Source organism: Actinomyces ruminis, assembly GCF_002154335.2.
Lineage (GTDB): Bacteria > Actinomycetota > Actinomycetes > Actinomycetales > Actinomycetaceae > Actinomyces > Actinomyces ruminis.
In genome coordinates this window covers 57,672-114,198 of sequence record NZ_MTPX02000068.1, presented here as the reverse complement: position 1 = coordinate 114,198, position 56,527 = coordinate 57,672, and the positions used below count along the sequence as shown (strand labels likewise).

Sequence of the window (56,527 nt, the reverse complement as noted above, 5' to 3'; positions counted from 1 at the left end):
GCGCGGGCGGCCGATCCAAGCGTGATCGAAGTACTGCTGGCCGACGACGGTGAGTACACCGCTGCGTGCGCGGCCGCGGCACTTGGCTACCGGGCCGCCGATGCGGCCTTCGAACGGCGGGCTCGGGAGCTGGCCAAAGACGAGCGCTGGCGCGTGCGCGAGGCCGTCACCATCGGCCTGCAGCTGCTGGGCGACTCCGACCTACCAACACTGGTCTCCCTCGTCCGGGCATGGGCCGACGACGAAGACCCGTTGGTGCAGCGCGCGGCCGCAGTGGCGATCTGCGAGCCGCGGCTGCTGCGCACCGAGGAGGCGGCTCGGATCGCCATCGAGGTGTGCCAGCGCACCACCGACCGCCTCATCGCGCTGCCGGTGCAGGACCGCAAGGCTCCTGCGGCCAGGACGCTGCGCAAGTCCCTGGGCTACTGCTGGAGCGTGGCCGTGGCGGCCGACCCCGGCGCGGGCCTCCCCGTATTCGCAGCGCTCGACACCGCGGACCCCGACGTCGCGTGGATCGTGACCCAGAACCGGCGCAAGAAACGCCTGTCCAAGCTTCTGGACAACCCTGGCTAACCCCGGAGCGGTGCTGCCGGGGCGGCTCGGCATGTCAACGGACCGGCGATGTCAAGATCGATGACAAACGCTAGGGAAGCGCTCTTCTACGCCACTCGGCACCCGCATGGTTTCAACGTTTTTTGAAGCGCCTTGAGCGCTGCGGATTTCGTTTGTCATCGATTTTGACAGCAAGAGCGTGCTGGCGCCGGGAAGCACGTGACCTCCGCTCGCTAGCCCCACACGCCGGATGAGCCACGCCGCCAGGAGCCCACCAGGTGAGTATCCACGATGCCGATGGCCTCCATGAGTGCGAACGCCGTCGTCGGGCCCACGAAGCGGAAGCCCAGGCGCTTGAGTCTCCGGGCCAGCGCCTCCGACTCCGGTGAGCGCGTGGGCACCTCCGCCAGGGTGCGCGGGGCGGGGGTGGATGCCGGCCGGTAGGACCACACCAGGCCCGCCAGCCCGCCGTCGACGTCGTCGGCCTCCCGCAGGGCGACCGTGGCCCGGGCGTTGTTTATGGTCGCCAGCACCTTGGCCCGGTTGCGCACGATCCGAGCGTCGGCCAGCAGCCGGGCGACGTCGTCGTCCCCGAAGGCGGCCACCGCCTCCGGCCGGAAGTCGGCGAAGGCTTCCCGGAAGGCGGGTCGCTTGACCAGGATGGTGCGCCAGGAAAGGCCCGACTGGAAGGCCTCGAGGCTGAGCCGCTCGAACACGCCGCGCTCGTCGCGCACGGGCATGCCCCACTCGGTGTCGTAGTACTCGCGCAGCAGCGGGTCTCCCGCCGCCCACGCCGGCCGTGCCAGGCCGTCCGCGCCAATCACCAGGTCGCTCATGCGGTAACCGTAGCGGACGGCCTAGACTGGCCACATGTCGACAATGCAGACACCGGTTGACCCCACTACCACGGCCGCCTGGAAGCGCCTCACGGAGCTGCACCAGGCCATGGAGCCCGACCTGCGCGCCTGGTTCGCGCAAGACCCGCAGCGCGCCGAGCGCTACTCCTACGAGATGGGCGACCTGTTCGTCGACCTGTCCAAGAACTTCCTGACCGATGAGGTCCGCGACGCCCTGGTCGAGCTCGCCGAGGCCGTGGACGTGCCCGGCCGCCGCGACGCCATGTACGCCGGCGAGCACATCAACGTCACCGAGGACCGCGCGGTCCTGCACACCGCCCTGCGCCGGCCCGCCACCGACTCCCTCACCGTGGACGGCCAGGACGTGGTCGCCGACGTGCACGAGGTTTTGGACAAGATCTACGCCTTCGCCCGCCGCGTGCGCTCGGGGGAGTGGACCGGCGTGACCGGCAAGCCCATTAAGACGGTTGTCAACATCGGCATCGGCGGCAGCGACCTGGGGCCGGTCATGGTCTACGAGGCCCTGCGCCCCTATGTGCGCGACGGCCTGGAGGCCCGCTTCATCTCCAACATCGACCCCAACGACTGCGCCGAGAAGGTCTCCGACCTGGACCCGGAGACCACCCTGTTCATCATTGCCTCCAAGACCTTCACCACCCTGGAGACCCTCACCAACGCCCGCATGGCCCGCACCTGGCTGCTGGAGGCGCTTGCCGCGCGCGGCATCAGCACCGATGGTGCCGTCGCCAAGCACTTCGTGGCCGTGTCCACCGCCCTGGACAAGGTGGAGCCTTCGGCATCGACCCGCCAACGCCTTCGGCTTCTGGAACTGGGTGGGCGGCCGCTACTCGGTCGACTCCGCCGTCGGCACCGTGCTGGCCGTGACCGTCGGCCCGGAGAACTTCGCCGACTTCCTGTCCGGCTTCCATGCCGTCGACGAGCACTTCGCCACCAAGGCGCCGGCTGAGAACGTGCCCATGCTCATGGGCCTGCTCAACGTCTGGTATGTGAACTTCTTCCAGGCCGCCTCCCACGCGGTGCTGCCCTACGCCCAGTACCTGCACCGCTTCCCGGCCTATCTGCAGCAGCTGACCATGGAGTCCAACGGGAAGTCCGTGCGCTGGGACGGCAGCCCCGTGGTGGCCGACACCGGCGAGATCTTCTGGGGCGAGCCCGGCACCAACGGCCAGCACGCCTTCTTCCAGCTGCTCCACCAGGCACCCGGCTCATCCCCGCCGACTTCATCACCGTGGCCAACCCGGCCCACCCGGTCAAGGACGGCGAGGTGGACGTGCACGAGCTGCTGCTGTCTAACTTCCTGGCCCAGACCGCCGCCCTCGCCTTCGGCAAGACCGCCGAGGAGGTGCGCGCCGAGGGTACCCCGGAGGCGATCGTCCCGGCCCGCGTGTTCACCGGCAACCGGCCGACGACGTCGATCCTGGCCCCGGCCCTCACCCCCGCCGTCGTCGGGCAGCTGATTGCCCTGTACGAGCACATCACCTTCACCGAGGGCATTGTGTGGGGCATTGACTCCTTCGACCAGTGGGGTGTGGAGCTCGGCAAGAAGCTCGCCCTGGAGATCGCCCCCGCAGTGCGGGGCGATGAGGCCGCCTACGCCGCCCAGGACGCCTCCACCCGGCAGCTCATTGACCGCTACCGGGGATTGCGTAACTGAACGCGGTGCCGACACTCCCGTAGAGGCACTGTCGTGAACGCGGGGGAGACCTTCTCCTCGCTGATCGACGACACCGACGGCTTCCCCACGCGCTACCTGCTGGGGGATGCCGGCGTGCTCGGTGTTCTGCCCTGTGCGGCTCCCAGCCAACCATCACCCGACTGGTGGACTATGAAGACCTCTGCGGCACCCGGCCGTGGCAGGAGCAGGAGACTCAAATGCAGGAGAGCACCATGAACACGATCACCGCCGCCGAGCTGCGTGCCCGCATCGCCGGGGGCGAGCTGCCCGGACAGGAGTACACGCTGCTGGACGTGCGCGAGCCGCACGAGGTCGAGCTCGAATCGATCGACGGTGACGTGCACATCCCCCTCGACCAAGTGGTGGAGCGCCGTGGCGAACTGGACCCCAGCAGGGAGCTGATTGTCTACTGCGCCGGAGGCATCCGTTCCGCCCGCGCCATTGAGGCGCTTGAGGCTGCCGGCTACGGTGGCCCCATGACCAACCTGGAAGGCGGCATCAAGGCCTGGAGCGCCTCCGCCTGACTCGCGAGACCGGCACTTATGACGTACCGGTGCGAGTGAGGTGTGGAAAGAACAAAGGGGACGGTGAGCGGCGTCACCGCCTGCGGATTTCGACGGCGGAGCCGGATGGGATATGGTCTTCCCTGTTCGCACGAGGCACCAGCCGCGAGCGGACGGGCTGTGGCGCAGCTTGGTAGCGCACTTGACTGGGGGTCAAGGGGTCGTGGGTTCAAATCCCGCCAGCCCGACTGAGAACCCCGGAATGAAGGCACTTCGTTTCGGGGTTTCTGCGTTTTTCAATGCCTCGCAGAGACCCGTCGATCCGACCGATGCAAGGAAGCAGCAGGTGCGACATGGCCTTTGACTACAAACGGGAGTACAAGGAGTACTACGCCCCGCCCAGGCGGCCGGGCATCGTGGACGTCCCCGCCATGAACTTCATCGCCGTGCGCGGCAGCGGGGACCCCAACCGCGAGGACGGGGAGTACCAGCAGGCAATCAGCCTGCTGTACGCCGTCGCCTTCACGATCAAGATGAGCAAGCGTGCCGGGCACCTCATGGACGGGTACTTCGATTACGTGGTTCCGCCGCTGGAGGGCTTCTGGTGGCAGGAGGGCGTCGGCGACGTCGACTACGCCCACAAGGAGCGCTTCGAGTGGATCGCCGCCATCCGGTTGCCCGACTTCGTGACCGAGGCCGAGTTCGCCTGGGCAATTCAGGAGGCGACGCGCAAGAAACGCACCGACTTCTCCCGAGTCGAGTTCATGCCCCTACAGGAGGGGCTGTGTGTGCAGTGCCTGCACGTGGGCCCCTACGACGACGAGCCCGCCACGGTGACGCTCATGCACGAGTTCGCGCAGTCGGAGGGTTATGTCCCGGACTTCTCCGACGTGCGGCGTCACCACGAGATCTACCTCAGCGACGCCCGGCGGGTTGCCCCCGAGCGGTTGCGCACGGTGATCAGGCACCCCGTCCGGCCGGCCTGAGTGCTTACTCCGGCCGGGGTGCCGCCGATGTGCGGCTGCTAGTCGACCGTGCGGATGCGGGTAACGCAGATAGCACCGAGCACGCAGACGGTGGCGGCCATCAGATACAGACCCGTGTAACCACCCATGTGGGTGACGACGGGAGCAGCGATAACTGGCGCCAGCACCTGCGCGCCGGCGGAGGCGATGTTGATGATCCCCAGGTCCCGGGCGGCGTCGCCGGAACTTGGCAGGACCTGGGTGACCAGGGCGAAGTCCACGCTGGTGAAGGCGCCGAAGCCGATCCCGAGGATGACGGCGCCGACGATCGCGCCGATCCAGTTCTGGGTGAGCGCCAGGTCCAGCGCCGCCAGTCCCGTGACCAGCGCGGCCACAATTACGAAGGGCTTGCGCCGTCCCAACCGGTCGGACCAGATGCCGCCGGACACGGTGGAGCCGAAAACGGCGACGGCGTAGATGCCGGTGAGGATGAAGACGCCGGTGGCGGCGGCGGCCTCCATGCCGACGGCGTCCATGAGGTAGTAGAGCAGGTAGAGCGTGCCCGTGGAGTTGCCCAGGTTGACTAGGAAACGGGTCAGCCACGCCCAGCCGAAGTCCGGGTAGGAGCGCAGCGGGGGTACGAAGCCGGCGAGGATGTGCCGCAGCGACGGGCGCGGGGCGCCGTCGGGCAGCTGCAGGTCGCGGGCGTTGAGCACGTGCGGGACGCCGAGGACAACCACCAGCACGGCCAACACCAGGTAGCCGGTGTGGGTTCCACCTGCCGCGGCGGCGATGCCGGCGCCCATCACCAGGCCGGCGGTCTGTGCCACGCCGATTAGCCCGGAGACCAGCCCGCGCCGGTTCACCGGCACCTGGTCGGTAACCGAGGCGTTCAGGGCGGCGTAGGCGGCGTTGAGGAAGCCCTGCACCAGGCACCAGCCCAGGATCATCATTCCGACCGAGTTCGCCGAGGCGAGGATGAGCAGGCCGACGGTGCCCAGGGCCAGGCCGCCGGCGATCCAGGGCAGGCGGCGTCCGAAGCGGCCGGAGGTGCGGTCGGACAGGGCGCCGAAGATCGGGTTGCCGAGCGTGGATACCAGCGCGCCCAGCCCGGTCACCAGGGACAGCACGGCCTCCTTATGGTCGGGGGCGAGCTGCGAGGCCTGCAGTCCTAGGAGCACCTGGATGGGACCGAACCAGGCGGAGAACAGTCCGAGCATGGTCAGGGTCAGCGTCAGGGACCAGGAACGGGGAGGCATCTGTTCGGGGGAGGCGTCGGAGGCGACGCCGCGAGCGGTGAGGGTTGGCATGCGGGCAATCTAGGACGTCAATCGTGTACCACCAGGCCGGGACGTGCCGCGGCTGCCGGGTCGAGACCGTCGTGCAATGGTCTTGGAGCTGGACGGCGGCAGGAAGACGGTCCTGTGAGTTCGTCTATGCCCGTGGCGGTGCCTAGCCGAGCGGCGTTCCCGTCGCCTGCTTCAGCGCTGCCAACAGGCGGTCCTGGAACTCCATGTCGGTCACCCGGCGGTCGGGGGTCTGGGTGCGCTGGTGGTGCCAGTAGGCGCTGGTGTGGGTGCGGGGGTCCTCGCCGAGGGCCAGCCAGGCCTGGGTATGGTGCCCGGCCTCCAGGTTATCCGGGGCGCCGGCGCCGCCCATGCGGGTGGGCACCCAGCCGGGGTCGACGGCGTGGGCGTGCGTGTCCGGGCGGATCCGGCCCACCGCGGCTGCCAACGTCGTCACCAGCAGCTTGGAGTCCGAGTACGACGCCGTCGGCCGCGCACCCGTCCAGTCCATCCCGGCCAGGCGGGCGGTATTGAGGCGAGCCCCACGGTGCATGCTGGAGGAGAGATACACATGCCGCTGCGCGGGTACGAGCGCGGTGAGCAGATACGGAGCCACCACGTTGACGGGCAGGACCAGGCGCTCGTCCATGGTGCCGGCATTGTGGATGACGGCGTCTACGCCGCCCAGGCGAGCTACCTGCTCGGCCACGCGGTGTACCCCGGCCTGGTCGGCCAGGTCCCCGACGACGCCGGGAACCTCCTGGCCCAGGGCGCGACCGACGGCGTCGAGCTGTTCCTGGCGGCGCACGTGTGCCACCACCTGCGCCCCGGCGGCGAGCAGGTCGCCCAGGGCGCCCAGCCCCAGTCCGGTACTCGTTCCGGTCACCAGTACACGTGTCACGCCGGCCTCTTCTGTCTTCCCATCCGGTCAGGGCTTAACTGTCACAGTACCGCTAGCCGGCCGGGCGATGGCGAGAAGTAGCTCAGCCCCGGTGTGCGCGGCGCACAGCACCGGCAGTGAGGCGGCCACCCCGGCGACCGACACCCGCGACGGCACGCCGGCACGCCTGAGCGTGCGGCGCGCCCATGCCCCGTAGGCAATCACGGCCGGCGCGGTCAGCGCCCCGGAGACGTAGCCGCGGCCGGCTGCGCACGCCGCCAGGTGGACGAAGCCGTGTAGTCCCCAGGCGGCCGCAGCGTTCTGAAACCAGGCCGAGCGGCCTCCACTGCGGTACCCGGCTAGCGAGGCGCCCACCCAGTGGATTCCGATCAGCGCGATCGCCAGGTTCACGTGCGCCTGGCTCCAGCCGTCGCGGCGCACTCGCTCCGTCAACGGCACCCAGCGCGGCGCCCGCCGCAGCAGCCTGGCGGAGGAGGCGCGGTAAGTGGCCAGCTCCTCGGAGTCATTGAGCAGGTAGCAGATAGCCAGTCCCAGGGTGGCCGCGTCCAAAGGGCTTGGGCGTCTCATGCTGCAGACTTTCGCCAGCGCCGGGCGGCCAGGTATCCCGCACTGTGCAGCGCGACGCCGACGACGGGGAAGGCCGGAATGGTCCACCGGGCGGACTTCGGTTCGACGCCGTCCTGCCGCAGCGCCGCTTTGGCGAAGCGCCAGAACGGCAGTACCACGGGCAGAGCGGTGGCGCAGCCGGGCGTGTAACCGCGGGCTATCGCCGCCGACCCCAGGTGCATGAAGGCGTGCATGCCGTAGCCGTAGAGCATCGCCTGGTAGAAGGTCGAGCGGCCGCGGGTGCGGTAGCCGTCCACGGAGGCCGCCGCCATCAGCACCCCCATCAGACTCAGGGCCACGTACACCTGATCGCGGGAGAACCCGCGCAGGCGCACCTCCTCGGGCAGGAACGGCAGTAAGCGCATATAGGGATGGGCACGGCCCGGCATGGTCGCGTACTCCTCCAAGTCGTGGGCGAGCCAGGAGAAGAACAGTCCCGAGGTCGCCAGATCCACCTTGTCCATGAGTCCTCCCAACATTACGCAACCATCAGTTGCGCAACCAAGAGTAGCGGAAGTCGGGCGCGGATGGAAGAATTGCGTGCGAGGTGGTGACGGGAGAAGGAGGATGCCGTGGCTGACCAGCCAGACGACAGGGGTGAGGCGGATGGCGTGACTGACCAGCCAGACGACAGGGGTGAGGCGGACTACGGGTCCGCGGCGCGGACCGATACTACTCGGCGCAGAAGCGTGGGCCGCGGCGGACGCCCGCGCGACACCGCCCTGGACAAGCGCATTCTGCAAGAGACCTTTGCCTTGCTGACCGAGAGGGGTCTGCACGGCCTGCGCGCCGACCAGGTGGCCGCGCGTGCCGGGGTCCCCAAGTCCACGATCTACCGGCGCTGGTCATCTCTGGCGGAGCTCGCCGTCGACGCCGTCGACGCCGCCCTGGGCCCCCGCGAGTTCCGCCGGGGGAGGACCCGCTGGAGGACCTTGCCCACATCGTCATCCATACGTGGCAGCTGCTCATGCGCCCGCCCCTGACGACGGCGCTGCCCGGGCTCGGCGTGGAGCTCGCCGGACATCCGCAGGCGGCCGCTGCGTACCGGGAGCGCGTGATCGCGCCGCTCCGCAACGGGGCGATCGACGCCATCGCCCGCGCGGTGGCCGCCGGGCAGTGGGACGGACCGGATCCGGATACTGCCGTGGATATGCTGGTGGGCACATTCGTGTACCGGCTGGCCTACCTCGGCCAGGCGCCGGAGCTGGACGAGGTGTTCCGCGTGGCCGAGCTGGTCGCCGGGCGGGCGCTGCCCAGGGGTACCTTGGCGCCATAGGCGGCGCGGCCGGCTGCGGTCGTCGTGGCCGACAGACCGGTCCGCGGTCGCATCGTCGAATCGGAGGCGGAACGCGGATCTAATCACAGCGAGTGTCTGAGCGTTGGCAACAGCTTCGCGAGGTACGGCTCGTCGCCCTTACGTATATGCAGCTGACGGTACAGGTCGGTGAGCGGGAGAGGAGCGGAGAGATCCAGGATCTCGATGCCAACCGCAACACCGTACTCGTCGAAGTCAACCAGGAACGCGTCCGAGAACTCCTCGGTGTAGGCAACAGGGTCGTGCGAGAGCTTGACGTAGCAGGCGCCGACTGCCGGGTCAACGGTGATCGTGCGAGTCTTGTCCATGTTGGTGGTTCTCCATCGGCCGTCTCGTCCGCCCACGGTTCCCGGAGACGGCGGTGGGAGGTGACAGGTAGCAGGTAATGATCGTGACGTGCCCGGTGGCATCCGGTGGGTCGGAGGCCACCACGACGGTTCGTAAGCCGTCGCAGTTGGGGCAGATCACATACTTCTTGCGTCCCTGCTGTTCGCCAGGGGTCACGCAGGTGGGATGGTTCAGGGCCGAGTCGAGTTGCTCGCGGGTAATGCCCCTTTCCCGGCTGCGCGAGGCGCCGTGACCGGAGAAGGAGTAGGTGATTGTCACGTCCACTCACGCCTCATGAGCGAGTCGCCCACCGTCATAAGCCTGTCTCCTGGGTCGGCGCGTACTCGGCAAGGAAAGCATGGACAAGCTCAAGCATGCACCCAGCATATGCCTTCGTAGATGTATTGGGGAGGGTGTGCTGGCCATGCACGCCGAAGGTGAAATGGTCCGTTTACCGCACCCCGGAAAACCGCAGCCTAATTTCATGGTTCTCCCAGATAACCGCGTCTGCCGTATCGAATTGGTGAAATCTCGCACATTGCAGAGTGTGGCGTACTAAATTGCTGCCAGAGGCCCGGCCGGCACCTCAAAGTCAACTTGTCAACGCTCAACCTTGAAAAGAGGGTCCCATGTGCACGGGAATCAGGTTCACGGACAGTGAAGGCAATATGTACTTCGGGCGCAACTTGGACTGGAGTACGTCTTACGGCGAGCGCATCGTGGTGGTCCCGCAGGGCTTCTGGATCCGCTCGGAGTTCTCCGACGGCGCTCCGGCCGCCCATGCGGTCATCGGCATGGGTATCGTCTTCGAGGACTACCCGCTGTACTTCGACTGCGGCAATGACGCCGGCCTGGCGGTCGCCGGGCTGAACTTCCCCGGCTATGCCTGCTACCAGGACGGGCCCGTGGCGGGCAGGACGAATGTGGCCGCCTACGAGTTTCCGCTGTGGGTCGCCGCCAACTTCACCACCGTCGACGAGGTCGAGACGGCGCTCGCGAACACCGCGATTGTGGCCAAGCCGGTCAGTGAGAACCTCGCGTCTCCCTGCTCCACTGGATCATCGGGGATGGGACGCGCAGCATCGTGGTGGAGTACATGAAGGACGGCATGCACATTCACCACGATCTGGTCGATACCCTCGCCAACCAGCCGACATTCGACTGGCATATGGAGAATCTACGCACGTTCATCACTGCCACCGGCGATCTCCCGGATTCCGCCAGCTGGCGCGATGCGACCCTTTCTCCCTTCGGCTCTGGGGCTGGAATGCGGGGAATTCCAGGGGACTATTACTCGCCGTCGCGATTCGCCAAGGCGGCGTTCCTGAACGCCCATTATCCGGTCAAGGACAATGAGGCGGAGAATGTGTCCCGGCTGTTCCACACGCTCGGCAATGTCTCCATGGTCGACGGCGCCGCCATGATGTCCAATGGCGTATACGAGCGCACGCTCTATACCGGCTGCTTCTCTGCCCGGACGGCACCTACTACTACTCGACCTACGACGATCCGGCGCTGCGCTGCGTGAGCCTGGCCGAGTGTGTGGGCGCCGACGCCTCTGACCTGCTGGAGCCCGAGCCATCTGTGTGGCGGCCCTAGGGCGGCTGCCCTCCGCAATGTCGATGCGGCGTGCGTACGCTAGCCTCCCACGGGGCGGTGTTGGTCGCGGCGAACCATGACAGTCGCCCATGATGTTCGTCCCGTGGGGGAGGCGGCTCAATGCGAGTGGGTACCAACTTGGTGGACCTGGGCAGATACAACGCGAACGTTGTGGTCCACACGTTGCGTCGTCTTGGCGCCTGCAGCCAACGTGACATCGCGGCCGCCACGGGGCTGTCGGCGCAGACGGTATCGGCAATCGTGCGGGGTCTGCAGCGCCAGGGTCTGCTCGCCGAAGTCGGCACGGAGGTCAACGGGCGTGGCCGTCCCCGTACTCTGCTCAATATCGTCAGCTCGGCACGCATCGCCGTCGGCATACATGTTGATCCATCACTCACCACGGTGGTCACGCTTGATCTCGGAGGGAATGTGACCGGGTCGGCGTCGGCGCGCCGCGTCAATCCCGACGATCCTCATACGGCAATGGCTCAGGTGCTGAGACGGTGCGTCGACTCATCCGCGAGCAATCCATCGATGAACGGCGGTTGGCGGGCGCATGCCTGGCCATTCCCGGCCCGCTGGATCCGATCAGCGGCGCCCCGGACTCTCCTGCATGGCTCCCCGGTTGGAGTGCGGTGCCCCTGGGTGAGGTTCTGGGTGGTCACCTGGAGATGTCTGTTCCGGTAGTCAAGGACACTCTGGCGGCAGTGATTGGTGAGAACTGGGTGAGGGGCGGAGAGACTCTGGACTCGACCATGATCTTCGTCTACGTCGGCACGGGCACCGGGCTTGGGTTATCGATCAATGGGGAGCCCGTGCGAGGATTCTCCGGCAATAGCGGAGAGGTCGGTACCATGATGACGGCGCTCGGTTCGCGAACTCCCGGGAGACACACGGGAATGGACAATGATCCGGCCTTCATCGTCGAACGTGCGCACGGCCTGGGACTCCAGCCCGAACCGCTCCCGCAGCGCACCGACTACGATGCGGTTGAGTGGCGTCTGGAGAGGCTGTGCGCCGCGGCGACCCAGGGGGATGGCGCGCGGATGAGCTTCTGCGCGCAGCGGCCGCGCGTATGGCAGAACTGGTCATGATGGCCGTCGAGTTGCTCGACGCGGACATGGTTGTGTTCGGCGGCCCCTACTGGAAGCTGCTTGAACCCTGGTATGCCCCGGCGAGCCGCCGTGCCGTGCAGCGCCCGTCCGCCAGAGGACCGCATCCGGTCTCGATCCTGTCATCGGCGATAGGGGACAACGTCGGCGCCGTCGGCGCCGCGTCGGTTGTCCACGACAACCTGTACGTGCCCCGCCCACCCAGCTCTCGGTCCTGAGCCGCGCAACCGGCTACCCGGCATCCGCCATTCGCGCGGGAGTCCCAAGTCTGTAACACTGCGCGCCCAGCGTTGACAGCATTTAATCAGAAGTCCAGACTAATAAGTGGCGGACATCACGAAGAGGTGATGTCGGATCGTCTGGGCGTCCCCGCCGATGCGTTGCGCGCGGCGGAGCTTGCAGCAGGCGTGGGCCACACACCACGGAGGTAATGACGATTAGGTCATCCATCACACGACGGACCGCGATTCAGGGAGCGGCGCTGGCGTCGGCCTCGATCGCACTGGCGGCCTGCGCATCCCGAGATAGGAGTACATCCGGATCCACCTCAGGCGCTGTCACCCTGACCATCATGACCAACGCGATCGCCGGCGGGAAGAACGCCGCGGAGGCCGACTGGATCGCAGACTGGGTAATCCCCGAGTTCACAGCCGCCCAGCAGGAGGCCGGCAGATCGGTCGAGGTCGTCTTCGAGGCGCAGGGGGTCGACGACGAGGACTACAAGACCAAGGCGGCGCTCGACTTCCAATCCGGTAAGGGAGCCGACGTCGTCGGGCTCGATGGAATCTGGATCGGCGAATTCGCTCAAGCCGGCTATATCAAGCCGCTGGAGGAGATCGCCGGGGACACCGTGACATCTTGGGACGGATGGGAGCAGATTCCCGAGGCGGTCCAACAAGCCGCATCCTTCGAGGGACGACGCTACGGCGTGCCGCAGGGCGCCGACGGACGCGTTATCTACTACAACCGGGACGTCTTCGAACGAGCGGGACTGCCCACCGACTGGCAGCCAGCATCCTGGGATGACATTCTCCAGACTGCGCGCACGCTCAAGCAGCGGGTCGACGACGTCGTCCCCCTCCAGCTCAACGCCGGGACCGCCATGGGGGAGGCCACCACCATGCAGGGGTTCCTGCCCATGCTGGTCGGCACCGGACAGGCGATCTGGTCCGATGGCATGTGGGCCGGGGACACGCCCGGCATGAGGCAGGTGCTGGAGCTGTACAAGACGATCTATGTCGACGAGGAGCTCGGCGACCCCATTCTCCAGCAGGAGGCCTCCGGACGTGACGCCTCCTTCCAGGAGTTCGCCGAGGGACGCATAGCCATCCTGCTGGAGGGTGACTACTTCTGGCGCTCCGTCATCAACCCCGACGAGGCGGTCGGCACCGCCCCCATGGCCGACCGCGACACGCTGGTCGGTTACGCCAAGATCCCCGCCATGACCCCCGGCGGCGGTGTCAACGGGCAGGACTTCGTCTCCATGTCGGGCGGCACCGCGAGAGTGTTGAACCCGAACTCGGCCAACCCCGAGCTCGCCTGGGAGCTGCTTGCCTTCATGAACTCTCTGGAGGCCTTCAGAGCCCGTGCGGAGGGAACCTTGTCGATCTCGCCGCGCGACGACGTCAATGAGCAGTTGCTCGCCTCCGACCCTATGCTGTCCTTCGTTTCGGAGGAGGTCCTGCCGATCACCTCATACCGGCCCGGACTCGCGGAGTACCCGGAGGTATCGGTGCTGCTGCAGCAGGCCACGCTCGACGTGGTTACCGGCACCAGTGTCGATGAGGCCGTGAGCAGCTATGTGGCAGCGCTCGAAGACGTCGTGGGTGCCGACGCGATACGCGGAGCCTGATCGTGAGACAGGCGCGTGCCGTGCATCGGCGTCTGCGTAGGCGGGCCGAGGACGTCGCGGGCTTGGGACGGGGGCGCGCCACCCTATTCGTCGTCCCCGCCCTGGCCTGATCGTGCTGTTCCTGTTGTTCCCGGCGGTGTGGACCATCTATCTGGGTTTGACCAACTATCGGCTCACCGGCTTGGCCGCGGCGCACACAGAGTTCGTCGGTCTCGGCAACTACTTGGCCACGTTGCGTGATCCCGCGTTCTGGAATTCCCTGCGTTTGACTGTCGCCTTTGTCGCGTTCTCCGGCGTCATCGGCCAAACGGTTGTGGGCTTTACGCTCGCCTGGTCCACCCGCCGCATCGCCGGCTGGGCGCGCACCCTCCTGGAGTCGGTGGTGCTAGCCGGCTGGGTCATCCCCGGCTCGGTCGTCTCTTTCCTGTGGATAGCCCTGCTCGACCGGCGCGGAGGTACGTTGAACGCATTGCTCAACATGCCGGGAAAGGCGTGGCTCATCGAGCATCCGCTGGCCGTCATCATCATCTTCAACATCTGGTGCGGCACCGCATTCTCCATGCAGCTGTTCTCCTCGGCCCTGTCGGCGGTGCCGCCCTCACAGCTGGAGAGCGCGCAAATGGCGGGCGCCTCCGGCTGGCAGCAACTACGCGACGTCGTCCTGCCCACGATCAGGGGACACATTCTGACGAACACACTCATGATCACCCTGTGGACCTTCAATACCTTCACCCCTTACCTGCTCACCGCCGGCGGTCCGGGTAGTAGGAGCGAGATACTGTCCGTATACATCTATAAAACCGCTATTCCGGGCGGTCAGCTGGGTCACGGCGCTGCCCTGTCCGTACTCATGCTGCTGATCAACCTGATCATCGCCCTGGCATACATGCGTGTGGGAAGGGGGCGACAATGAAGTTCGCGCGACGGATCGTCTTCGCCACGGTACTCACCATCGTCGGTGTGTTTTTCGCCCTGCCCCTTACCTGGTTGATACTGGCGCCGTTCGACGGCCACCCGACGATGGCGGTGAAGTGGCCGCGGTGGACGCTGTCTAACTTTCGTCGGCTGCTGGACAATCCCTACGCCATGGGATCGATCACGAACTCACTCATTATCGCCCTGGGCACCATGGCGGTGGTGGTTGTGTTGGGCACACTGGCCTCCTATGCGCTTTCCCGAGTGCGCATACCAGGACGCGACGGCCTCCTGTACGGCATGCTGCTGCTTTCCTCAATCGTCACCGGTACCGCGGCCATGGTACCCACGTTCCAATTGATGAATGCTATCGGCCTCATCAACACCCACACCGGCGTCATCCTCGTTCTGGCGGGCGGGTTGCTGCCGACAGTCGTATTCATTCTCAAGGACTTCATGGACTCCGTTCCCAAGTCCTATGAGGAATCCGCCCGCCTGTGCGGCGCCGGTCCCGGAAGGATCCTCGCCGACGTCGTCATTCCCGTCGCCAGGCCGGGCATCGCCTTCGTGGCGATCTGGGCAGTGGTGCAGGTCTGGGGCAACTTCCTAGTCCCCTATCTGCTGCTGCGTGATCCGGGTAGTCAGCCGGCCGCGGTGGTCATGTACACCTTCTACACCGAGTCCGGGCAGGCCGATCTACGCCTCATCTCCGTGTTCGCCCTGGTGTTTGCGGTCCCCGTCCTGCTCATCTATTTCTTCGTCAACAGGCGATTCGGCTTCCGCTTCTACGGGGGGATTAAGTCATGACGTCCACGATCGTGATGCGCGGGCTGGTCAAGCAATATCCCAACGGCGTGCGCGGTGTCGACGGGATCGACCTGTCGATTCGGGAGGGGGAGTTCTTCGCGCTGCTGGGCCCGTCCGGCTGCGGGAAAACCACCCTGCTGAGAACGATCGCAGGATTGGAGACCATCACCGAGGGTAGCCTGCACATCGGTGGCGTCGACATGACCGACACGGAGCCGGGAGAGCGAGGCGTCGCATGGTGTTCCAGGACTATGCCCTCTTCCCGCATATGAATGTCCTAGACAATATCGCCTACCCGCTGCGAGTCCGCAAGGTGTCCAAGGCCGAGCGCAGAAAGGTTGCCACTGACACGGCGGGAGAGTTGTCCCTGAATGGTTTGTTGGAGCGTCGTCCCGGTCAGCTGTCGGGCGGACAGCAGCAACGTGTCGCCCTGGCAAGGGCCATCGCCACTCGCCCCGAGGTGCTTCTCCTCGATGAACCCCTGTCTAACCTTGACGCCAGGCTACGCCTCGAAGCCCGCACCTTTCTCAAAGAGCTGCAACGCGAGCTCGGCATCACCTCCGTCTTCGTCACCCACGACCAGGCCGAGGCCCTCGCCCTCGCAGACCGCATCGCGGTCATGAAAGACGGGAAGATCCAGCAAGTCGGCACTCCCAGGGAGATCTTCCACGCCCCCGCCAATGAATTCGTCGCCTCGTTCATTGCGCCCACCCCATGAACCTCGTGGCAGGCGTCCTAAGCGGTGGGCGGATCACCTCAATGGGCACGGCGCTCCCGGCCATTGAGGTGGCCGCCCAGGCGCTGCCCGAAGGCGCACATGTCACGTGGGGAGTGCGGCCGGAGTACGTCGACTGGGTACCGATCCCCGCCGGCACCACGGCGGATCCACCGCCGTCGCCGGACGGCTCGACGACCGCGATCGGGGCCGTCGCCGGCAATGTGTACACGGTGGAGAACCTGGGCGCCCACACCCTGCTCACCATGCGCGCCGGGACGGATCGCCTACAGGCTGTAGTCGGAGAGGATCCGCTACCGGAACCGGGACAACGCTGCTGGTTCACCTTCCCAATGGCGAAGGTCCTCGTCTTCGACACCGACACCGGCACACTAATCGGAGGAGGACAGCAATGACGCAGCACGGCGACGCCGTACCTACCGCGATGTGGATCATTCCCCACACTCACTGGGACCGGGAGTGGTACGAACCGCATGACGTGTTCCGGGCGCGCCTGATTCCCGTCATTGACCAACTACTGACGCTCCTCGACGACGCCGACGAGTACCGTTTCACTCTCGATGGGCAGACCGCCATGGTCGAGGACTATCTTGCTATCCGTCCCGAGAACGCCGAGAGGCTGAGTGCCGCCGTCACCCGCGGACAACTGGCGGTGGGACCGTTCGCGATACTCATGGACGAGTTCTGCTGCGACGGTGAGACGATGGTGCGCAACCTTGAACGAGGCATTCGCATCGCCCGCGCCATCGGCGGAGAGATGCGGGTCGGATACCTTCCGGATATGTTCGGTCATGCCGCCCAGATGCCGCAGATTCTCAAAGGATTCGGCCTGACCGACGCCGCCCTGTGGCGAGGGGCTCCAGCGGCGGTGGGCACTGACGCGTTCAGGTGGAGGGCCCTGGACGGCTCCGAGGTTCGGGTGGAATACCTGTGGGACGGATACGGTTCGGCACTAAAGCTGTTCGATCCGCCGGATAGGGTTGATCGGCTGGTGGCGGAGTATGTGCAGGCGCACGCCTCCCGTCTTTGCGGGCATCCACCGGCGGGAATGTTCGGCACCGACCACATGAGTCCGCGGGCGGACATGCTCGACTTGATTAGCCGCCACAACGCGCGTCATCCCGAAGCCCACCTGGTCCTGGCCACCCTGGGTGAGGTTGTCGCCTCACGTTCGCATGATGCCGTAGATCTACAAGCACTGCCGGTAGTTGACGGCGAACTGCGCTCCCATGCCCGCGGCAATATCCTGCCGGGCGTCCTATCGATCAGAACGGGACTCAAGGCGGCGATGGCACGCGCCGAACGCGGCCTTACGACGGCCGAGCGTCTTGACGCCGCGGTGGGCGGTGCTTCTCGCCGAAAGCTCTGTGAGCATGGCTGGAACCTGGTGGTCGAGTCCTCCGCCCACGACTCGGTCACCGGCTGCGGCTGCGACGACACGGCGGAAGATACACTGACGCGTCTGCATGTCGCCGCCAATACGGCGCGCGGGGTCATCGACATCGCGCTACCGCGGCTGGCCGGTCGCATTCCTGCCGGAGCGCCGGCCGCCTTCAACCAGTCCGGCTGGGCACGGGGACTTCAGGGGGAGACCGTGCTCGAGGTAAGCGCGAACGACGTTCCTGAGGGAGCCCAGCTCATTGAAGCGCTTCCGGTGGTCCTAGGCGACGAGTGGCTGCCCGTCGCCGACATGCCCCGAGTGCTGCGCCGGATCCACGGTCGGGAACTGTTCGGCCACGCCATATGCGGCTACCGCTTTCCAACAGCCGACGGACTCGTCTTTGAGGTGTCCCGCCACGACCATGGCACCTTCGATCACGCTGCCTTCAGCCAAGAGCTTCAACACCGTCTGGCCAGGGGGCATCCCGAGAAACTCTGGCACGTAGTGACTCGGGCCTTGCCATCCTACCGAGTACTGCTGACGGGCCGTGCGGCGGGAATGAGTGCCGCACGTTTGCTGACCGGCGGCGCCGTAGAGCATGCGGTACATGTCTCGGAGCGGACTCTGGACAACGGCCTCGTCCGCATTGACGTCGATGACGACGGCCTGGTCGCGGTCACGGACCTCCCCAGTGGGCGCGCCGTCGCCCGCGCCCTCGCTCTCACCGATGAGGGGGACCGGGGGGACTCCTACAACTACGGCCCCGTCCAGTCCGGCGCAGTCACCAGGCCCACCGAGGTCGATATCAAGGTAGAGGAGCAGGGCCCGCTACGGGGAAGAATTCGAATCCGCCGCGTCCACCGCCTCCCGGTCGGCTTGAACGGGGACGGGTCGTCCCGCGGCTCGGACATCCGCGACCAAACGATCGACACGCTGCTGGAGGTCCGTGGGGACGAACGCTTCGTACGGGTGCGTGTCACTTTCGTCAACCTCGTGGGAAATCATCGGCTCCGCGTGCATGTTCCCACCTGTGGACGGGACCTGCCCGGCTCGGTCGCCGCCGGGCAGTACGGGGTCACGCTTCGCGGTCGCGTCGGCGAGGGCGGTTGGGGGGAGTTTCCCCTCCCGACCTACCCGGCTGCCCGGTTCGTGCATGCCGGTGGCGTCGCGGTCCTTACCGATCGGACCATGGAGTACGAGATAGTCACCCCCGGTACCGACGCCGGCGAGGCCTCCGATCGTCCCGATGAAATCGTACTGACGCTTCTGCGCGCGGTCGGACTCATGAGCGTCAACCTCCACCCGCTGCGCGACGAGCCCGCCGGCGCAGAGCTGAACGTGCCCGGTGCCCAATACCTGGGCACCACGGTTGACACCAACTTCGCCATCGACTTGTCCTGCCCCGACTGGGACGACTCGGACATCATTCGCCACGCGGACCAGTTCCGCTTCGAACCGGTCCTCGTGACCGGGACCGGGGAAGAAGCGGCCGAGCCGGCCGTGACACCGCCCCTGACAACGCATGGACGCGTGGCGCTGGAGTCTCTGCGCCGCCTTGACGACGGGGCCCTGGAAGCCCGTCTCGTCAACTACTACCACCACCCCGAACCGCTGCGAGTGCGAGCGGCTGGGGAGTGGGACCGGACCGATCTGAGCGGGGCGGTGATGGAGGAGCGGGTGCCCCTGTGGGAACTGGACGTTCCCGCGGCCACCATCCTCACGTTGCGACGCCGGCCAACCATCCCCTCGGTGGTCACTCCGCCGCGTGAGAAGCGGCGAGAATTCAGTCAGGAGACGGAAGCATGACAGTACTGCAGCGCACGACCCTGCACCCGACCCTCGCGGATCAGGCCGCCGACCGCTATCTGCGGATTCCCTTCGAGCTCCCGCAGCATGTCGACTCGATAGAGGTCCTCCTCGAGGTGGGTGGGGATGCCTCTAACGCGGTAATAGACCTGGGGCTGCTGGGCCCGGACGGCCTGCGGGGCTGGTCGGGTGCGGCCAGGACCAACTGCGTTGTAACGCATAACGACGCCACTCCGGGATATCTGCCGGGGTTGCAGGCCGGCGCATGGGCGGTGCTTGTGGGGCTGCATCAGCTCCCGGCCAGGGGCGTGGACGTCTCCGTTACCGTCATGTCACCGGCAGCTACCAGCCCCGACCACGGCGCTCGGGAAACCCCTGTTCAACGTGTCCTGAGTGGCTCCGACCGCGGTCTACCCGCACCGCCGGGGCTCACCTGGTACGCGGGCGATACCCACAGCCACAGCCTTCACTCCGACGGGGAGTTGTCGTTGTGGGAGCTCGCCAACGAGGCGGTCAGATCCGGTCTGGACTACCTGGGATGCACCGAACACAACACCGTTAGCCACCACGAACACCTCGACGCCGTGGGGCAACGCCACGGCATCACCCTGATCCCCGGACAGGAGATCACGACCCACCGCGGGCACGCCAACGCCTGGGGGCGGATCGGGACCATCGACTTTCGTCAGGAGGCCGACTCCTGGATGCGGGAGGTTGAGCGGCGTGGCGGCTTCATCTCGATGAATCATCCGGTCGACGGGGACTGTTCGTGGCTGCACCCCCTGCTTAGTGGAACGACCGGTGCCGAACTCTTCCACGGCTCCTCCTACCGGAATCCCGCCAGCACGGCGCCCCTGGCCTGGGCGGCGGCAGGTGGCAGGGACAGCATCATTGTTGGTGGCAGCGACTTCCATAACCGTTCCACACCACTGCGGCCGGGAATGCCGACCACCTGGATTGCCGCGGAGGAGTGCACCGCCGCGGCGCTGATCGATGCCATGGCGGTCGGGCGCACGACGGTTTCCGGCGCGGCGCATCTGCTCGGTCCTGACGAAGCACGTCCCGACCTTCTGAAGGCACCCGTGTTGGTGAGGCTCGGCGGCATTGCGAACCACGCGGATGAGGAGATCATGGCTATTGATGCGGTTGGGACGGTGCTGGTCGACCGAAGTGGAAACCGCTTACCCATCGACCAGGATCGTCAGGTGGTGCATGCCCCGCGCAACCGGGGGCCGTTCCGTCTGGAGAACCCGGACCGGTGGATGATTGCCCTGTGCGCATGAGGTGTCGCCGCTAGTGCTCGTCACGGCCGCGCTGGTTCTGGCCTTCACCGCCGTCGTCGGGAGAAACGACGGAGCGCCCCTGTGCGCCCTCAGCCTCTCGAACGCCCCGGGTCATCCCTGGCGGCCGGTCGCGTTCCTCACCGCGGTAACCGCACTGGTCCCACTGGCCGGTGTTCTACCCGTCGCAGACACCTACCGCCGACTCCTGGGCGAGGGACATGCCCAGGAGCTCGGCACGGTACTGCTGGCGGCGATTGTGACGCTGGCGGCGGCGGTGGTCGTGCGCGTCCCGACGTCGGTGACGCTGGCCCTGGTCGGCGCCGCGACCGGCGCGCGGCTGGTCGGCGGCGACGCCGACTGGAGGCTCGTCGCGCGGGTGCTGGTGCTGGCGGGTCTCGCGCCGGTGCTGGCGGGAGTATGTGCCCGCGCCATGTTGACGGTTGCGGCGAGAATCCGGCTGCCGCATGCCCGCCGCTGGGTGGAGTACGCCCGCACCGGCGGGTTCATTTGCGCCTGTGGGGCCTACGCGCTCAACGACGGCCAGAAGCTCGCCGTGGTGTGGACAACGGCTCTCACTGACTCCCCGAGCGGCTCAGGCGGAACCCCAGTGTTGCCATGCCTCGTAGCCGCAGGATCCGGTCTGGCCTTCGCCGCAGGCGCCGGGCTGGGCCTGGGACCCGCCGGGCGTGCCTGGCGCGTGGGAGTGTTTGCCCCCAAGCCTACCAGGTCGCCAACGTGCTGTTGGCGACGGCCCTGGCGGTCACGGTGGGTGCGATCGTCGGCGCCCCGGTGTCCATGACTCAGGCCACCGTGGGAGCCTCATGGGGAGCGTGCCCGGTGCCCAGTGGAGAAGACTGCGGTGGAATGCCGTCGGCCGGATCGCCGCCGCCTGGGCCTGGACCCTCCCGGTGTCCCTGCTGTGCGGCACCGGCGCGGCGATGATGCTGAGCCGTTGAACGCCGTTTCGCGTGGTGTGCACAATTGAGCGCGGAAGGGCGGATACGGCATGATGCGACTGCGGGCGTGGTTACGCCGACCGGGCAGGCGCCAGACCCTGGTTGGCACACTGTCGGCTCAGGCGGCTCTAGCCATTGAGGGCGTTGAGCTTGCGCTGCACGCATGCGAGGCGGATGCGGAGCTGGACGAGCTGGTCCAGCGCATTGAGCAGGTCGAGCGTCAAGGGGATGCAACCCGCCTGCAGTTCGTACACCTGCTGTCAACTCGCGTGGTGACGCCGCTCGACCGTGAGGACATGTTCCGCTTCTCCCGCTGTCTCGATGAGGTGCTCACCAACACCCGTGACTTCGTGCGCGAGACCCGCGCCTGGCAGGTTCAGCCAGATGTGCACTCTCGGGCGGGCCTAGAGCACATTCGCCGCGGCCTGGAGCAGCTGGTCGGTGCCATGGACACCTCCTCCGGGCGTATTAACCGAGAGAGGTGTACCGCTGCCCGTAAGGAGGGTCGCCGGGTGCGTGAACAGTACGACGACGGCCTGCGCCAGCTGTTCGTGGGGGAACTGAGCATGGAGGCGTTGGCTCGCCGGGAACTGCTCAGGCGCGTGGATGTCATCGGTCTGAGGCTGATCGAGGCGATCGACGCCGTCGTGGACGGAATCGTCAAACGCACCGTCTGATTCCCCTCTCCGATTCCCGATCACCCGCCGGGTCTGTAACAATCGCCTGCGTGAAGCCCTCCACCGCTCCCGGTTCTGATCCCGATCCCGCCCTGCTGCCGCCCGCACCTGTCGACCTGCGGCTGGTAGTGACGGATATGGATGGAACGCTGCTCGACGGCGATGGCCTGCTGCCGGCGGGATTCGCCGACATGGTGGCCCGGCTGCGCGAGCACGGGGTGCTGTTCGCCCCCGCCTCCGGGCGTCAGCTCGCCAACCTGCGCACCGTGCTGGGGGAGCCGATCGCACACTCGCCGATCATCGCCGAGAACGGCACTCTGGTGGTTCAGGGCGACCAGGTCATCCACTGCGAGACCATCACCGTGGACGATACCGTCGCCGCCATCGATACCGCCCGCGATCTGGGCATCGACGGCTACAACGTCGGCGCCGTCCTGGCCGGGGTGGACTGCGCCTACATCGACCGCCAGGACCCGCCCTTCGTGGAGGAGGTCTCCCGCTACTACCGGGAACTGGAGATCGTGGACGACCTACTCGCCGTGCCGCTGGACCGAACGCTGAAAGTCGCGGTGTACGACTTCGACGACGTCGAGGCCGGCAGCTCGCAGGCACTGAAGGCAGCCGTGCCGGACGTGCAGACCGTCGTTTCCGGCGTGCACTGGACCGACCTGATGCCCCGCACCGCCTCCAAGGGGCGGGCCCTGGCCGCCCTGCAGACGCGCCTGGGCATCACGCCGGCACAGACAGCCGTTTTCGGCGACTACCTCAACGACCTGGACATGTACGAGCGATCCGAGCTGTCCTTCGCCATGGCCAACGCCCACCCCGGCATTCAGGCCGTCGCCCGCTGGACCGCGCCCGCGAACACCGAAGCCGGCGTGCTGCGTACCGTCGAGGCCCTGCTGCGACGCCTGGCCTGAGATCCGCCACCGGGCAACTGCGCGGGCCTTCAGCTTCCGTTCGCCAGCCCCCGACGCAGGGCATCGATCGCGTCGCTGCGGAAACTGCGCATCGCCGCCGACCACGTGCAGTAGTCGGCGCCGTGATACATACCCGGCTCAACCCGCAGCTGCACCTGTGCGCCGGCATCCTCCAGACGCTCGGCGTAGGCGCGGTCCTCGTCGAGGAACAGGTCTAAGTCACCAACGCCGATCCAAGCGTCCGGCAACCCGGCCAGGTGCTCCCGTCGAGCCGGCACCGCCCAGCGCCCCGGCGTCCACCGGTCGGCCGGCTCGGCGACCGGACGGCCCAGGTAGCGCCCCAGCCTTCGGCGTTGCGGCGGGCGGTCCACACGAACTCGCCGCGGCCGGGTATTCCGACGCCGCCGGCACCCGTGCGGTCATCCAACATCGGGTAGATCAGCAGCTGAAAGGCCACCGGGACGTCTTCGTCCAGGGCACGCTGCGCCAGCGCGGCCGCGAGCCCGCCGCCGGCGCTGGCACCGCCGATCGCAATCCGCTCCGCATCCACGCCCTCGGCCGCGGCCTCGGCGTGTAGCCAGCGCAGAGCGGCGAAGGCATCGTCGAGGGCCGCCGGGTAGGGGTGGGCGGGTGCCAGCCGGTAATCGACGGAAACCACCAGAATGCCCAGTTCTCGGGCGATGCGTGAGCACAGCAAGTGATCCTGGGCGGGGGAACCACCCACATAACCGCCACCGTGCAGCCACACGAGGGCGCCCGACGGCGGTGCTTGCCGCCGCGAGTCCGGCTCGTACCGCCATACCGGTACCTCCAGCCCGCCGGCGGCGATGAGGTCACGCCGCCCCGAGCCGGATGGGAATACCCGCGCGGGCAGCCGTGAGGAAAGCACCGAGGAGAAGTCGGCGGGAAGGTCCTCGGGCACGCCTGCCTGGCCCCGGCCAATCACCAGCAGCGGTGCACGCAACTCGCGGGCCACGCGGTTAAGCCTGGGCCCAGCTCCCGTCGCCGCACCGCCAGCGCCCCGATGGCACTCAAGGCAGCAATGGCGGCCGCGCCACCTGTGGCGCGAGCGGAGGGAGCCATGTGATCCTCCTTTAGTCCTGGTCTAGCAGGTGCTCGATGTCGACGGCATCCCGGCCGGTAGCGCGCAGGGCGTCGAGCTGACGGCGCTCCTTCTTGGTGGGGCGGCCGGCGCCGCGGTCACGAACGATCGCGGCGGGCGCATCCAGCGGGGTCGGGCGTGGGGGAGAGAAGTCGGTGTAGGCGGTGCGGGCGACGGGCGCGCTACCGCTTGACCAGGATGCGTTGTACGCGCAGCAGCCGGTCGAATCCCTGCACACGGTAGCGGATTTCGTCGCCCACCTTCACATGCTGGGAGGGCTTGGCGGTCTCGCCGTTGATACGCACATGGCCGGCGCGGCAAGCCGCGGTCGCAGCGGAGCGGGACTTGACCTGCCGCACGCTCCACAGCCACACGTCCACGCGTGCCGACACCGGATCGTTGGCGCCGGGAATGCTCCGGTCCTCGCTTCCGGCCGCTCGGCCCGACTGCATATTCGCCACGTGCCTGATCCTAGATGATCGGCCCAGAGCCTCGATGCCACTTCGACCGACGCCGGCAGGCAACTTCTACCGACCTCGGTGAGAAGGGCGCGGGCGGGGAGGACGCTTGCCGCCGGCGGCGCGCAGGGCGGCACGGCCACGGGCCAGCAGCCCGAGCCCGATCAGCAGCGCGCCGGCGGCACACACCAACGTATAGACACGGTTGCTCAGCACCGTTCGCCCCACCCGGGCGCCAACCCTGCGGACACGCTCGGGCACCGAGACGGCACCATTACCACCGGCCGCGCAGTCGGTCAGGGCCGTGCGCAGGGCATCGGCGTCGGCGTCCGGCAGGCCGAGGTTGTAGGCGGCCGCCACGCTGACGAAGCGGCGCGCGTACTCACAGCGGTAGCCGACGTCGTCGGGCCACCAGCCGGGCCCGGTGGCGGCGGTCCAGGTGCCCGTCTCGGTGGAGCCGGCCGGACAGGTGGCAGGGCCGCAGTTGGACTTGTCCTGATTGGCGGCCCCGTCCACCGCAAGCAGGTTCAACGGATCGTTGGCCACCAGCAGACGCTGCCGCTCGTCCCATGCCCAGGCGCCGTGCGCATACAGGTAGTTCAGCGGAACCACATGATCGATCTGAACCGCGTCGGAGGTGTCCTGCCCGCGCTGGAAGGCGATCGTGGCCCCGGTATAGGGATCGTGGAGGGTGCCAGACCAGACGGTGGCGTCGGGACAGACGGCCGCCCCCTGCCCACGCCCAGCATCGAGGCCCTGCGTGCCGTCCTCACGGGAGAAGTCCACGTCGCTGAGGTCCCGGGCCAGGATTTCGTTGCGGGTGTCGCAGCCATCGCCATCGACGTCCATCCACGCCTGACCGAACCAGCCGGTGCGCGAACCACCTTCACCCCAGGAGACGGCGGCGGGGGAGTCCTCCGGCAGCGTCTCGAGCGCGGCCAGCGCGTCCGCCGCGCCCAGCACGAGCCGACCACGCTCATCCCAGGAGACATCGGCGGTGGTCTGCGCGTCCGCCGAAATCGTGGTGTTTGCCGCGGTCGGGGACGCGAGCGCGCAAGGGGCCAAGGCGAGCACTGCCGAGAGCGCGCAGGCCACCGGCACCAGGCGGGCGGATGGGTGGGGCACAGACAGCATGACGGGGCGGATTGCGCGGCCAGACCCGCAGTCGTCTCAGGGGACGATGTAGCCGGCGGCGCGGAAGACCTCGTACCACTGCTCGCGCGTCAGCGGCAGTTCGGAGCCCGCGGCCGCGGCCTCGACCCGTTCCGGGCGGGTGGTTCCCAGCACCACCTGGATGTGGGCGGGATGACGGGTGATCCAGCCGGCGGCGATCGCCTCCGGAGGCACGCCGTACTCGGCAGCCAGGCGGTCCACGACATCGTTGAGCTCCCCGTAGCGCTCCCGGTTGCCCAGGTACGGGCCGGAGCCGTCACCGGCCTGGAAGGGAGACCAGGCCTGAATGGTGGTGTTAGTCAGGCGGCAGTAGTCGAGAATGCCGTCGGTGCGCACCACAGACTGGTCGTGGCGCATGTTTAGGGCCACGCCCTCGGCGATCATGTCTGCATGCGTGAGGGACAGCTGCAGCTGGTTGACGAGCAGCGGCTGGTCCACGGTGGCGCGCAGCAGCTCGAGCTGGCCGCGCGTGTGGTTGGAGACGCCGAAGTGGCGCACCTTCCCGGAAGCTGCGAGTTGATCGAAGGCGGCTGCCACCTCCTCGGGCTCGACCAGCGCGTCGGGCCGGTGCAGCAGCAGCACGTCCAGGTAGTCGGTGTGCAGCGCCTGGAGAGAGGCGTCTACGGATTCAAGAATGTGCTTGGTGGAGAAGTCGAACCAGCCCCAGCGGATGCCGCACTTGCTCTGCAGCACCACTTGTTCACGCTCGGCGGCCGACCAGTTCAGGGCCGCGCCGAAGCGCTCCTCGCAGGCGTGGTCGCGGCCGTAGATGTCGGCGTGGTCGAACATGGTGATACCTGCGTCGCGGGCAGTTCCCACCAGGGTACGGATCTCGGCGTCGCTGAGCTCCTTGATGCGCATCAGGCCGAGGATGATGTTGGAGGCGTTCAGGTCGGATGAGCCAATTGGTTGGATTCTCATACAAATACGGTAACCGAGATGCGCTGGCCTGCCCAGGTGCAACCCGGGGCTGTCCACAGGCCGAGCCGAATACCTGTCGCGGGGCACGCCTGTGGACGCCGACGGGCGTGCCAGACCGGCTCAAGTAGGGCCGGACGGAGCGAGTCAGTCGGGTATACCGGCCGCAGCCGCATGATCCAGGTGCCAGACCGTAGCCTCGCCGCGGGCGCAGGAGGCCGGGGCGGCCACAACATCGGGGGAGGCCAGGCCTTTCGCGACCGCCTCGGCCTTACCGGCGCCACCGGCGACAACCATGACCCGACGAGCCCGGTGCAGAACGTCGAAGGTGAAGGACACACGCTCGGGCGGTAGCTTGGGGGAGTCGTGCACGGCGATTACGTCCGTGCCGGTGGTCGGCGCGACCGGGTGCCCCGGGAACAACGAGCACACGTGCGCATCCGGCCCCAGTCCCACGTGAACGACGTCAAAACGCCCATCGGCCGGGCCGTGCTCGCGCAGCGCCTCGGCGAGCGCAGCCGCCGCCGCGTCGACGGAGTCCACCTGCTCGGGTCCCGGCAGCCGGTGCACATTGGCCGCCGGTATGCCCGCGGCCACCAGTCCTGCCACCTGCAGGTCATTGCGGTCCGGGTGATCGGCCGGCACGAAGCGCTCGTCGCCCTCCCACAGGTGGAGCCGTTCCAGGCCGTTCGCAGGCGTCAACCCGGCGGCGGCCAGGGCGGCGGGCAGCGCCGCGGCGAGCGCCTCGCCACCCGACCCGCCGGTCAGGACCAGGTGCGCGACGCCCCGAGCGGTGACGGCGTCGGCGAGCAACTGGGCGGTCTCCGCGGCGGCGGTGGCGGCCGCCGCGGCCATGGAGTCGTGGACGACGACGGACGGGGCGGGGCGGGCGCTGCGGCCCGGTTGATGGCGGTGGCGTCGATTGCGGGCATCAGTGGATCCCCTCTTCCTTGATTTCCGTTGCTTCTGTTGGGGTTGTCGGGGCGGTGTCTTCGACGAAGGTGGCCAGAACCTCCTCGTAGACGAGGTCCGGGCTCAGCCGACGCAATTCCTCGCTCATCGTGGCCACCGGTTCGCGGCGCGCCATGGTCACGACCTGCGGGCGCAGGGCGCCGGGGCGGGTGATCATCACCCGCTCGTGGTCCTTGCGCGTGATCACCAGGTCCCCGGAGCCGGTGTGCGCCGTAATCGTGGCGATGCCGGGAATGCCGGGGGCATCCACCGTTCCACCGGCACGCCCAGCCGCAGCCGCAGCCAGCGAATCATCAGCGAGACCGAGGCGTTGTGGGGCTCTCCGGCGACGACGACGCCGCGGACCGACCCTGCGCACAACAGCGAGTCCAGCGTCGAGGCGACCATGGCCCGCCACAGGGTGATGCGGGTCCAGGCCAGGTCGATGTCGCCGCGCGTGTATTCCGGCGCCAACGCCGCCAGGGCGGAGGACGGGTCCGGCTGCGAGGGCGTGTTGGTGATACGGGTGGTGGCCAGGGCCCCGAGCGGGCTCGTGGCCGGACACACGGGTGGCGCATACGGCCACCAGGTCACCACGGGAACATCGGGCAGCAGGAAGGGCACCACCAGGGTGTCGGCATGGCGGGCCGCCTCGCCCTGCGGGAACAGCACCAGCGTCTCGCCGGCGCCCGCGTCGTGGCCGAGCCGGATCTCGGCGTCGAGATGGCCGACCGAGCCGTCGGGGCGGTGCCCGTTGTGACGGCGGTCGTCATCGGCGTCGTCACGGGGGTCGGATCGCGGGCTGACTACCGCCACCACCCGGCAGGGATGGTCCCGGCTGGCCCCATGCGCGGCCACCAGGGCCTCCTCCAGACCGTCGCGGTCGGTGTCGATGACGAGCGTGAGCACGCGCGAACCACTGCCGACTCCCTCAGACAGAAGGGCGGAGACGATCTCGTCGGTGGTGGTCTCGGCGAGGTTGATGATCATGAGCGCCTCCAAATGCGGCCGTCGCGGGCAAGCAGGTCGTGGGCCGAGGGCGGCCCCCAGGAGCCGGGCCGATACCCCTCCGGCTCCCCGTTCGCGGCCCAGTGCTCGATCACCGGATCCAGGATCCGCCAGGACAGGTCCACCTCGCGTTGCTGCGGGAACAGTGGGGCGTCGCCGAGCAGCGCGTCCAGAATGAGCCGCTCATAGGCCTCGGGGGACTCCTCGTTGAAGGAGGCGCCGTAGCCGAAGTTCATGGTCACGTCGCGCAGCTCCATTTGTGTGCCGGGGACCTTCGAGGCCATGCGCATGGTGATGCCCTCGTCGGGCTGGATGCGCAGCACAATCGTGTTGGCGCCCAGGCCGGCCGTGGCCGCATCCGTGAAGGGCAGGAACGGCGGCCGCTTGAACACGACCGCCACCTCGGTCACGCGCCGGGCCAGCCGCTTGCCGGTGCGCAGGTAGAAGGGGACGCCCGCCCAGCGGCGGTTGGCGATCTCCAGCCGCACGGCGGCGAAGGTCTCCGTGTGGGAGTCGGCGGCCACCCCGTCCTCCTCCAGATACCCGCGCACAGGGACGCCGCCCTGAAAGCCCGCCTCATAGCGGCCGCGCGCGGTGGTCGCGTCCAGGTCGAGACCCCCGGCCCGCTCCAGTTTGACGGCGGCCAGTACCTTCTCCTTCTCGGAGCGGATGGCGGAGGCGCGCATGGAAATGGGCTCCTCCATGGCGGTCAGGGCCAGCAGCTGCAGCAGGTGGTTCTGGATGACGTCGCGCGCCGACCCGATCGTGTCGTAGTAGCCGGCGCGGGTGCCGATGCCGATGTCCTCGGCCATGGTGACCTGAACGTGGTCCACGTACCGCTGGTTCCACAGGGGCTCGAACATGGTGTTGGCGAAGCGCAGGGCCAGAATGTTCTGCACCGTCTCCTTGCCCAGGTAGTGGTCGACGCGGAAGACGTCATCCGGACGCACGATCCGGGAGACGACGGCGTCCAGTTCCCGAGCGCTGGCGCGGTTATGGCCGAAGGGCTTCTCAATGATCACCCGGCGCCAGGAGCCCGGGAGCTCGTCCACGAGCCCGGAGGCGGCCACATGCTCGGTGACGGCGGAGAACCAGGCCGGCGGCACCGACAGGTAGAAGGCCCGGTTGCCTCCCGTACCGCGCGTCGCATCCAGGTCGGTGACGGTGTGGGTGAGTCGGTCGTAGGCGGCGCCGTCGTCGAAGGAGGCCAGCTCGACGAAGCGCATGCCGGCGGCCAGTTGATCCCAGATCGCCTGTCGCCAGGGGGTGCGGGCGCCGCCGCGTACCGCGTCCGCGACGTAGTTGCGCAGGTCGTCGTCGGACCAGTTGCGTCGCCCCACGCCCACCAGTGAGAAGCTGGGGGAGAGCAGACCACGGTTGGCCAGGTCGTAGATGGCCGGCAGCAGCTTGCGACGGGCCAGGTCGCCGGTGATGCCGAACATGACCAGCACGCACGGATCGGCGATGCGGGGCAGGCGCAGATCGCGCGGGTCCAACAGCGGATTGCCCCGCGGGGCGACTAGGCCCTCTGAGGCGCCGCCGGACGCGGAAGGTGCGCTTGAGGCTTGGGAGAGGTCCACGGGTGCTGATGCGCCTTCCTGTTCTTCTTCCCGATAGGGCTGGGGTCGGCCGCGGACGTCCGCCCCGAAAGCGGATGAGACCGCCCCCGGTTGCAGCGCCGAGCCGACCGCGTCCACTCTAAACGCTGTGCCGGCCCGCCGCCGGGCATGGCGGGAATCGAATGGGTGTCTGTCGGGGCGTGTCTCAATTCCCGCTCGCCGGGGTACACCGCGGCGGCCGCAACGGTAGGCTCTGGGGGCGCGCCCGGTGCGTTACCTTGACCCCATAAACGATCCCAGAACCATGGCCCGTGGCCGACGGGCAGAAGGGGATAGCGATGAGTTCAGCGAGCGACTTCGTCCCGCAGCCCGCCTCGGCGGACATCGGCGTGTACGGGTTGGGGGTGATGGGGGCCAACCTGGCCCGCAACCTCGCCCGCCACGGCCACTCAGTCGCCGTCTTTAACCGCACCCCGGCGCGCACGGAGCGGCTCATCGACCTGCACGGCGGTGAAGGGGACTTCGTGCCGGCCGCCGATGCGGCGGCATTCGTCGCCTCCCTGCGCCGCCCGCGGGCCGTGATCATCATGGTGCAGGCCGGCGCCGCCACCGAGGCGGTCATTGAGCAGTTGCGCGAGCTGCTGGAACCGGGAGACATCATTGTCGACGCCGGCAACACCTTCTACCAGGACACCGAGCGCCGCGAGGCCTCTCTGCGCGAGCAGGGCGTCCACTTCGTCGGCATGGGCGTTTCCGGTGGTGAGGAGGGTGCGCTGCTCGGCCCCTCGATCATGCCGGGCGGCACCGACGCTCCTATGAGCGGCTCGGTCCTCTGCTGGAGTCCATCGCCGCCCATGTGGACGGCGTGCCCTGCTGTACTCACGTCGGCCCCGGTGGTGCGGGACACTTCGTGAAGATGGTGCACAACGGCATTGAGTACGCCGACATGCAGCTGATCGCCGAGGCCTACGACCTGCTGCGCAGGGTGGCCGGGATGAGCGTGCCCGAGATTGCCGATGTCTTCCGTAACTGGAAGCGCTCCGAGCTGGACTCCTACCTGATCGACATCACCACCGAGGTCCTGGATCGGGTTGACCCGGCCACCGGCGAGCCCTTTGTCGACGTGATCGTGGACGCCGCCGGCCAAAAGGGGACGGGCGCCTGGACCACCCGCACGGCCCTGGACCTGGGCGTGGCCGTGCCCGCCATCGCAGAGGCCACCTTCGCCCGGGCCGCATCCTCCGCTCCCGCTCAGCGCGCCGCCGTGCGGGCCGCGGACCTGAACACCGGCACCACGGTGCCGCGCCTGGCCGCCGGACCCGAGCGCGACGCATTCGTCGACGCCGTACGGCAGGCCCTGTACGGCTCCAAGATCGCCGCCTATGCCCAGGCTTTGATGAGATCGCCACCGCGTCCGCCGAGAATGACTGGTACGTGGACCTGGGTGCCATGGCCCGCATCTGGCGGGGCGGCTGCATCATCCGTGCCCGCTTCCTGGATGACATCACTCGCGCTTATGAGGCCGATCCACAGTTGCCCAGCCTGCTGACGGCCCCCACCTTCGCGGATGCGCTGCGCGACGCCCTGCCGGCCTGGCGGCAGGTGGTGTCCGCCGCCGCTCTGGCGGGTGTGCCCGCACCGGCCTTCGCGGCGTCGTTGGCCTACGTGGACCAGCTGCGCGCCGAGCGCCTGCCCGCTGCCCTCATCCAGGGGCAGCGCGACTTCTTCGGTTCCCACACCTACCACCGGGTAGATGACCCCGACGGCGTCTATCACGTGCTGTGGGCCGAGCCCGGCCGCGTAGAAGAGAAGTGGAACTGAGCCCTGCGCTCGGGATGGGGCGCGGTTGGCTCCGCCCGGCCCCGTCCGGGGCCTTTTCCGGCACACACATTGTGAGGGTCCACCGTGGCGACGGTATGGTGTGACCACAGCGGTGCGAACGGCACCGCCCGACCGGAGGGGAACAGATGTCGAGCACGCCGATGGAACCGGATCCCACCTCGACCCAGGCCTTCGGGGCTATTGGCGTTCCCGTGGAGCCCGATGTCCCCTCCGTGGGTATCTCCGCCCAGGACCGCGCCGCCATCGCGGCGCTGCCCGCGGGCACGGCGCTGCTTCTGGTGCAGCAGGGACCGACCACCGGGGCGCGCTTCCTGCTCGACTCCGCCGAGACGACCGTCGGGCGGCACCCGCGCGCCGACATCTTCCTGGATGACGTCACGGTCTCCCGCAAGCACGCGGTGTTCACCGCGCTGCCCGACGGCGGTTTTTCCGTGCGCGATCAGGGCTCTCTCAACGGCACTTACGTGAATCGCCAGCGCGTGGAGCAGGCGGCTCTGCGTGCGGGCGATGAGGTCCAGATCGGCAAGTACCGCATGACCTACCATCCCGCGCCGCAGCGGGCCGCGCAGTGACCGGCGCCGCCGCCCGGCGTAGGGCTGCCGGCGATTCGGCGCGCGCCGAGGGATCCGAGCCGTGGCCGCGCGGGGTTTCTCGCGAGCCGGCGATGAAGATCGGTGAGGTGGTCGATCACCTTAAAGGTGAGTTCCCCGCCCTATCTGTCTCCAAGGTGCGTTACCTAGAGGCCGAGGGGCTGATCTCCCCGCACCGGGTTGGCAACGGCTACCGGCGCTACTCGGTCGCCGACGTGGAGCGCCTGCGCTACACCTTGACCGCGCAGCGTGACGAGTACCTGCCGCTCTCGGTGATTCGTGAGCGGCTGGCGGAGCTTGATGGGGATATGGACGCCCCACCGCCCGCCCCGGTGGCGCGGGTGGTGGCCTCGGACGGCCATACGGTCGCCGGTGCCTTCGACGCCGACGATCTGGTGCACCACTCGGGTGCATCGCTGGCGCAGATCGAGGAGCTGGTGACGATCGGCATCATTGCGCCCGACGCGCATGGCCGCTTCGACTCGCGTGCGCTCACCACCGTGTCGCTCGCGCTCGAGGCCGGCCGGATGGGCGTCCCCCTGCGCAACCTGCGGACAGTGCGCAGCGCTGCCGAGCGTGAGGCCGACGCCATCGAACTGGCCACCCAGCACAAGCGCAATCGTTCGGCGACGGCGGGGGAGGACGCGGCTGCGGAACTGGCCGGAGTGCTGGCACAGCTGCACACCAACCTGCTGCGCCACGCCGTCGAGGCGCTGCGCTGACCGCCGCATACCAGTCAGATACTTCTTTGCCCGTTCCCAGGACAGTGTCGCCGACCCGCCGGTAGGTTATGAGCCGTGCGGACCATGTCGCTGATGGGAGTCCGTTCCACGGCTCCGGACTCGGGCCTGGTCGCCGTCCTCATGGAGGACGGAGGTCCGGGCATGATCACCGTCCCCGTGGGGGCGCGGGACGGACTGCTGCTGAGTGCCCCCAACCACAACCGGCCCCCCGGCTGGGTGACTTTTCTGACTGCCTGCGTAGATGCTTTCGGTGCGGCCATACTGCGGGTGGTGCTCGATGTCGATGCGGACGGTGGCCTGTGTGCCAATGCGGTACTGGATGCTCCGGTCCCCGGCCTGCCCAAGGCGGTGCCCTGCGCTCCCAGCGATGCGCTAGTCCTGGCCGATGTGCTGTCCGTACCGGTGGTGGCCACCAGCGCGCTGCTGCGGCTACGCGGTATTGACCTGGGGGAGGAGGCGCTACAGCAGCGCATGGAGCGGTGGCGGCGAGAGCTGGACGGCGCAGTCCCGGAAGACGTCTGACCCCGCTGTTGCGGCGCGCCCACCCACCCGCGACGCGCGGGACGCGTGTGACAGGTGTGAAAACTGATGTGTACTGTGTCACATTGTCTGTGGTGGGGCTGCAAGTAATCCGCGCAATCACGCGCTGTTGGGGCACCGGGCGACCGGAGGGTGAACCTCAACTTCAACTCGAAGCGGTTGATTCGGCGTGCCTGACATTGAGTCCGCCCACGCCGGGTTCTATCGTGGAGCAGTGGCCGGGCGGACCGGCCCGCGCGTGCGTCCCCGCGTACGCCCCGATCTCGACAGGAGCCGGCAAGTGAGCGCCAACGAAGCGAGTCTTCACGTACCCGCACCCCAGCACACGCAGGGGATGCTCTTCGGCGACCCGCTCCCGCAGTTGGACGTCAACACCGGGTACCGCGGACCGGTCGCCTGCCGAGCCGCCGGCATCACCTACCGACAGCTGGACTACTGGGCCCGCACCGGTCTGGTCGAGCCCTCCATCCGCGGCGCTAAGGCTCCGGCTCCCAGAGGCTGTATGCGTTCCGCGACATCCTGCTGCTCAAGATCGTCAAGCGCCTGCTCGACACCGGTGTCTCCCTCCAACAGATCCGGGTGGCCATCAACGCCCTGCATGCGCGTGGCGTCGAGGACCTGACCTCCATCACCCTGATGAGCGACGGCGCCTCGGTGTACGAGTGCACCAGCGCCGACGAAGTCGTGGACCTGGTCCAGGGCGGCCAGGGCGTCTTCGGTATTGCGGTCGGCCGCGTTTGGCAGGAGATCGAGGGATCGCTCGCCGAGCTCCCGGTCGAACATGCCGCGGACGTCCCGCTGGTCGAGGACGAGCTCGCCAAGCGCCGTGCGGCTAAGCAACAGGCGGTCTGAAAACCAAGTCGAAGAGGTACAACATGGCGTCAACCAGACTGCTCGGAAGCTCAGATCTTTCCGTCAGTCCCATCGGTCTAGGTGGGAATGTCTTCGGTTGGACAGCCGACAAACCCACCTCGCACCGCATTCTGGACGCCTACGTGGAAGCCGGCGGGAATTTCATCGATACCGCCGACGGCTACTCCCACTGGGCCGAGGGTCATGTTGGCGGCGAGTCGGAGGCCGTGATCGGCACCTGGCTGGAGGCACGCGGCAACCGCGATGACGTCATTATCGCTACCAAGGTAGCCACTAAACCCGGCCGTGAGGGCCTTGCCGCCAGCAATATCCACGCCGCCCTGGACGAGTCCCTGGAACGGTTGCACACGGACCGCGTGGACCTCTACTACGCTCACTTCGACGACCCGAACACCCCGCTGGAGGAGACGGTAGCCGCCTTCGAGGAGGTGCGTGCCGCCGGCAAGGCCCGTTACATCGCCCTGTCCAACTACACCCCCGATCGCATCGAGGAGTGGTGCGCCATCGCGGCGGCTAACGACTTCGCGGCCCCGGTGGCGCTCCAGCCCCACTACAACCTGGTGCACCGGCGCGACGTCGAGGGTCCCGGCAACCGCGGGGAGGTAGCCGCCGCTCATCAGCTGGGTATGGTGCCCTACTTCTCGCTCGCCTCCGGTTTCCTCACCGGCAAGTACCGGCCCACCGCCGAGTCCGGTGCAGAGGCGACCTCACCGCGCGGCGGCTGGGTGGAGGATTACCTGCGCCCGGAGTGCTTCGCCGTCGTAGACGTGCTTAACGAGGTTGGAGCTGCCCACGATGCCGCTCCCGCGGCGGTTGCCCTGGCGTGGCTGCGCGACCGCCCCGGTGTGGTGGCCCCGCTGGCCTCCGCCCGCACGCTTGAGCAGCTCGGCCCGATCGTCGACGCCCTCACGCTTACGCTCACCCCAGATGAGACCGCGGCCCTCACGCAGGCCTCGGACCGGGTCTGAGGCCGCGCCGCCCGGCGCGCCTTGAGTACGTCGCGCCGGGCGAAGCCATTCAGGCGGTACGACGTCCCAGCACGTAGGTGCGGGAGTAACCGTCCGACAGATCCGTCAGGGTCACGTGAATGAGCCCGGCGCCGTCGATGTCGTAGCGCTCCTCGATCAGCGGGCCGCCGCCGAGGCGGTGCACCGGCACGGTCTTGAGCTCGTCGACGTCCCGCAGGCCGCGGTCGAAGGGGAACAGCACGTCCTCATAGGGGGCGAGCTGTCCGCGTGGCTCACCGGCCTCATCCACCCCGGCGCACTCGACGAAGCGGTAACGCCCGACGTTGTGAACCGCGGGGTAGCGGCGGGTGATGACCGTGCCGCTTGCGCCGTCGGCCCGCTCCTGCACCGACTCCTGGGTCAGGAGCGCGTCGAAGACGGTGCGGGCGCCGCCATCGGCCTCTCGGAACACGCCGAAGCCGCGGGAGAGGCGGTCGGTCAGCGCCACCGTGGCCGTGCGGTCGGCGGCGATCGCCAGACCGATTGCGGTGGAGGCGCCCGGGTAGGGGGAGCGGTGCACGCGCCTGCCGAAGCGCTCGCGCAGCAGCCGCGGGACCAACGGGAAGGCGGAGGCGCCGCCGACCAGGTAGATGCCGGCGATATCCGCCAGATCCGGCCCGCCATCATCCAGGCGGCCGATCAACGGAGCCATGGTGTCCAGGCTGCGCTGAATCAGGGGAGTCGCAGCCGCATAGAAGTCGGCCGCCGGGAGCACCAGATCCCTTCCCCGCAGGGTGATGACCAGCCGCCGTGTCTGCGGCGCCATCGCCTCCTTGGCGTCGCGGCACTGATCGAGCAGGTCGTCCAGCTCCCTCGTAGTCAGCTCCTCCTCGGCCACGCCGCCGCATTGGAGCGAGAGCTGTGCAAGCAGCAGGTCGAGGTCGTCCCCGCCCAGGTCGCCGGCACCCCGTGAGGCCAGTACCTCGTGCAGCTGGCCGCGCACGTCCACCAGCGAGGTGTCGAAGGTGCCGCCGCCCAGGTCGTAGACGAGCACTCGGGTGCGGCGGGAGGAAACGGTCGCCGACTTGCGGTGGGTGTACTCGAAGCCGGCGGCGCTGGGCTCGTTCAGCATGGCGGTGACGTGGAAGCCGGCCTCGCGGAAGGCGTCCAGCGTGATCAGCCGCTGGGCGCCGTAGGCGTGGGCGGGCACCGCGACGACGATATTGGCGTCCTCGCCCGCCGGGTCCGCCCCGTCGAGCTCATAGGACGTCAGCAGATGGGAGCGCACGGTGGCCAGGTAGTCGGTCAGCAGCTCGAAGACGGTGAAGGTGGCGTCGCCGATTCGGACCGGTGTCTGCGCGGTCACGGTGGGGGAGGACAGCACTCGTTTGAGGCTGCGCAGCAGCGGCGCACCGCGGCGGGCGGCCGCACGCGCCTCGAAGCCGTGCACCAGCCCGTCGGCGGTCAGCGCGGTTAACGACGGGAAGAACTCATGGATGTCGCCCTCGGTGTCCGTGAAGCCGATGACGGGATAGTTGCCCCGGTCCGCGCGGGCCACGACGGTGCGCGTCGTGCCGAGGTCGATGCCGAGGTCCAGGGGCGCGGACGGAGCGCGCCGACGCTTGCGGGTCTGCCGCGTACTGTTGCTACCACTTCGGGCTGCCATGGGAGTGACCCTATCGCTCAAGCCCGTCGCGCGCCCGGTGGCTCGACGGGGCGCCGGTGAGGTGTGGGCCTCTTCGCGCCCGGCCCGGACGCGGGTGTGAGCAGGCGCACCGGACGAGCTCGGCGAGCGTCGTCGAGGCCACACCCCGAGTGAACAGTTGGTGAATTCCGGTCGTCTTGGCTGCAGCGGCGCTCACCCCGGGGGTAAGAATGACAGCAGGTCGCGTCACCGCGGCCCGGGCTGAAGCAGTGCCGGGAGGACTCCGGCACGGGCACAGGCCCCATATCCGACCGGAAATGGCATGAGTACAACCCTTTTCATCGTGATCGTGGTCGTCGTCACGGCGTTGATCTTCGACTTCACCAACGGCTTCCACGATTCGTCCAACGCCATGGCGACCTCCGTGGCCACGGGTGCCTTCACCCCTAGGCGCGCCGTGCTGGTGGCCGCCATCCTCAACGTGGTGGGTGCCACGCTGTCCACCGAGGTGGCCAAGACAATCTCCCACGGCATGTTCGACGACTCACTGATTCAGGCAGCGCCTGCAATGGTGTTCGCCGGCCTGGCCGGCGCGATCCTGTGGAACCTGGCCACCTGGCTGCTGGGCCTGCCGTCCTCCTCCTCCCACGCGCTTTTCGGGGGGCTGATCGGCGCCGTGGTCGTCGCCGCCGGATTTCAGGGAGTGCACTGGGGCACCGTCATGTCCAAGATCATTCTGCCCGCGCTGATCGCCCCGACCGTTGCCGCACTGGCGTCGGCCGTCGCCACCTGGATCACCTTCCGGATCACCGGTCCGACGGACAAGTTCGGTGACAGGATCTTCCGTTACGGGCAGCGGGTCTCCGCCTCCATGGTGGCCCTGGCCCACGGCACCTCCGACGGGCAGAAGACCATGGGGGTGATCACCCTGGTGCTCATTGCCGCGGGATACCAGGAGGCGGGATCCGGGCCGCACTGGTGGGTGGTCCTGGCCGCCGGAGCGGCGATCGGACTGGGAACCTACTCCGGTGGGTGGCGCATCATGCGCACGATGGGCAAGGGCCTGGTCCACATCGACCCGCCACAGGCTTCGCCGCCGAGACCACCTCCACCGTGGCGATCCTGGCCTCCTCCCACCTCGGTTTCGCCCTGTCCACCACTCATATCTGCACCGGCTCGATCCTCGGCACGGGCATCGGCAGGGGGACCAAGGTCTCCTGGGGAACCTTCGGAAAGATGGGCACCGCCTGGCTCATCACGCTGCCCTGCGCGGCCGTGGTCGGGGCGGTCACGTCCTTCATCGCCGTCAAGGGCGGGGTTGTCGGCACCATCGCCGTGATCGTGCTGCTGCTGCTCAGCTCGCTGCTCATCATTCGCCAGGCCAACCACAACAAGGTCGACTTCTCCAACGTCAACGACGCGGACAAGGTGGTCGTGGCCAAGCAGACGGACCCGGAGCTGGGACGTGCCCCCAAGACCATGGAGCAGGTCAAGCGTGAGCTGGTGGGAGCCGGCTCCGGCGACCGGGGGACAGGGGCGCTGGTATGAGCATCGACTGGTTCTCACTCGCTCTGGTCACAGTCGTCACCGTGGCCGGGGCGGCCTTCATCCTGGCGGTGACCGCCGCCGCGGTGCGCATGCTCGCCGCCGTCCGGATCAAGCGGCAGGCCGGTGAGGTCAAGGGCCTGCACGTCGCCGAGGTGGCTGCCGGCTTCTTCATCGCCTGCGTGGTGGGGATCGCTGTGTTCGGGCTGTGGCTACTGATCCCGTACTTCCACTGACTCCCGCCGGGCTTTGAGGGACGTCGTCCCATTCGGCGCCTGCACCCGGGCGCGGCTGTTAGGGTCGCCGCATGACCGAGGATCTGAGGGCGGCCGCCCTGGAGGCAATCACCCGCTCGCACGCACCCGCCGACCCGGACTACCCGGTGGTGCACCTGGCACCGCCGATCGGTCGGCTCAACGACCCCAACGGCCTGCTGGTCGACTCCGGCACCTACCACGCCTTCTACCAGTTCAGTCCCTTCCATCCACACCGCAAGCTGGTGTACTGGGGACACGCCTCCTCCCGCGACCTGCTCCACTGGACCCACCACGACCCGGCAATCATCCCCGACTCGTTCTACGACCGCTCCGGGGCATACTCCGGCGGCGCCGTCGTACTGGAGGGCGATGAGCCGCACGCGGCCCCCGCTGAGGCGCCCTATCAGTTCTTCTACACCGGTAACCTCAAGGACCCCGTCACCGACGAGCGCACCGCCAGCCAGTGCCTGGTCACCAGCACGGACCTGGAGCACTTCGATAAGTGGCCGGACAACCCGCTGCTGCCCGGCCACCCCGCCGGCTACACCGCCCACTACCGTGACCCGCAGGTGTGGCGCGATCCGGATGAGCCCGGCAGCTTCCGCATGCTTCTGGGCGTACAGCGCGAAAACCTGACCGGGGCCGCGTTGCTGTACCGCTCCAGCGACCTGCTCTCCTGGCAGCTGGAGGGCGAGCTGACCTTCCCCGACGCCGGCGGCGCCTTCGACCACTTCGGCTACATGTGGGAGTGCCCCGGGCTGGTGCGCCTGACCGATGAGCTGACCGGGCAGGTGCGCGACGTGCTGATTTGGTGCCCACAGGGAATCACCCCCGACGCCGAGGGCTACGAGAACATCTTTCCCTGCGTTTACACCGTCGGTCACCTGGTGGGAACCGAACTGCGCGAGTGCGACGGCACGTTCGCCGAGGTCGATCGCGGCTTCGAGTTCTACGCCCCCCAGGCCTTCGCCCGTCGCCCCAGCGAGCCCGGCCCGGTCCTGCTGACCGGTTGGGCCGGCAACGCCTCCGAGGACGACCAGCCCTCCATCGAAACCGGCGGCTGGGTGCACGCCCTGACCGTGCCGCGCGCGCTGACCCTACGAGGCGGTCGGTTGCTGCAGCGGCCGGTGACTACGCTGAGCGACGACGCCGCCGTGCTGACCCTGGCGGGAGAGGAGCTTCCGGCCGGCGTGCCCATCCCAGCGCTGGAGGGGCACCGCGCCTGGCAGCTGCGCCTGGAAGCCGCATCGGAGGCGGATCGCTGGGGGCTGCGCATCGGCGACGCCGACTGCTACATCACCGTCGAACTGGTCCGCGCCGCCGACGGCGCCATGCAGCTGAGCGTGGACCGTTCCCATTCGCGCTACACGCAGCACGGGGCCACGCGCACTGTCACCCTGCCCGCAGGCACACCGCCGCGGCTGGAGGTGCTGCACGACCGGTCCGTCACCGAGGTGTTCGTCGGCGACGGCGAGATCGCCTTCACCCTGCGCAGCTTCGTCGCCCCGTACGCCACGGGTGCGAACCTGCTAGTCGACGTAGGAGTGCAGGTGAAGGCGAACGTTGTCGTCTACGACTGAGTACAAGCTTGGGACATGCGTCTGCGGCGGGACGTGTCACAGCAGCGAAATGTCTGGTCCCAACGGTTGCGGAACGCCAGGACCGAAGGTAGTCTGACCGACGTTTGACATAGGTCTAAGCGCCTGGTCGGCGACCGACCCCTCGGCGCGCCGGAACCTTCCGTCGAGCTCAATGCAGAGTGATCAGTTCCCACAGAAAGGAAGCCCGGGTGGCTATGGATCACGCCCGCGTGGCGAAAGACGTCCTGACGTACGTCGGTGGCGCGGATAACATCAACGCGGCCGCGCACTGCGCGACCCGCCTGCGCCTCGTCCTGAATGACATGGACAAGGTGGACCAGAAGGCGCTGGACAAGGATCCCGATCTTAAGGGCACCTTCGTGGCCGGCGGTATGTTCCAGATCATCGTCGGTCCTGGCGACGTCGACATCGTCTTCGACGAGATGGTCAAGACCGGCGGCGTCAAGGAAGTGTCCAAGGATGAGGCGAAGCAGGAGGCCGCCAAGAGTGGCAACATCGTCTCCCGCTTCATCAAGATGATCGCGGACATCTTCGTCCCGATCCTTCCCGCCCTGATCGCCGGCGGTCTGATGATGGCGATCGACAACGTGCTCCGAGCTGAAGGCCTGCTCTTCTTCCTGCACGGCGACTCACTGGTCAGGCACTACGCCTGGCTGACCGACTATGCCGACCTGATCAACATGATCTCCTCGGCGGCCTTCGCCTTCCTGCCCGTGCTGGTGGGCTACTCGGCCACCAAGCGCTTCGGCGGCAATGTCTACCTAGGCGCCGCGATGGGCGCCGCCATGGTGTCCACGTCGCTGCTGTCCGCGTATGACATGGCCAAGGAGGACGCCGCCCAGGCCTTCTGGGAGTACATGGGCACTTCCGACACCTGGAGCCTGTTCGGCCTGACGGTCGACAAGATCGGCTACCAGGCGATGGTCATCCCGGTGCTGTGCGTCGCCTGGATCCTGTCCACCATCGAGAAGTGGTTGCACAAGCGGCTGTCGGGAACCGCGGACTTCCTGCTCACGCCGCTGATCACCATGCTGCTGACCGGCTTCCTCACCTTCGTGATCGTCGGCCCGATCACCCGGCAGCTGTCCATCTGGATCACCGAGGGCCTGGACTGGACCTACAACACGCTGGGCCCGGTCGGTGGTTTCCTGTTCGGCCTGGTCTACTCGCCGATCGTGGTCACTGGTCTGCACCAGTCCTTCCCCGCCGTCGAGATCCCGCTGCTGCCCGTCAACGGCGGCGTCGGTGACTTCATCTTCCCGATCGCCTCCATGGCCAACGTCGCTCAGGGCGCCGTGGCCCTGGCGGTCTTCGCCCTCACCAAGGATGCCAAGATGAAGGGTCTTGCCGGTGCCGGTGGTGTCTCCGCCGTCTTCGGTATCACCGAGCCGGCCATCTTCGGTGTGAACCTGCGCCTGCGCTGGCCGTTCTTCATCGGTATGGGGGCTGCCGCCATCGGCGGCGCCGGCGTGGCCCTGTTCCACGTGCGCGGTGCCGCTCTGGGCGCCGCCGGATTCGTCGGCTTCGTCTCTATCATCACCGATAAGATCCCGATCTACGTGGTGCTGGAGATTGCCACCTTCATCATCGCCTTCGCAGCCGCCTTCGTCTACGGCCGTACTCCCAAGGGGCAGGCGTCCTTCGCCGCAGACGATGAGGTGGACGAGGCGGCGCTGGAGGCCGAGGCCACCAAGGCGCATGCCGCCACCGTGGAGTTGCCTGCCGAGGCCGCCACTGACTTCACCATCGCCTCGCCCATCCAGGGTAAGGCCGTGCCGCTGTCCGAGGTGCAGGACCAGACCTTCGCCTCCGGGATGCTCGGCCCGGGCCTGGCGGTGGTGCCCGACTCCGGTCCCGTCGTGTCCCCGATCGACGGCGAAGTGCTGGTCGCCTTCCCGACCGGCCACGCCTACGGCCTGCGCTCGGCCAGCGGTGTTGAGCTGCTGATCCACGTGGCATGGACACCGTCGAGTTGAACGGCAAGCACTTCACCCCGAAGGTCTCCGCCGGTGACAAGGTGCTGCGCGGACAGACGCTGGTCGAGGTCGACTGGGCCGGCGTAACCGAGGCCGGCTACCAGACGGTAACCCCGATCGTGGTCTCCAACGCGACCGCCTTCGGTGGCCTGACCGACGAGCACACCGGCGAGGTGGCCCGCGGCGACGCGCTGTACGCCGTCACCCCGGCGGCGGAGCCCGCCGCGCAGGGCGCCGACGCCTGACGGCTTCAGGAGTCGTCGAGTCTCACAGAACGCAGGTGCCGGCCCGGGAAACCGGGTCGGCCACCTGCCTATATGTGTGGTTGTCGTTGGTGGTGCGAGTGCGGCGTCCTCGCGGCGGGGGCGGGGCTACGTCGTCCTGCCCGGAAGGAGCACGCCCGGCAACTCAATGGGAGCGTCCACGGGCTGGGCATCCTCACCCTTGGCGGCTGCCTGAATCTGCGCCAGCAGTACGTCGACGGCGGTGCGGGCCAGGTTCGCCAGGGGCTGCTGGACCGTGGCCAGACCGGGCAGGGCGCGGCGCACTGCGGAGGTACCGTCGAATCCGATTACCTTGAAGTCCTCGGGCACGCGTCGGCCGTGCCGTTCGGCCCAATCCAATACTGCGGCGGCCGACAGGTCGTCGGTGGCGAAGACGGCGTCGATCTGGCCGGCCGCGGCGTCCAGGTGGGCGTCGATGAGACGGGCCCGCTCGGCGTCGGGGGTGTGGAAGTCGACCGCGAAAATGAGGGGCTCGACGCCGGCTTCCTTCAAGACGGTCCGGTAGCCGGCTTCACGGCGGTTATGAGGGCCGGTGCGCGAGGTCAGCAGGGCGGGGCGGCGAGCGCCGCGGTCCAGCAGCAGGCGGGTCGCCTCGTGTGCGGCCGCCTCGTTGGCACAGCGGATGTTGGGGATCGTGGGGGACAGGTCCCGGTCAATTGTCACCAGCGGCATGCGGACCGTCTGGTACTCCTTGAGATCGTCGTTGTGGGCGCCGGAGATGATGCCGTCGACGCGGTGGGAGACCAACAGGTCCAGGTACTCTCGCTCTCGGTCGGCCCGGCCCATCGAGTTGCATACCAGCATGCGGTAGTGGTGCTCAGCCAGGGCGTTCTCTATCTCATCGGCGAGCTCGCCGAAGAAGGGGAGCGCGACCGTGGGCACGATCACGCCGATGATGTTGGTCGATTTGCCGTGCAGGGCGCGGGCTACCTGGTTGGGACGGTAGTTGAGCTCGGCAATCGCCTTGGCGACGCGGTCTTTTGTCGCCTGGCTGAGGTAACCCCGGTTGTTGAGGACCCGGGACACGGTGGTCAAGGAGACGCCGGCGACTTCGGCGACGTCAGCAAGCGTGGGTTCGCGGCGCACGACCAACGGCAAACTCCTTTGTGAGACTCCTGCATGAACCTGTATCACCGGCCCGACCGATTTGCGCGGCTGTCCGACAAATCCCGGCCAAGCTTAATCCTGACGGGCCGATATCGTGCATGCGGTCGCCAGACGGCCACCCTTGCAACGACTATGTCATGACATTCTAGAGCATGTTGTGGGGTGGTGGGTTCGTGCCGAAGGAAGAGCAGCATGCTCGCGTACGACGCCTGCTATGGGAGCCGTACCTGGCAAGATGATACTACGGCGAGTCGGCGCGTTCCCGAGCGCCGAGCACGCCGTCGTGCATGACCATGACCCGGTCGCAGACCGGCAGAATCCGTTCATCATGGGTGACCATCACCGTTGCCTTGCCCAGTTCGTGCGTCTGCTGCGCGAGCAGCTGTGCCACGTCGTGGGCTCGCCGGGAGTCCAGCGCGGCAGTGGGCTCGTCGGCGAGGATCACCTTAGGGTCGTGGTATACGGCGACGGCGATAGCGGCGCGCTGCTTCTCGCCTCCGGACAGTTGGGACGGGTAGGCATGCACGCGGTCACTGATGCCCAGAGTGTCGAGCAGCTCGTTGCGACGCTCCGTCGCCGGGGCACGACGAAGCACCCGGTCATGCAGGGTGAACTGGTCGGCCAGAGTCAGGAACGGGACCAGGCCCGAGCTCTGAAGCACAAACCCCAGGTACTGCCGGCGCAGCTGCGCCCGCTTCTTCTCGGGCAGCGCGGAGAACGGATCTCCGCCGATTTCGACGGTACCCGTGGTCGGCGTGCGCAGTCCGCCCATAACGGTTAAAAGCGTCGATTTGCCCGAGCCGGAGGGCCCCAGGATGCCCACGAGCTCACCGCTGCGGATCTCCAGGTCGGTGGGCCTGAGTGCGTGCACGGTCTCCTTGCCCTGGCGGTAGTCGCGAGACACCCCGGACAGCACCATCGCGGCTGCCGACGCGTGCCGGTCGACGTCGTTCATGAGATTGCCTCCACCGGATCAATACGAGCGATTACGCGCACCGACGCCAGCCCTCCCAGAACCGACACCAGGATGAAGGCGAGCGCGATCATGGCGTTCAGTCCCGAGGACATACGGAACGGGACGGTGTCCGGAAGGACGACCGAGGTCAGCAGGGTCAGTATCAGGCCCAGTAGGACGCCCGCTGCCGCGAGGAGCGCGGTCTGGGCTCCTCCGGAGCGGATGAGGTAGCCGGTGGGCATCCCGCGCGCCCGCAGGATGCCCAGGACCGGGCGCTTCTGGAGGGTGAGGACGTAGAGGAAGATCCCGAGCACCACCGAGGCCACGAGGATGAGGGCGCCGATCATGAGGGTGAATGTCAGTACCTGTGCGGAATAGCCGGGCAGTGTCTGGATCAGCTCGCCGCTGGTCAGAAGAGTGAGTCCGGCGGCCGGAGCCGCCGCTGCCGCCTTGGAGTCCATAGTGATGTCGTCATCAACCACGACGGCGCTGGTAGTGGGGGACAGGCTGTCCGGTCCCCGCTCCCGCAGGGCTTTCGCATCCAGGGTGAGGACGGGGGCGGCCTGGAAGGTGGTGTCTTGAGTAAAGCCGGTGATGGTCCACTCGTGGTCCGAGCCCAGGAGCCGGATCGTGTCGCCTACAGCCAGCCCCTGCGTGCGCAGGCTCTCATCGGCCAGAATCTCCGTTGTCGGGTTGGTGATCGGGGAGCCAGCCACGACGGTGGGGGAGAGGGGGCCGTCCAGGTCCACGCCAAAGGCGAAGACGTCGGTCTTTGATCCGTCGTCCGCCTCGTTCTCCGCGTCGCGCTGGCTACTGCCCGCCTCCGCCCCCGCGGAGGGCTGTGCCACGGCGGCAACGGAGATTAGGGGGGATGCGTCAGCACCGGCGTCCTCGGCGATGGATGTGGCGGAGATAACTTGCGTACTCGTCATTCGTGAGGCCGAGATGTTCTCGTTGGAGGCCTCGGTGACCATGACGCTGCCAGCGTCCCAGCTGTCCACGATGGCCCGGTAGGAGCCGGCCAGACCGGAGGCGAGGGAGGCGAGGAAGAAGGTGAGGTAGGTGATCAGTGTGATCACCGAGATGACCAGCGCGAAGCGGCCGGGTTCATGCTGTATCTCACGCAGCGCAAGAAACACCGAGACTCCTTTAGTACTCGTTGTCGGCGGAGGCGGCAAGGCCTGTCGGTTCAGCCGGGCCGGCTGGCGGTGCGCCAGCCCGCGGTACACGTTGCCCCCGGTGGCAGGACTTTCCATGTGAGCGGCATCCGAACATCGTTGGAGTCAGGGCACGTGAGCGCACAGAGCGTTGCGCTCGGGTAGGTGCGAAGTGTGGGAGAGGGGGCCGCCGAGGCGTGGGCGGTCGGCTCGCGCGTGCTGGCAGACGCCTCGGTCCGTCAACATCGCTGGAATGACATAATGTACATTATCGGCGTCACGGGTAGGCCGTGCGACGCGCGGTCTGACGGTGTTGCACTACTTCCCATAGCGCTTGTGGACGGCTTGCTTGCTGATACCCAGCGCAGCGCCGATCGCCGTCCAACTGTGGCCGGCGTTGCGGGCGCGGCGTACGGCGAGCTCTTCCGCGGCGTCGAGCTCCTTGCGCTTGCGCACGATGCGTCCGAGCTCCTTCAGTGGCGCGTCGTCGTTGGCTCCGATCAGGGTCCTCATGACGTCAATTATAGTTGACTGTTGCCGGTATGGCAGGTGCTCTGCTCTAGCGAACTAGTATTGGTTGGTATGGCGAGGGTTGAGGTCCGTGAATGGGTGGGCAATGTGCCCGACGTCAATGATGAGCGGTGCCTGCTGGTCCTACCCGGCCTGAACTACCCAGTGCAATTGCCGGGCTTGTAGCTGCCGATGCGCGCACTCTCGCTGGCGGGCTGGAAGGTCTTCCATGCACAGTGGGACCTGTCTGATCTTGATGCAGCCGAGCGCCGCGCCGCTGTTGCTGAGGCCACCGACCGGCTCGCGGAGTGTACGGCGAACGCAGATGAACGCCTGGTGCTGGCGAAATCGCTGGACACCATGGCTTCAGGCTGGGCGGCCGACAACGCGGTCCCGGCCGTGTGGCTCACTCCTCTGCTGTACGACGACGAGTGCCTAAATGACATAAGTCGATTCGAGGCCCCCGCGGTCCCAATATCCGGGAGTCGTGATTGGGCATGGGACGACGCCGCTGCGAAACTAAGCGGAAAGCAGCGGTTGTGTCTGGGCGCCTGTGATCATGCGCTGCTGCCGGTGACTGGCGGGAGGAACTGAAGCTGCTGAACGCGCTCACCGATGCCGTATCGGTGAGCGCGGCCCACCAGACTGCCGAATTTGGGTACGTATGTGACGCCGAAGGAGCTGATCGATGAACACGTCCGAATCCGACCGGCCGTCATGGCGGACTCCCCCGCGACTCGTGCTACCCGCAATGTCGTCGCCGCGGGCGAGAAACACGGCCAGCTGCTCGACCTGACGCTCATGACCCGGCGGCTATGAGGCGCGCGCGGCGACGGCGCCTCCAGACTCCGTCCAGGTCAGTCCCCCAGCGCCGTGCCCACCGCGCGGGCGGCCTTGATCCACTCGTGGTCGCGCGGCACGTACTTGACCTTACCGGCGACCTCCTTGAGCGGGACCAGCGCGGTGTCGTGCCCGCGGTCGGCGACCATGACCCCGAACTTGCCGGCCGCGATGGCATTCGCCCCGGCGACGCCCAGGCGGGTGCCCAGCAGCCGGTCGGCCGCATTCGGGGTGCCGCCGCGCTGCACATAGCCCAGGATGGTCACTCGGGCTTCCAGGCCGGTGGCGGCCTCGAGCTGCTCGGCCAGGGTGAAGGTGTTGGCGCGGTGGGAGGCCTCCAGTGCCTTTACGCCCTTCTTCGCCATCGCCTTCAACTCCGGGCTGGAGGCGTCCTTGACCAGCGCCTGGGCGTGAGCGAGTTCCTCGGCATCCTTGACACTGCGGGCACCCTCGGCCACGGCGACCACGGAGAAGCTCGACCCGTGCTTGCGGCGCCGCTCGATCCGCTCCGCGATCGCCTCCACCGAATAGGGCACCTCCGGCAGCAGGATTACGTCCGCTCCCCCGGCCACGCCCGCCCCCAGCGCCAGCCAGCCGGCGCGGTGACCCATGATCTCGGTGAGGATGATGCGGTGGTGGGAGTGCGCCGTCGAGTGCAGCCGGTCCACCGCCTCGGTGGCGATCTCCAGGGCGGTGGAGAAGCCGAAGGAGGTGTCGGTGTGCACGATGTCGTTGTCGATCGTCTTGGGCAGGTGCAGCACGTTAATGCCGGCGTCCATGAGTCGACGGGCGTTCTTGGCGGTACCGCCCCCGCCCAGGCACACGAGCGCGTCCAGCTTGTCCTTCTCGACGTTCTCCACGATGGTGGGAATCATGTCCCGCACCTCGCCGTCAACGACCATGCGGTGCACCTTGTCCCGGCTGGTGCCCAGCATGGTGCCACCGGTGGTCAGGATGCCGGACAGGGCCTTCGCATCCAGCTCGGTGTATCGGTTCTCTGCCAGGCCGCGCATGCCGTCGCGGAAGCCGATCAGCTTCCAGCCGTGCTCGGCGATTGCCGCCTTGCCGAAGCCGCGGATCGCGGCGTTGAGTCCCGGGGCGTCGCCGCCGGCGGTCAGGATTCCGATGCGCTTGGTTGCCATGGCGCCAAGTATGCCGCAGTACCTCGTGCGGTAGTCGCGTTCCGACAGGGGCATTTGCCGCGGCGCGGGAATGCGCCGCGGCATGGGTGCGTTATCCTCTCGGCGGTTAAGCAACAGCGAACAGGAAGGGCACCAGCATGGCGGATCGCGCACTGCGAGGCATGACGATCGGCGCGAAGTCGATGGAGTCCGAGGAGGGCGTGGAGTTCGCCGCCAGGCAGAACATCACCTACGAGTGCCCCCTCGGTCACGTCACTACCGTGCCGATGTCCGTGGAGGCGGAGGTGCCCCCCACCTGGGAGTGCCCCGAGTGCGGCCAGGCGGCGGCCCTGCGGGGTGAGGATGAGCCCGAGTCGGAGGAGCCGAAGAAGGCGCCGCGTACGCACTGGGACATGCTGCTCGAGCGCCGCGACATCGAGGACCTCAAGGTGCTCCTCGATGAGCGCCTGGAGATGCTGCGCTCCGGCGAGATCTACCGCGAGCGTTTCTGAGCCGCCCGCCGGAGGCGGCTGGCCCCATGGCGCACGGCGGTCGCTGCCGAACCGGCCAAACCGGCCAGCTGTGCGCCACGTTTGGCGACCCCCCACTTGGTGACCAGGGCCAGCTCCTCGGAGAAGATTCCGCCGGAGAGCTTGGACTGGCCTGCCTCCCGCTCATGGAAGGTGATGGGCATCTCCACGATGCGACCACCGACGTCGGCCACCAGCTTGGTCATATTGACCTGGAAGCCGTAGCCGAGCGCCTCCACCTCCCCCAGGTTCAATCGGCGCAGCAGGCTCGCCCGGTAGACGCGGAAGCCCGCGGTTGCGTCCCTGACCCCCAGCCCGAGCATGGCGTTGATATACCGGTTGCCGCCGCGGGAAAGGGCCACCCGCTTCGCATCCCAATCGACGGTGGCGCCGCCGGACACCCAGCGGGAGCCGATTACCAGATCGGGCGCATCGGCCATCTCGGCGCGTTGAATGAGCAGTGCCAGGTCCTCCGGCCGGTGGGAGCCGTCGGCATCCATCTCGCAGATGAGCTCGTACCCGGAGGCGAGCGCCCAGGAGAAGCCCGCGAGGTAGGCCGGTCCCAGCCCATTCTTCTCGCTGCGGTGCAATACGTGGATGTGGTCGTCGGCCTGAGCGCGGGCGTCGGCCAACGCCCCGGTGCCGTCGGGCGAGTTGTCGTCCACCACCAAGATGTGCGCCTCCGGCGCGGCCTGCCGTACACCGTCCAGCGCCCCCGCCAGGGTTTCGATCTCGTTGTAGGTGGGGATTACCACCAGGGCCTTCACGATCCTTCTCCTGTCCGTTGTGCGGGTCTATCCGGGTCACCGATCCGGTCACGCCCGGCGGCGTCGCCGACGCCAGAGCCGTGACGCACCGGAAACCATACCGGCTGCGGTCAGCAGCGCGGCACCCGCCTCGAGTGCGCGCCCGGGTAAGGCGCCGAGCCGGTCGGCAACGGTGACGGAGGTACGCAGTGTACGTCCGCCACCAGCGAGGCCTGCGTATAGGGCTGCGCGCGCTGCTCGACGACGCCCCGGGGTTGATGATCGCGGTCACCCCGACGGTGGATACCTGCACCAGGGCGCGTCCGTGTACGACCGCCTGGACCCGCCCCTGCGCCAACTGCTGCTCAGCCTCGGAGGAGTGCAGGAAGCTCGCATTGTTGGTGGGGATGACGATCACCTCGCCGCCCTGCTCAATGCCAGTCCGCAGCGTGTCTTCGTAGGCGACCTCGAAGCAGATACCCATGGCGAGCGTGACGTCCCGGTCCTGCGCGGCGGCGTGAACGGTGAGCGTCTGCGGGCCCGTGCCCGGAGCCAGGTCGGTGCCGATGCGGTCCACCTGGTCGGTCAGGTGGCGCAGCTGCTCGCGCAGGGGAATGTACTCGGCGAAGGGCACCGGGTGGTGCTTGCGGTAGTACTCCCCCGCCCCCACGCCGGGCGTCCACACCACCATGTCGTTGTAGCGCACGGAGTCCGCGTAGGACATGGCCCCCACCAGGATCGGTGCCCCGACGGCCTGGGCGGCCGTCTCCACCAGCGCCGCCGACGCAGGGGTGGTGCGCGGATCCAGGTCGGCGGCGTTCTCCGGCCAGATCACCACGTCGAGGGTGCCCCACCCGACCTCCTCGGCCAGGGCGCGGGTCGCCTCGGCGTGGTTGCCGGTCACCTCCAGCGCCCGGTTGAAAGCGTCCTCGAACTCCTCGGCCACATTGCCCTGCACCGCAGCCACCCGCAGCGTGCCGTCCTGGGCGGCGCCGTCCACCGGCAGCAGTATCGGAGCGACGACGACCATGCCCGCCAAGGCGATGGCCACCAGTGCGTCGAGGGCACGGCGCCGCGCGAGCGCGCGGCCGGCCTCGGCAATGCCGGCCCCCGCGAAGGCCACCAGCGCGGTCAGTCCAACGGTGCCGCCGTAGGCGGCGAAGGGCAGCATCGGGGCGTCCGCCATGGCGAAGGCGAGCCGGCCAAAGGGGAAACCGCCCCAGGGCCAGGACGAGCGCAGCTCCTCCACCCCGCACCAGAGCACGGTGAAGGCGGCCATACGCGCCAACACGGTGCTGGCGCCGGGACGCTCCAGGCGGCTGATCCGCCCGACCAGTGCCCAGGCAGCGCCGAAGGCAGCCAGGTAGAGCGATTCCACCGCCGTCAGCGCCACCCAGCCGACCGGGTTGCCCATGGCCACCGCCGTGAAGTGCAGCAGCGGCGTGAACAGGGCGACGCCGAACACCAGCCCGAGGCCCGCCCCCGCCCAGGGGCCGCGGCCGCGCAGTAACGCCGCCAGCAGGGCCAGCCCGAGCGGGGCCGCCCACCACGCGTTCAACGGCGGGAAGGCCGCCCACACCCCCAGGCCGGCGCAGGCGCAGGTCAGCAGTGGGGTCAGACGCCGCGTGAGTTTCATACGGAGGACCAACCGACCACTCCCCTATTGACGTCGAGGCAGGCCTCGGCTGCGGTCATGGCCAACCGATTCAGATTGGCCAGACTCGACCGCCCGGCGGGGTCGGCCAACCGGGGCCGCTCCCCCGCGGCGGTGCTGAGCGTAGCCAGCTGCCCCAGCACATCCAGCAGCTGTTTGCACCAGCGCACGAAGTCTCCGGCGGTAAGGTCCGATTCGGTCAAGATGGCGGTCAGATCGGCGCCGTCGGCCCACTCCCGCACCGCCCCGGCCACGGCGGGCTCGGCGCCGGTGGAGGGTTCCACCCGCTCCAGCGCCTCCAGGTTGCTGATATGCCGGGAGACGGACAGCTCTTGGCGCAGCACCTCCCCCAGGCGGGATCCGGGCGCCGTCGGCAGACCGAGTGAGGCGGCCGCCATTCGGGGTTCGTACACGCAGGCCGACACTGCCCCGGCCAGCTCCGCCGGGCTCAGGTCGTCCCACAGGCCCTGCCGCAGGCACTCGGCCACCAGCAGGTCCCGCTCGGCGTACACGCGCGCAAGCATCCTGCCGGCGGCCGTGACCCGTAGCTCGCCCTCGGGCCGGTCCGCCTCGGCCGGAACCAGGTAGCCGAGTTCCAACAGCACCCGGCACACGGCATCGAACTGGCGGGCAATCGTGCCGGTGCGCCGATCCACTCGAGACTGCAACCGGTCCAACTCCTCGCGTGCACGCACCCAGCGGCGGCCCACGCGGGCGTGCTCCTCGCGTTGAGGGCAGGCGTGACAGGGGTGGGCGCGCAACCGGTGGCGCAGCTGCTCCAAGCGGGAGGCGGTGTCGGCGTCGTGGCGGCGGCCCCGGCGGGAACCGCGCGCGGTGGAGGCGTCCAGGGCACCGGCGCGCAGCGCCTCAAGCAGTCGTTCGGCCAGACGGTCCCGCTGGTGCGGGCGGCGGGCGTCAAGGTCCTCCGGAACCGGCAGTGAACCAACCCGGTTGACGCCATCGGGTGTGCTCTCGGGAGTAAGGGTGTGCACCCGCTTGTCCTCGCCGACCACCGTCAGGTACGGCTCCCCGGAGCTCGCGGCATGTTGGGCGACGACGACGCCGTGCCGGTGGCGCCGGCCGGCGCGATACAGGACCACGTCACCGCGCGCCAGCGCCCCCATGGAGCGGCTCGCCTCGCTGCGGCGTGCGGCCCGGTTTGCGCGGGACTGATCGGCCTCGGCATCGGCGATGCGACGGCGCAGCAGGGCGTACTCGCCGAAGTCACCCAGGTGGCAGGCCATCTGCTGCTCCAGCGTGTCCAGGTGCCGGCGCTTGCGGCGGATTTCGGCGGCCAGTTCCACCACGCCCCGGTCGGCCTGGAACTGGGCGAAGGAGGACTCCAACACCTCCCGGGCGCGTTCACGCGGCAGGCGCTCCAGCAGATTGACGGCCATGTTGTAGGTGGGACGGAAGGCCGATACCAGCGGTAGGTGCGGCGGGAGGCGAGGGAGGCGACAAAGGCGGGCTCGGCGTCGTCGGTGGCCAAAACCACGGCGTGCCCCTCGACGTCGATACCGCGCCTGCCCGCGCGGCCGGTCAGCTGCGTGTACTCCCCCGGCGTCAGGGTCACGTGCGCCGAGCCATTCCACTTGCGCAGAGACTCCAGCACCACCGTGCGGGCGGGCATGTTGATGCCCAGCGCCAGGGTCTCGGTCGCGTAGACGACCTTGACCAGGTTGGCGGCGAAAAGCTCCTCGACGGTCTCCTTGAACACCGGCAGCAGGCCGGCGTGGTGCGCCGCCACGCCCCGGCTCAGCGCATGGGCCCAGGCGTGGAAGCCGAGCACGCCCAGGTCGGCGGTGGGGATATCCGCCGTGCGCCGGTCGATGATCTCCCGGATGCGGCGGGCTTCGTCCGGGGTGGTAAGGTCCACGCCGCGGGAGATCGCCTCACGCACCGCGCTCTCGCAGCCGGCACGGGAGAAAACGAACACGATTGCCGGCAGCAGGTCAGCGCGTTGCAGGGCGCCGATGACGGTGCCGCGTGCGGGCGGGCGCAGGCGGGCGGTGCGGGCACCGCCCTCGCCGCGGCGCGGTGGACGGGGCCTACCGCCGGCGTGGCGCGACCAGCGGCCACCGCGTCCGGAACCTGCCCTGCGCCCGTCCCGGCGTTCGTAGCCGCCTTGACGGTCCTCTCCTGCCGCGGCGCGGCGTGCATCCCGCACCGCCCGCAACAGGTCGGGGTTCAATGGCGGCTGAGCGGATAGCCGGCCTCCCCCGCGGCTGATTCGGCATCAGCGCTGGGCTGCATCCGTGCCGAGTACAGGGGCAGCAGTCGACGTCCCACCAGCATGTGCTGAGTCAGCGGCACCGGCCGGTGCTCGGAGACCACCACGGTGGTGCGGCCCCGTACCTGCCCGAGCCAGTCCCCGAACTCCTCGGCGTTAGACACCGTGGCGGACAGCGACACCACCTGTACCTCCGGGGCGAGGTGAATGATCACCTCCTCCCACACGGGGCCGCGGAAGCGGTCCGCCAAGTAGTGAACCTCGTCCATGACCACATAGCCGAGCCGGTCCAGGTCGCGGGAGCCGGAGTAGAGCATGTTGCGCAGGACCTCAGTGGTCATGACGACCACGTCGGCGTGTGGGTTGATGGAGGTGTCCCCGGTCAGCAGGCCCACCCGGTCGGCTCCGTGACGCGCTACCAGGTCCACATACTTCTGATTTGAAAGCGCCTTGATCGGGGTGGTGTAGAAGGTCTTGAGCCCCTGGGCCAGCGCCAGGTGGACGGCGAACTCTCCCACCACGGTCTTGCCGGCGCCGGTGGGTGCGGCCACCAGCACGCCCTCGCCGGCCTCGAGGGCTCGGCAGGCGTCGTTCTGGAAGTCGTCGAAGGGGAAGTCGTAGGTCGCGGCGAAGCGGGCGAGCTCGGTGCGCGACTCCGCCTGGCGACGGCGTGCGGCGGCGTAACGTTCGGCGGGCGAGCTCATGGGGTAACCCTATGCGCGGCCCGCCACCGATTCGCACCGCCAGCGGCGGGCGGCGTACCGGTGGAGGGCGGATGTGCCTCTCAGACGGTGGTGACGGAGGAGTTCTCGGCTAAGGCCGCGTCCAGGGCGGCGTCCTCTTCGGCACGGCGCTTGGCGACGTGCTTGTCGTGCCGGATGGAGATGTAGCAGGCCAGGAAGTACAGGCCGGTGATGGGAATGGCCATGAAGATCATTGACCAGGGGTCCGGCAGCGGGTTGGCGAAGGCCATGAAGGTGAAGATGCCGACCACCGCCCAGCGCCAGCCCTTGAGCATGGTGCGGCCCTTCATTACCCCCAGCCGGTTAAGGGCCACCATGACCTCCGGCAGCAGGAACGCGATGCCGAAGGCCAGCACCAGTCGCAGCATGAAGGACAGGTAGGTCGAGACGTCCATAATGCCGGCGGCGGAAGTGCTGTGGGGGATGAACGACGTCAGGATGCGCACGGCCCGCGGCATCACCCATATGCCCAGGGCGCAGCCAGCGGCAAACAGCAGGAGTCCGACCACGCCGAAGACCCAGGTGTAGGCCTTCTCCTTGCGAGTCATGCCCGGGCCCACGTAGGCGAAGAACTCGTAGATCCACAGCGGCGAGGACAGCAGCACGCCGATCCAGATGGAGATGCGCATCCGCATGTCGAAGGAGGACAGTAGCGTGGAGAAGTTGACGTTGAGGTTGGCGCCCTCGGCGTTGGCAGCCTCGACCGGATAGGTGATGAACTGGTAGGCCTTGTCGGAGAGGAAATAGCCGACGACGGCCATCACGGTAATGCCGATCGCGGAGATGAACAGGCGGTTGCGCAACTCCCGCAGGTGATCCCCGATCGACATGATCGCCTCGGGGTTCTCCTTGCGCCTGCGGCCGGGCAGCTTGGGCATATGCGGCACGTTCTACTCCTCCCGAGTGCTGGTGGTTATACGCGCGCGGGACCGGGCGGTCCCGGTCCCTGCGACGAGGTAGTGACGGCGCTCGGCCCGCGGCGCATCCACGACGCCACGAGCCAGGACATCACTGCTGGACGGTGCCGTCCGTGTACGGCTGCGGCTGCTGCGGGGCGGCCGGCTGCTGGGGCGCCGTCTGCGGGGCGGTCTGGCCCGCCTGGGTCGGCTGGGTGTAGTAGGTGCCCTGCTGCGGCTGCTGCGGAATCTGGGCCGGGGGCTGCTGCGCGACGGGGGTCTCCTCGTCTTCGCGAAGCTCCTTGACCTCCTTCTTGAACACCTTCATCGACTTGCCGATGCTGCCGGCGATCTCGGGCAGCCGGTTGGCGCCAAAGATGAGCAGGACGACGACAAGCAGGACGACGATGTGCGTGGGCTTGATCACGACGCAACTCCTTTCGTCGGGCTCGCGACTGAGAATGAGCCCGCGGGGTATGTCACGAGTCTAGCGTTTCGCCGCCGCCGGGAGCGCATCCGTCTGTCGGCGTTCCACCACAGGCGTATACGGCGGCCGTGTTGTCCAGGTTATTCAGGGCGCGCCGGGCCGCTGCGGCCGCCTCGAGCGCAAGATCGGTGGGTGCGACCGACCGCAGGTGCCGGCCAGCGGACAGCACCAACCCCACGAGCCAGGCCCGGTCCCGTCCCTTTACCCGCACGTGCAGCGTGCCATCCGATCGGTATGCAACACCTCACAGGGGATCTGCTCGACCAGCCAGCGGCCGCTCGGTTTCAGCACCAGCGTCGCCTCCACAGCGGCTGTGCGCTGGGCGCGGCGCGGGGCGCGGTGGTTCGCTGCCGGCATGTCCAACGCCTGTGCCCGCAGAATGCGGTCGACCCTGAAGGAGCGCTCGGCGCGGGCGGTAAGGCACCAGGCGCGCAGTGTCAGGTGGGTGCCGTCACTGACCAGCTCAAGGGGATCGACGTCGCGTTCG

General features: G+C 68.1%; 51 protein-coding genes, 1 tRNA gene and 12 pseudogenes (2 of these 64 only partly in view). 36 read left to right on the top strand and 28 right to left on the bottom strand.

The annotated features are described in order from the left end of the window. Positions 1-573, top strand: the 3' portion of a protein-coding gene (locus tag BW737_RS12700; RefSeq protein WP_086614480.1) for a HEAT repeat domain-containing protein. Its footprint begins 126 nt before the window's first position; the window shows 573 of its 699 coding nt (coding positions 127-699); its start codon lies off the left edge, out of view; the stop codon is at positions 571-573. A 212-nt stretch (positions 574-785) separates the two neighbouring features. On the opposite strand, the gene BW737_RS12695 is transcribed toward BW737_RS12700, so the two are convergent. Continuing rightward, positions 786-1,388 carry a DNA-3-methyladenine glycosylase I gene (locus tag BW737_RS12695; protein WP_086614481.1) on the bottom strand — a complete coding sequence of 201 codons (603 nt, stop codon included), beginning with the start codon at positions 1,386-1,388 and terminating at the stop codon, positions 786-788. Positions 1,389-1,431: 43 nt separating this feature from the next. Here BW737_RS12695 and pgi point away from each other — a divergent pair. From pgi to BW737_RS12675, 5 genes and pseudogenes are all read left to right on the top strand, one after another. Then, positions 1,432-3,084, top strand: a pseudogene (gene pgi, locus BW737_RS12690) (glucose-6-phosphate isomerase). 33 nt (positions 3,085-3,117) lie between these two features. After that, positions 3,118-3,321, top strand: a complete 204-nt coding sequence (locus BW737_RS15775) for a hypothetical protein (protein WP_143233388.1) — start codon at positions 3,118-3,120, stop codon at positions 3,319-3,321. Then, positions 3,318-3,629 carry a rhodanese-like domain-containing protein gene (locus BW737_RS12685; protein ID WP_257210819.1) on the top strand — a complete coding sequence of 104 codons (312 nt, stop codon included), beginning with the start codon at positions 3,318-3,320 and terminating at the stop codon, positions 3,627-3,629. Before BW737_RS15775 ends, BW737_RS12685 begins: the two co-directional genes overlap by 4 nt. A 153-nt stretch (positions 3,630-3,782) precedes the next feature. After that, positions 3,783-3,856 (top strand) — tRNA-Pro (locus tag BW737_RS12680). A gap of 105 nt (positions 3,857-3,961) precedes the next feature. Then, on the top strand, positions 3,962-4,594 hold the full coding sequence (locus BW737_RS12675) for a GyrI-like domain-containing protein (protein ID WP_086614483.1): 633 nt from the start codon (positions 3,962-3,964) through the stop codon (positions 4,592-4,594). 38 nt (positions 4,595-4,632) lie between these two features. Here BW737_RS12675 and BW737_RS12670 read toward each other — a convergent pair whose 3' ends face one another. From BW737_RS12670 to BW737_RS12655, 4 genes are all read right to left on the bottom strand, one after another. Then, positions 4,633-5,883, bottom strand: coding sequence for an MFS transporter (locus BW737_RS12670; RefSeq protein WP_257210818.1), 1,251 nt, complete (start codon positions 5,881-5,883; stop codon positions 4,633-4,635). A 142-nt stretch (positions 5,884-6,025) separates the two neighbouring features. Further along, positions 6,026-6,760, bottom strand: a complete 735-nt coding sequence (locus BW737_RS12665) for an SDR family NAD(P)-dependent oxidoreductase (RefSeq protein WP_086614484.1) — start codon at positions 6,758-6,760, stop codon at positions 6,026-6,028. Between the two features lie 27 nt (positions 6,761-6,787). Beyond that, complete coding sequence (locus tag BW737_RS12660; protein WP_086614485.1) at positions 6,788-7,327, bottom strand: HXXEE domain-containing protein; 540 nt, start codon at positions 7,325-7,327, stop codon at positions 6,788-6,790. Next, positions 7,324-7,830, bottom strand: coding sequence for an HXXEE domain-containing protein (locus BW737_RS12655; RefSeq protein WP_086614486.1), 507 nt, complete (start codon positions 7,828-7,830; stop codon positions 7,324-7,326). Before BW737_RS12655 ends, BW737_RS12660 begins: the two co-directional genes overlap by 4 nt. A 108-nt stretch (positions 7,831-7,938) precedes the next feature. On the opposite strand from BW737_RS12655, the gene BW737_RS18805 reads away from it, so the two are divergent. Together BW737_RS18805 and BW737_RS18800 are read left to right on the top strand one after the other, a co-directional pair. Continuing rightward, complete coding sequence (locus BW737_RS18805; RefSeq protein WP_257210817.1) at positions 7,939-8,349, top strand: helix-turn-helix domain-containing protein; 411 nt, start codon at positions 7,939-7,941, stop codon at positions 8,347-8,349. Further along, positions 8,334-8,642 carry a TetR-like C-terminal domain-containing protein gene (locus BW737_RS18800; protein ID WP_476723626.1) on the top strand — a complete coding sequence of 103 codons (309 nt, stop codon included), beginning with the start codon at positions 8,334-8,336 and terminating at the stop codon, positions 8,640-8,642. Before BW737_RS18805 ends, BW737_RS18800 begins: the two co-directional genes overlap by 16 nt. 83 nt (positions 8,643-8,725) lie before the next feature. On the opposite strand, the gene BW737_RS12645 is transcribed toward BW737_RS18800, so the two are convergent. Beyond that, the gene (locus BW737_RS12645) at positions 8,726-8,989 is read right to left on the bottom strand and encodes a DUF2283 domain-containing protein (RefSeq protein ID WP_180272217.1); all 264 of its coding nucleotides are present in this window, start codon (positions 8,987-8,989) and stop codon (positions 8,726-8,728) included. Beyond that, positions 8,961-9,293, bottom strand: coding sequence for a DUF4258 domain-containing protein (locus BW737_RS15770; protein ID WP_143233387.1), 333 nt, complete (start codon positions 9,291-9,293; stop codon positions 8,961-8,963). Before BW737_RS15770 ends, BW737_RS12645 begins: the two co-directional genes overlap by 29 nt. A gap of 344 nt (positions 9,294-9,637) precedes the next feature. Between BW737_RS15770 and BW737_RS17070 the strand changes: the two genes are divergently transcribed. The 16 genes and pseudogenes from BW737_RS17070 to BW737_RS12580 all read left to right on the top strand — a co-directional run bounded on the left by BW737_RS17070 (position 9,638) and on the right by BW737_RS12580 (position 23,052). Next, complete coding sequence (locus tag BW737_RS17070) at positions 9,638-10,108, top strand: linear amide C-N hydrolase (RefSeq protein ID WP_218961920.1); 471 nt, start codon at positions 9,638-9,640, stop codon at positions 10,106-10,108. Beyond that, positions 10,093-10,536, top strand: a complete 444-nt coding sequence (locus BW737_RS17065; protein ID WP_218961919.1) for a linear amide C-N hydrolase — start codon at positions 10,093-10,095, stop codon at positions 10,534-10,536. Before BW737_RS17070 ends, BW737_RS17065 begins: the two co-directional genes overlap by 16 nt. Positions 10,537-10,727: 191 nt before the next feature. Beyond that, a pseudogene (locus tag BW737_RS20070) lies at positions 10,728-10,916 on the top strand (MarR family transcriptional regulator); the annotation flags it as partial. A 194-nt stretch (positions 10,917-11,110) separates the two neighbouring features. Further along, positions 11,111-11,701, top strand: coding sequence for an ROK family protein (locus tag BW737_RS12630; RefSeq protein ID WP_086614489.1), 591 nt, complete (start codon positions 11,111-11,113; stop codon positions 11,699-11,701). Continuing rightward, positions 11,683-11,937 (top strand): acetate and sugar kinases/Hsc70/actin family protein, encoded by a 255-nt coding sequence (locus tag BW737_RS12625; RefSeq protein WP_086614490.1) that lies wholly within the window; start codon positions 11,683-11,685, stop codon positions 11,935-11,937. The genes BW737_RS12630 and BW737_RS12625 overlap by 19 nt, the downstream gene beginning before the upstream one ends. A 353-nt stretch (positions 11,938-12,290) precedes the next feature. Next, positions 12,291-13,571 carry an extracellular solute-binding protein gene (locus BW737_RS12620; protein ID WP_218961918.1) on the top strand — a complete coding sequence of 427 codons (1,281 nt, stop codon included), beginning with the start codon at positions 12,291-12,293 and terminating at the stop codon, positions 13,569-13,571. Between the two features lie 112 nt (positions 13,572-13,683). Next, the gene (locus BW737_RS12615; RefSeq protein WP_218961917.1) at positions 13,684-14,484 is read left to right on the top strand and encodes a carbohydrate ABC transporter permease; all 801 of its coding nucleotides are present in this window, start codon (positions 13,684-13,686) and stop codon (positions 14,482-14,484) included. Next, positions 14,481-15,293: a carbohydrate ABC transporter permease gene (locus tag BW737_RS12610; RefSeq protein ID WP_086614492.1), complete on the top strand. Its 813-nt coding sequence runs from the start codon at positions 14,481-14,483 to the stop codon at positions 15,291-15,293. Before BW737_RS12615 ends, BW737_RS12610 begins: the two co-directional genes overlap by 4 nt. Beyond that, positions 15,290-16,011 (top strand): annotated as a pseudogene (locus BW737_RS17055) (ABC transporter ATP-binding protein). The gene BW737_RS12610 and the pseudogene BW737_RS17055 overlap by 4 nt, the downstream one beginning before the upstream one ends. Next, positions 16,008-16,424: a TOBE domain-containing protein gene (locus BW737_RS17050; protein WP_218961914.1), complete on the top strand. Its 417-nt coding sequence runs from the start codon at positions 16,008-16,010 to the stop codon at positions 16,422-16,424. Before BW737_RS17055 ends, BW737_RS17050 begins: the two are co-directional and overlap by 4 nt. After that, positions 16,421-19,216: a glycoside hydrolase family 38 N-terminal domain-containing protein gene (locus BW737_RS12600; RefSeq protein ID WP_086614493.1), complete on the top strand. Its 2,796-nt coding sequence runs from the start codon at positions 16,421-16,423 to the stop codon at positions 19,214-19,216. The genes BW737_RS17050 and BW737_RS12600 overlap by 4 nt, the downstream gene beginning before the upstream one ends. Next, the gene (locus BW737_RS12595; RefSeq protein WP_086614494.1) at positions 19,213-20,499 is read left to right on the top strand and encodes a CehA/McbA family metallohydrolase; all 1,287 of its coding nucleotides are present in this window, start codon (positions 19,213-19,215) and stop codon (positions 20,497-20,499) included. The genes BW737_RS12600 and BW737_RS12595 overlap by 4 nt, the downstream gene beginning before the upstream one ends. 13 nt (positions 20,500-20,512) lie before the next feature. Beyond that, positions 20,513-21,298, top strand: coding sequence for an inorganic phosphate transporter (locus BW737_RS12590; RefSeq protein WP_086614495.1), 786 nt, complete (start codon positions 20,513-20,515; stop codon positions 21,296-21,298). A gap of 22 nt (positions 21,299-21,320) precedes the next feature. Then, the gene (locus tag BW737_RS18795) at positions 21,321-21,455 is read left to right on the top strand and encodes a hypothetical protein (RefSeq protein WP_257210816.1); all 135 of its coding nucleotides are present in this window, start codon (positions 21,321-21,323) and stop codon (positions 21,453-21,455) included. A 50-nt stretch (positions 21,456-21,505) separates the two neighbouring features. Beyond that, positions 21,506-22,132 carry a DUF47 domain-containing protein gene (locus tag BW737_RS12585; protein ID WP_086614496.1) on the top strand — a complete coding sequence of 209 codons (627 nt, stop codon included), beginning with the start codon at positions 21,506-21,508 and terminating at the stop codon, positions 22,130-22,132. 50 nt (positions 22,133-22,182) lie between these two features. Further along, positions 22,183-23,052: an HAD family hydrolase gene (locus tag BW737_RS12580; RefSeq protein ID WP_257210815.1), complete on the top strand. Its 870-nt coding sequence runs from the start codon at positions 22,183-22,185 to the stop codon at positions 23,050-23,052. Between the two features lie 29 nt (positions 23,053-23,081). Here BW737_RS12580 and BW737_RS18790 read toward each other — a convergent pair whose 3' ends face one another. The 8 genes and pseudogenes from BW737_RS18790 to zwf all read right to left on the bottom strand — a co-directional run bounded on the left by BW737_RS18790 (position 23,082) and on the right by zwf (position 30,161). Next, on the bottom strand, positions 23,082-23,384 hold the full coding sequence (locus BW737_RS18790) for an alpha/beta hydrolase fold domain-containing protein (RefSeq protein ID WP_338063933.1): 303 nt from the start codon (positions 23,382-23,384) through the stop codon (positions 23,082-23,084). Then, positions 23,267-24,028, bottom strand: a complete 762-nt coding sequence (locus BW737_RS12575; protein WP_257210813.1) for an alpha/beta hydrolase — start codon at positions 24,026-24,028, stop codon at positions 23,267-23,269. The genes BW737_RS18790 and BW737_RS12575 overlap by 118 nt, the downstream gene beginning before the upstream one ends. Positions 24,029-24,146: 118 nt before the next feature. Next, positions 24,147-24,606: pseudogene (locus BW737_RS12570) on the bottom strand (RNA-binding S4 domain-containing protein). A gap of 75 nt (positions 24,607-24,681) precedes the next feature. After that, positions 24,682-25,746, bottom strand: a complete 1,065-nt coding sequence (locus tag BW737_RS12565; RefSeq protein WP_086614497.1) for an HNH endonuclease family protein — start codon at positions 25,744-25,746, stop codon at positions 24,682-24,684. Positions 25,747-25,782: 36 nt separating this feature from the next. Then, the gene (locus BW737_RS12560) at positions 25,783-26,706 is read right to left on the bottom strand and encodes an aldo/keto reductase (protein WP_086614498.1); all 924 of its coding nucleotides are present in this window, start codon (positions 26,704-26,706) and stop codon (positions 25,783-25,785) included. 144 nt (positions 26,707-26,850) lie between these two features. Beyond that, positions 26,851-27,558, bottom strand: coding sequence for a 6-phosphogluconolactonase (gene pgl, locus BW737_RS12555; RefSeq protein ID WP_086614499.1), 708 nt, complete (start codon positions 27,556-27,558; stop codon positions 26,851-26,853). 76 nt (positions 27,559-27,634) lie between these two features. Next, positions 27,635-28,644: pseudogene (locus tag BW737_RS12550) on the bottom strand (glucose-6-phosphate dehydrogenase assembly protein OpcA). Further along, complete coding sequence (gene zwf, locus BW737_RS12545; RefSeq protein WP_257210825.1) at positions 28,641-30,161, bottom strand: glucose-6-phosphate dehydrogenase; 1,521 nt, start codon at positions 30,159-30,161, stop codon at positions 28,641-28,643. Before zwf ends, BW737_RS12550 begins: the two are co-directional and overlap by 4 nt. 398 nt (positions 30,162-30,559) lie before the next feature. On the opposite strand from zwf, the pseudogene gndA reads away from it, so the two are divergent. From gndA to BW737_RS12515, 6 genes and pseudogenes are all read left to right on the top strand, one after another. Continuing rightward, a pseudogene (gene gndA, locus BW737_RS12540) lies at positions 30,560-32,042 on the top strand (NADP-dependent phosphogluconate dehydrogenase). Between the two features lie 146 nt (positions 32,043-32,188). Further along, positions 32,189-32,635, top strand: coding sequence for an FHA domain-containing protein (locus BW737_RS12535; RefSeq protein WP_086614501.1), 447 nt, complete (start codon positions 32,189-32,191; stop codon positions 32,633-32,635). Positions 32,636-32,727: 92 nt separating this feature from the next. Then, entirely contained in the window at positions 32,728-33,375 is a 648-nt protein-coding gene (gene ftsR, locus BW737_RS12530; RefSeq protein WP_086614540.1) for a transcriptional regulator FtsR, read from the top strand. A 93-nt stretch (positions 33,376-33,468) separates the two neighbouring features. Beyond that, the gene (locus BW737_RS12525) at positions 33,469-33,918 is read left to right on the top strand and encodes a DUF151 domain-containing protein (RefSeq protein WP_180272216.1); all 450 of its coding nucleotides are present in this window, start codon (positions 33,469-33,471) and stop codon (positions 33,916-33,918) included. 352 nt (positions 33,919-34,270) lie between these two features. Continuing rightward, positions 34,271-34,788, top strand: a pseudogene (locus BW737_RS12520) (MerR family transcriptional regulator). 23 nt (positions 34,789-34,811) lie between these two features. Beyond that, positions 34,812-35,777: an aldo/keto reductase gene (locus tag BW737_RS12515; protein WP_086614503.1), complete on the top strand. Its 966-nt coding sequence runs from the start codon at positions 34,812-34,814 to the stop codon at positions 35,775-35,777. 49 nt (positions 35,778-35,826) lie between these two features. On the opposite strand, the gene BW737_RS12510 is transcribed toward BW737_RS12515, so the two are convergent. Continuing rightward, on the bottom strand, positions 35,827-37,422 hold the full coding sequence (locus BW737_RS12510; protein WP_086614504.1) for an Hsp70 family protein: 1,596 nt from the start codon (positions 37,420-37,422) through the stop codon (positions 35,827-35,829). Between the two features lie 301 nt (positions 37,423-37,723). Between BW737_RS12510 and BW737_RS20065 the strand changes: the two are divergent. The 4 genes and pseudogenes from BW737_RS20065 (at position 37,724) to BW737_RS12490 (ending at position 43,025) form a co-directional block, all read left to right on the top strand. Further along, positions 37,724-38,949, top strand: a pseudogene (locus BW737_RS20065) (inorganic phosphate transporter). Then, complete coding sequence (locus BW737_RS12500) at positions 38,946-39,182, top strand: hypothetical protein (RefSeq protein ID WP_086614505.1); 237 nt, start codon at positions 38,946-38,948, stop codon at positions 39,180-39,182. The pseudogene BW737_RS20065 and the gene BW737_RS12500 overlap by 4 nt, the downstream one beginning before the upstream one ends. 71 nt (positions 39,183-39,253) lie before the next feature. Further along, the gene (locus BW737_RS12495; protein WP_086614506.1) at positions 39,254-40,783 is read left to right on the top strand and encodes a glycoside hydrolase family 32 protein; all 1,530 of its coding nucleotides are present in this window, start codon (positions 39,254-39,256) and stop codon (positions 40,781-40,783) included. 215 nt (positions 40,784-40,998) lie between these two features. Continuing rightward, a pseudogene (locus tag BW737_RS12490) lies at positions 40,999-43,025 on the top strand (sucrose-specific PTS transporter subunit IIBC). 126 nt (positions 43,026-43,151) lie between these two features. Here BW737_RS12490 and BW737_RS12485 read toward each other — a convergent pair. From BW737_RS12485 to BW737_RS12470, 4 genes are all read right to left on the bottom strand, one after another. Then, entirely contained in the window at positions 43,152-44,156 is a 1,005-nt protein-coding gene (locus BW737_RS12485; RefSeq protein ID WP_086614507.1) for a LacI family DNA-binding transcriptional regulator, read from the bottom strand. Positions 44,157-44,412: 256 nt separating this feature from the next. Then, positions 44,413-45,126 carry an ABC transporter ATP-binding protein gene (locus BW737_RS12480; protein WP_338063932.1) on the bottom strand — a complete coding sequence of 238 codons (714 nt, stop codon included), beginning with the start codon at positions 45,124-45,126 and terminating at the stop codon, positions 44,413-44,415. Beyond that, positions 45,123-46,265, bottom strand: a complete 1,143-nt coding sequence (locus BW737_RS12475; RefSeq protein ID WP_086614508.1) for an FtsX-like permease family protein — start codon at positions 46,263-46,265, stop codon at positions 45,123-45,125. The genes BW737_RS12480 and BW737_RS12475 overlap by 4 nt, the downstream gene beginning before the upstream one ends. A 336-nt stretch (positions 46,266-46,601) precedes the next feature. After that, positions 46,602-46,796, bottom strand: coding sequence for a hypothetical protein (locus BW737_RS12470; RefSeq protein WP_086614509.1), 195 nt, complete (start codon positions 46,794-46,796; stop codon positions 46,602-46,604). A gap of 189 nt (positions 46,797-46,985) precedes the next feature. Between BW737_RS12470 and BW737_RS12465 the strand changes: the two genes are divergently transcribed. Beyond that, positions 46,986-47,387, top strand: a complete 402-nt coding sequence (locus BW737_RS12465; protein ID WP_086614510.1) for a hypothetical protein — start codon at positions 46,986-46,988, stop codon at positions 47,385-47,387. A gap of 263 nt (positions 47,388-47,650) precedes the next feature. Here BW737_RS12465 and BW737_RS12460 read toward each other — a convergent pair whose 3' ends face one another. Continuing rightward, positions 47,651-48,775, bottom strand: a complete 1,125-nt coding sequence (locus BW737_RS12460; RefSeq protein WP_086614542.1) for a 6-phosphofructokinase — start codon at positions 48,773-48,775, stop codon at positions 47,651-47,653. Between the two features lie 137 nt (positions 48,776-48,912). Here BW737_RS12460 and BW737_RS12455 point away from each other — a divergent pair, with 137 nt between their 5' ends. Then, the gene (locus tag BW737_RS12455) at positions 48,913-49,266 is read left to right on the top strand and encodes an RNA polymerase-binding protein RbpA (protein WP_086614511.1); all 354 of its coding nucleotides are present in this window, start codon (positions 48,913-48,915) and stop codon (positions 49,264-49,266) included. On the opposite strand, the gene BW737_RS12450 is transcribed toward BW737_RS12455, so the two are convergent. The 7 genes and pseudogenes from BW737_RS12450 to BW737_RS12415 all read right to left on the bottom strand — a co-directional run. Continuing rightward, positions 49,248-50,051 (bottom strand): polyprenol monophosphomannose synthase, encoded by an 804-nt coding sequence (locus tag BW737_RS12450; RefSeq protein ID WP_086614512.1) that lies wholly within the window; start codon positions 50,049-50,051, stop codon positions 49,248-49,250. The two genes, BW737_RS12455 and BW737_RS12450, sit on opposite strands and share 19 nt — an antisense overlap. A gap of 48 nt (positions 50,052-50,099) precedes the next feature. Then, positions 50,100-51,666, bottom strand: a pseudogene (gene lnt, locus BW737_RS12445) (apolipoprotein N-acyltransferase). Beyond that, positions 51,663-54,618 (bottom strand): annotated as a pseudogene (locus BW737_RS19580) (DEAD/DEAH box helicase). The pseudogenes lnt and BW737_RS19580 overlap by 4 nt, the downstream one beginning before the upstream one ends. 80 nt (positions 54,619-54,698) lie before the next feature. Next, complete coding sequence (gene tatC, locus BW737_RS12425) at positions 54,699-55,535, bottom strand: twin-arginine translocase subunit TatC (protein ID WP_420835751.1); 837 nt, start codon at positions 55,533-55,535, stop codon at positions 54,699-54,701. A 130-nt stretch (positions 55,536-55,665) separates the two neighbouring features. Beyond that, a complete protein-coding gene (tatA, locus tag BW737_RS12420; protein WP_180272214.1) occupies positions 55,666-55,980 on the bottom strand; it encodes a Sec-independent protein translocase subunit TatA in 315 nt (104 codons plus the stop codon). 52 nt (positions 55,981-56,032) lie between these two features. Next, on the bottom strand, positions 56,033-56,209 hold the full coding sequence (locus BW737_RS20265) for a hypothetical protein (RefSeq protein ID WP_476723627.1): 177 nt from the start codon (positions 56,207-56,209) through the stop codon (positions 56,033-56,035). A 32-nt stretch (positions 56,210-56,241) separates the two neighbouring features. Next, positions 56,242-56,527: pseudogene (locus BW737_RS12415) on the bottom strand (helix-turn-helix transcriptional regulator) (its annotated part continues 455 nt past the right edge of the window); the annotation flags it as partial.

Bases quoted from the DNA above. Each gene is read 5' to 3' on its own strand.
- BW737_RS12695 (WP_086614481.1), bottom strand. From the start codon at position 1,388: ATGAGCGACCTGGTGATTGGCGCGGACGGCCTGGCACGGCCGGCGTGG.
- BW737_RS12685 (WP_257210819.1), top strand. From the start codon at position 3,318: ATGAACACGATCACCGCCGCCGAGCTGCGTGCCCGCATCGCCGGGGGC.
- BW737_RS12675 (WP_086614483.1), top strand. From the start codon at position 3,962: ATGGCCTTTGACTACAAACGGGAGTACAAGGAGTACTACGCCCCGCCC.
- BW737_RS12670 (WP_257210818.1), bottom strand. From the start codon at position 5,883: ATGCCAACCCTCACCGCTCGCGGCGTCGCCTCCGACGCCTCCCCCGAA.
- BW737_RS12660 (WP_086614485.1), bottom strand. From the start codon at position 7,327: ATGAGACGCCCAAGCCCTTTGGACGCGGCCACCCTGGGACTGGCTATC.
- BW737_RS12655 (WP_086614486.1), bottom strand. From the start codon at position 7,830: ATGGACAAGGTGGATCTGGCGACCTCGGGACTGTTCTTCTCCTGGCTC.
- BW737_RS18800 (WP_476723626.1), top strand. From the start codon at position 8,334: ATGCGCCCGCCCCTGACGACGGCGCTGCCCGGGCTCGGCGTGGAGCTC.
- BW737_RS12645 (WP_180272217.1), bottom strand. From the start codon at position 8,989: ATGGACAAGACTCGCACGATCACCGTTGACCCGGCAGTCGGCGCCTGC.
- BW737_RS17070 (WP_218961920.1), top strand. From the start codon at position 9,638: ATGTGCACGGGAATCAGGTTCACGGACAGTGAAGGCAATATGTACTTC.
- BW737_RS12625 (WP_086614490.1), top strand. From the start codon at position 11,683: ATGGCAGAACTGGTCATGATGGCCGTCGAGTTGCTCGACGCGGACATG.
- BW737_RS12620 (WP_218961918.1), top strand. From the start codon at position 12,291: ATGACCAACGCGATCGCCGGCGGGAAGAACGCCGCGGAGGCCGACTGG.
- BW737_RS12610 (WP_086614492.1), top strand. From the start codon at position 14,481: ATGAAGTTCGCGCGACGGATCGTCTTCGCCACGGTACTCACCATCGTC.
- BW737_RS17050 (WP_218961914.1), top strand. From the start codon at position 16,008: ATGAACCTCGTGGCAGGCGTCCTAAGCGGTGGGCGGATCACCTCAATG.
- BW737_RS12600 (WP_086614493.1), top strand. From the start codon at position 16,421: ATGACGCAGCACGGCGACGCCGTACCTACCGCGATGTGGATCATTCCC.
- BW737_RS12595 (WP_086614494.1), top strand. From the start codon at position 19,213: ATGACAGTACTGCAGCGCACGACCCTGCACCCGACCCTCGCGGATCAG.
- BW737_RS18795 (WP_257210816.1), top strand. From the start codon at position 21,321: ATGGGGAGCGTGCCCGGTGCCCAGTGGAGAAGACTGCGGTGGAATGCC.
- BW737_RS12585 (WP_086614496.1), top strand. From the start codon at position 21,506: ATGATGCGACTGCGGGCGTGGTTACGCCGACCGGGCAGGCGCCAGACC.
- BW737_RS12565 (WP_086614497.1), bottom strand. From the start codon at position 25,746: ATGCTGTCTGTGCCCCACCCATCCGCCCGCCTGGTGCCGGTGGCCTGC.
- BW737_RS12560 (WP_086614498.1), bottom strand. From the start codon at position 26,706: ATGAGAATCCAACCAATTGGCTCATCCGACCTGAACGCCTCCAACATC.
- pgl (WP_086614499.1), bottom strand. From the start codon at position 27,558: ATGGCCGCGGCGGCCGCCACCGCCGCCGCGGAGACCGCCCAGTTGCTC.
- BW737_RS12535 (WP_086614501.1), top strand. From the start codon at position 32,189: ATGTCGAGCACGCCGATGGAACCGGATCCCACCTCGACCCAGGCCTTC.
- ftsR (WP_086614540.1), top strand. From the start codon at position 32,728: ATGAAGATCGGTGAGGTGGTCGATCACCTTAAAGGTGAGTTCCCCGCC.
- BW737_RS12525 (WP_180272216.1), top strand. From the start codon at position 33,469: ATGGGAGTCCGTTCCACGGCTCCGGACTCGGGCCTGGTCGCCGTCCTC.
- BW737_RS12515 (WP_086614503.1), top strand. From the start codon at position 34,812: ATGGCGTCAACCAGACTGCTCGGAAGCTCAGATCTTTCCGTCAGTCCC.
- BW737_RS12510 (WP_086614504.1), bottom strand. From the start codon at position 37,422: ATGGCAGCCCGAAGTGGTAGCAACAGTACGCGGCAGACCCGCAAGCGT.
- BW737_RS12500 (WP_086614505.1), top strand. From the start codon at position 38,946: ATGAGCATCGACTGGTTCTCACTCGCTCTGGTCACAGTCGTCACCGTG.
- BW737_RS12495 (WP_086614506.1), top strand. From the start codon at position 39,254: ATGACCGAGGATCTGAGGGCGGCCGCCCTGGAGGCAATCACCCGCTCG.
- BW737_RS12480 (WP_338063932.1), bottom strand. From the start codon at position 45,126: ATGAACGACGTCGACCGGCACGCGTCGGCAGCCGCGATGGTGCTGTCC.
- BW737_RS12470 (WP_086614509.1), bottom strand. From the start codon at position 46,796: ATGAGGACCCTGATCGGAGCCAACGACGACGCGCCACTGAAGGAGCTC.
- BW737_RS12465 (WP_086614510.1), top strand. From the start codon at position 46,986: ATGCGCGCACTCTCGCTGGCGGGCTGGAAGGTCTTCCATGCACAGTGG.
- BW737_RS12460 (WP_086614542.1), bottom strand. From the start codon at position 48,775: ATGGCAACCAAGCGCATCGGAATCCTGACCGCCGGCGGCGACGCCCCG.
- BW737_RS12455 (WP_086614511.1), top strand. From the start codon at position 48,913: ATGGCGGATCGCGCACTGCGAGGCATGACGATCGGCGCGAAGTCGATG.
- tatC (WP_420835751.1), bottom strand. From the start codon at position 55,535: ATGCCCAAGCTGCCCGGCCGCAGGCGCAAGGAGAACCCCGAGGCGATC.